56 protein-coding genes and 1 other RNA gene (2 of these 57 running past the window's edge) are annotated in these 57,671 nt (G+C 43.0%); 37 read left to right on the top strand and 20 right to left on the bottom strand.

All coding sequences use genetic code 11. The features are described 5' to 3' along the window. The 3 genes from AY605_RS08735 to AY605_RS08725 all read right to left on the bottom strand — a co-directional run. A protein-coding gene (locus tag AY605_RS08735; RefSeq protein WP_228138650.1) for a helix-turn-helix domain-containing protein crosses the window boundary here: on the bottom strand, positions 1 to 352 show its 5' portion. Its footprint begins 491 nt before the window's first position; only the first 352 of its 843 coding nucleotides appear in the window; it begins with the start codon at positions 350 to 352; its stop codon lies beyond the left edge, outside the window. 149 nt (positions 353 to 501) lie between these two features. Further along, on the bottom strand, positions 502 to 810 hold the full coding sequence (locus tag AY605_RS08730; RefSeq protein WP_064096024.1) for a hypothetical protein: 309 nt from the start codon (positions 808 to 810) through the stop codon (positions 502 to 504). A gap of 10 nt (positions 811 to 820) precedes the next feature. Beyond that, a complete protein-coding gene (locus AY605_RS08725; protein WP_064096023.1) occupies positions 821 to 1,042 on the bottom strand; it encodes a Cro/CI family transcriptional regulator in 222 nt (73 codons plus the stop codon). 90 nt (positions 1,043 to 1,132) lie between these two features. On the opposite strand from AY605_RS08725, the gene AY605_RS08720 reads away from it, so the two are divergent. The 9 genes from AY605_RS08720 (at position 1,133) to AY605_RS15270 (ending at position 6,107) form a co-directional block, all read left to right on the top strand. Continuing rightward, positions 1,133 to 1,813, top strand: a complete 681-nt coding sequence (locus AY605_RS08720; protein WP_064096022.1) for a LexA family protein — start codon at positions 1,133 to 1,135, stop codon at positions 1,811 to 1,813. Then, entirely contained in the window at positions 1,794 to 2,069 is a 276-nt protein-coding gene (locus tag AY605_RS08715; RefSeq protein WP_064096021.1) for a hypothetical protein, read from the top strand. Before AY605_RS08720 ends, AY605_RS08715 begins: the two co-directional genes overlap by 20 nt. 184 nt (positions 2,070 to 2,253) lie before the next feature. Continuing rightward, positions 2,254 to 2,496 (top strand): hypothetical protein, encoded by a 243-nt coding sequence (locus AY605_RS08710; protein WP_064096020.1) that lies wholly within the window; start codon positions 2,254 to 2,256, stop codon positions 2,494 to 2,496. Beyond that, the gene (locus tag AY605_RS08705; RefSeq protein ID WP_064096019.1) at positions 2,493 to 3,311 is read left to right on the top strand and encodes a PD-(D/E)XK nuclease family protein; all 819 of its coding nucleotides are present in this window, start codon (positions 2,493 to 2,495) and stop codon (positions 3,309 to 3,311) included. The genes AY605_RS08710 and AY605_RS08705 overlap by 4 nt, the downstream gene beginning before the upstream one ends. 30 nt (positions 3,312 to 3,341) lie before the next feature. Beyond that, entirely contained in the window at positions 3,342 to 4,886 is a 1,545-nt protein-coding gene (locus AY605_RS08700) for a recombinase RecT (protein WP_064096018.1), read from the top strand. A 45-nt stretch (positions 4,887 to 4,931) separates the two neighbouring features. Continuing rightward, the gene (locus AY605_RS08695; protein ID WP_064096017.1) at positions 4,932 to 5,156 is read left to right on the top strand and encodes a hypothetical protein; all 225 of its coding nucleotides are present in this window, start codon (positions 4,932 to 4,934) and stop codon (positions 5,154 to 5,156) included. Continuing rightward, positions 5,156 to 5,527: a hypothetical protein gene (locus AY605_RS08690; protein ID WP_064096016.1), complete on the top strand. Its 372-nt coding sequence runs from the start codon at positions 5,156 to 5,158 to the stop codon at positions 5,525 to 5,527. The genes AY605_RS08695 and AY605_RS08690 overlap by 1 nt, the downstream gene beginning before the upstream one ends. Further along, positions 5,524 to 5,886, top strand: a complete 363-nt coding sequence (locus AY605_RS08685) for a hypothetical protein (RefSeq protein WP_064096015.1) — start codon at positions 5,524 to 5,526, stop codon at positions 5,884 to 5,886. The genes AY605_RS08690 and AY605_RS08685 overlap by 4 nt, the downstream gene beginning before the upstream one ends. After that, positions 5,886 to 6,107, top strand: coding sequence for a hypothetical protein (locus AY605_RS15270; protein WP_005251506.1), 222 nt, complete (start codon positions 5,886 to 5,888; stop codon positions 6,105 to 6,107). The genes AY605_RS08685 and AY605_RS15270 overlap by 1 nt, the downstream gene beginning before the upstream one ends. Here AY605_RS15270 and AY605_RS08680 read toward each other — a convergent pair. Further along, on the bottom strand, positions 6,017 to 7,318 hold the full coding sequence (locus AY605_RS08680) for a tyrosine-type recombinase/integrase (protein ID WP_064096014.1): 1,302 nt from the start codon (positions 7,316 to 7,318) through the stop codon (positions 6,017 to 6,019). The genes AY605_RS15270 and AY605_RS08680 overlap by 91 nt on opposite strands. 221 nt (positions 7,319 to 7,539) lie before the next feature. On the opposite strand from AY605_RS08680, the gene AY605_RS08675 reads away from it, so the two are divergent. From AY605_RS08675 to AY605_RS08660, 4 genes are all read left to right on the top strand, one after another. Then, complete coding sequence (locus AY605_RS08675) at positions 7,540 to 8,214, top strand: HAD-IA family hydrolase (protein WP_064096013.1); 675 nt, start codon at positions 7,540 to 7,542, stop codon at positions 8,212 to 8,214. Then, on the top strand, positions 8,207 to 8,647 hold the full coding sequence (locus tag AY605_RS08670; RefSeq protein WP_064096012.1) for an RNA-binding S4 domain-containing protein: 441 nt from the start codon (positions 8,207 to 8,209) through the stop codon (positions 8,645 to 8,647). Before AY605_RS08675 ends, AY605_RS08670 begins: the two co-directional genes overlap by 8 nt. 145 nt (positions 8,648 to 8,792) lie before the next feature. Next, on the top strand, positions 8,793 to 9,836 hold the full coding sequence (recA, locus tag AY605_RS08665) for a recombinase RecA (protein WP_064096011.1): 1,044 nt from the start codon (positions 8,793 to 8,795) through the stop codon (positions 9,834 to 9,836). Between the two features lie 91 nt (positions 9,837 to 9,927). Then, the gene (locus AY605_RS08660) at positions 9,928 to 10,545 is read left to right on the top strand and encodes a regulatory protein RecX (protein ID WP_064096010.1); all 618 of its coding nucleotides are present in this window, start codon (positions 9,928 to 9,930) and stop codon (positions 10,543 to 10,545) included. A 207-nt stretch (positions 10,546 to 10,752) separates the two neighbouring features. On the opposite strand, the gene ffs is transcribed toward AY605_RS08660, so the two are convergent. Beyond that, positions 10,753 to 10,849: signal recognition particle sRNA small type (gene ffs, locus AY605_RS08655), an RNA gene on the bottom strand. 294 nt (positions 10,850 to 11,143) lie between these two features. Here ffs and AY605_RS08650 point away from each other — a divergent pair. Continuing rightward, complete coding sequence (locus tag AY605_RS08650; protein WP_064096009.1) at positions 11,144 to 11,941, top strand: YbgF trimerization domain-containing protein; 798 nt, start codon at positions 11,144 to 11,146, stop codon at positions 11,939 to 11,941. A gap of 60 nt (positions 11,942 to 12,001) precedes the next feature. On the opposite strand, the gene lpxA is transcribed toward AY605_RS08650, so the two are convergent. From lpxA to rimO, 12 genes are all read right to left on the bottom strand, one after another. Beyond that, complete coding sequence (lpxA, locus tag AY605_RS08645) at positions 12,002 to 12,790, bottom strand: acyl-ACP--UDP-N-acetylglucosamine O-acyltransferase (RefSeq protein ID WP_064096008.1); 789 nt, start codon at positions 12,788 to 12,790, stop codon at positions 12,002 to 12,004. After that, positions 12,787 to 13,272, bottom strand: coding sequence for a 3-hydroxyacyl-ACP dehydratase FabZ (gene fabZ, locus AY605_RS08640; protein WP_171254947.1), 486 nt, complete (start codon positions 13,270 to 13,272; stop codon positions 12,787 to 12,789). Before fabZ ends, lpxA begins: the two co-directional genes overlap by 4 nt. Positions 13,273 to 13,277: 5 nt before the next feature. After that, the gene (gene lpxD / locus AY605_RS08635; protein WP_064096006.1) at positions 13,278 to 14,348 is read right to left on the bottom strand and encodes a UDP-3-O-(3-hydroxymyristoyl)glucosamine N-acyltransferase; all 1,071 of its coding nucleotides are present in this window, start codon (positions 14,346 to 14,348) and stop codon (positions 13,278 to 13,280) included. Between the two features lie 3 nt (positions 14,349 to 14,351). Further along, positions 14,352 to 14,849 carry an OmpH family outer membrane protein gene (locus AY605_RS08630; RefSeq protein WP_064096005.1) on the bottom strand — a complete coding sequence of 166 codons (498 nt, stop codon included), beginning with the start codon at positions 14,847 to 14,849 and terminating at the stop codon, positions 14,352 to 14,354. A gap of 82 nt (positions 14,850 to 14,931) precedes the next feature. Continuing rightward, positions 14,932 to 17,463, bottom strand: a complete 2,532-nt coding sequence (bamA, locus tag AY605_RS08625; RefSeq protein WP_416202340.1) for an outer membrane protein assembly factor BamA — start codon at positions 17,461 to 17,463, stop codon at positions 14,932 to 14,934. Positions 17,464 to 17,547: 84 nt separating this feature from the next. After that, positions 17,548 to 18,903: an RIP metalloprotease RseP gene (gene rseP / locus AY605_RS08620; protein WP_064096003.1), complete on the bottom strand. Its 1,356-nt coding sequence runs from the start codon at positions 18,901 to 18,903 to the stop codon at positions 17,548 to 17,550. A 3-nt stretch (positions 18,904 to 18,906) separates the two neighbouring features. After that, on the bottom strand, positions 18,907 to 20,103 hold the full coding sequence (gene ispC / locus AY605_RS08615; RefSeq protein ID WP_064096002.1) for a 1-deoxy-D-xylulose-5-phosphate reductoisomerase: 1,197 nt from the start codon (positions 20,101 to 20,103) through the stop codon (positions 18,907 to 18,909). After that, on the bottom strand, positions 20,104 to 20,928 hold the full coding sequence (locus AY605_RS08610; RefSeq protein WP_064096001.1) for a phosphatidate cytidylyltransferase: 825 nt from the start codon (positions 20,926 to 20,928) through the stop codon (positions 20,104 to 20,106). Positions 20,929 to 20,931: 3 nt separating this feature from the next. Next, positions 20,932 to 21,684: a polyprenyl diphosphate synthase gene (uppS, locus tag AY605_RS08605; protein ID WP_064096000.1), complete on the bottom strand. Its 753-nt coding sequence runs from the start codon at positions 21,682 to 21,684 to the stop codon at positions 20,932 to 20,934. A gap of 7 nt (positions 21,685 to 21,691) precedes the next feature. Further along, complete coding sequence (frr, locus tag AY605_RS08600; RefSeq protein ID WP_064095999.1) at positions 21,692 to 22,246, bottom strand: ribosome recycling factor; 555 nt, start codon at positions 22,244 to 22,246, stop codon at positions 21,692 to 21,694. Between the two features lie 80 nt (positions 22,247 to 22,326). Next, positions 22,327 to 23,055: a UMP kinase gene (gene pyrH / locus AY605_RS08595; protein WP_004786170.1), complete on the bottom strand. Its 729-nt coding sequence runs from the start codon at positions 23,053 to 23,055 to the stop codon at positions 22,327 to 22,329. A gap of 46 nt (positions 23,056 to 23,101) precedes the next feature. Next, positions 23,102 to 24,445, bottom strand: a complete 1,344-nt coding sequence (gene rimO / locus AY605_RS08590) for a 30S ribosomal protein S12 methylthiotransferase RimO (protein ID WP_064095998.1) — start codon at positions 24,443 to 24,445, stop codon at positions 23,102 to 23,104. 341 nt (positions 24,446 to 24,786) lie between these two features. Between rimO and glnL the strand changes: the two genes are divergently transcribed. Together glnL and glnG are read left to right on the top strand one after the other, a co-directional pair. Then, positions 24,787 to 25,896 carry a nitrogen regulation protein NR(II) gene (gene glnL / locus AY605_RS08585; protein WP_064095997.1) on the top strand — a complete coding sequence of 370 codons (1,110 nt, stop codon included), beginning with the start codon at positions 24,787 to 24,789 and terminating at the stop codon, positions 25,894 to 25,896. Beyond that, positions 25,883 to 27,364, top strand: a complete 1,482-nt coding sequence (gene glnG / locus AY605_RS08580) for a nitrogen regulation protein NR(I) (protein WP_064095996.1) — start codon at positions 25,883 to 25,885, stop codon at positions 27,362 to 27,364. The genes glnL and glnG overlap by 14 nt, the downstream gene beginning before the upstream one ends. 48 nt (positions 27,365 to 27,412) lie before the next feature. Here the strand turns inward: glnG and AY605_RS08575 are convergent, their stop codons facing one another. The 3 genes from AY605_RS08575 to mnmG all read right to left on the bottom strand — a co-directional run bounded on the left by AY605_RS08575 (position 27,413) and on the right by mnmG (position 31,276). Continuing rightward, entirely contained in the window at positions 27,413 to 27,739 is a 327-nt protein-coding gene (locus AY605_RS08575; protein ID WP_064095995.1) for a hypothetical protein, read from the bottom strand. A gap of 135 nt (positions 27,740 to 27,874) precedes the next feature. Then, complete coding sequence (gene mhpT / locus AY605_RS08570) at positions 27,875 to 29,080, bottom strand: 3-(3-hydroxy-phenyl)propionate transporter MhpT (protein WP_064095994.1); 1,206 nt, start codon at positions 29,078 to 29,080, stop codon at positions 27,875 to 27,877. A 315-nt stretch (positions 29,081 to 29,395) separates the two neighbouring features. Beyond that, positions 29,396 to 31,276 carry a tRNA uridine-5-carboxymethylaminomethyl(34) synthesis enzyme MnmG gene (gene mnmG, locus AY605_RS08565; protein ID WP_064095993.1) on the bottom strand — a complete coding sequence of 627 codons (1,881 nt, stop codon included), beginning with the start codon at positions 31,274 to 31,276 and terminating at the stop codon, positions 29,396 to 29,398. Positions 31,277 to 31,529: 253 nt separating this feature from the next. Here mnmG and AY605_RS08560 point away from each other — a divergent pair, with 253 nt between their 5' ends. The 21 genes from AY605_RS08560 to AY605_RS08460 all read left to right on the top strand — a co-directional run. Further along, complete coding sequence (locus AY605_RS08560) at positions 31,530 to 31,985, top strand: hypothetical protein (RefSeq protein ID WP_064095992.1); 456 nt, start codon at positions 31,530 to 31,532, stop codon at positions 31,983 to 31,985. A 151-nt stretch (positions 31,986 to 32,136) separates the two neighbouring features. Then, a complete protein-coding gene (locus AY605_RS08555; RefSeq protein WP_064095991.1) occupies positions 32,137 to 33,024 on the top strand; it encodes a bile acid:sodium symporter family protein in 888 nt (295 codons plus the stop codon). Positions 33,025 to 33,108: 84 nt separating this feature from the next. After that, complete coding sequence (locus tag AY605_RS08550) at positions 33,109 to 33,996, top strand: bile acid:sodium symporter family protein (protein WP_064095990.1); 888 nt, start codon at positions 33,109 to 33,111, stop codon at positions 33,994 to 33,996. 133 nt (positions 33,997 to 34,129) lie between these two features. After that, positions 34,130 to 35,035, top strand: coding sequence for a 50S ribosomal protein L11 methyltransferase (gene prmA / locus AY605_RS08545; RefSeq protein WP_064095989.1), 906 nt, complete (start codon positions 34,130 to 34,132; stop codon positions 35,033 to 35,035). 15 nt (positions 35,036 to 35,050) lie between these two features. Then, entirely contained in the window at positions 35,051 to 35,929 is an 879-nt protein-coding gene (locus tag AY605_RS08540; RefSeq protein ID WP_064095988.1) for a DUF3426 domain-containing protein, read from the top strand. Positions 35,930 to 36,326: 397 nt separating this feature from the next. Beyond that, positions 36,327 to 36,596: a DNA-binding transcriptional regulator Fis gene (gene fis / locus AY605_RS08535; RefSeq protein ID WP_001086304.1), complete on the top strand. Its 270-nt coding sequence runs from the start codon at positions 36,327 to 36,329 to the stop codon at positions 36,594 to 36,596. A 94-nt stretch (positions 36,597 to 36,690) separates the two neighbouring features. Further along, a complete protein-coding gene (gene purH / locus AY605_RS08530) occupies positions 36,691 to 38,265 on the top strand; it encodes a bifunctional phosphoribosylaminoimidazolecarboxamide formyltransferase/IMP cyclohydrolase (protein ID WP_064095987.1) in 1,575 nt (524 codons plus the stop codon). 142 nt (positions 38,266 to 38,407) lie between these two features. Beyond that, positions 38,408 to 39,691: a phosphoribosylamine--glycine ligase gene (gene purD / locus AY605_RS08525; RefSeq protein WP_064095986.1), complete on the top strand. Its 1,284-nt coding sequence runs from the start codon at positions 38,408 to 38,410 to the stop codon at positions 39,689 to 39,691. A 174-nt stretch (positions 39,692 to 39,865) separates the two neighbouring features. Further along, a complete protein-coding gene (locus tag AY605_RS08520; RefSeq protein WP_064095985.1) occupies positions 39,866 to 41,206 on the top strand; it encodes an anti-phage deoxyguanosine triphosphatase in 1,341 nt (446 codons plus the stop codon). 99 nt (positions 41,207 to 41,305) lie between these two features. Then, positions 41,306 to 41,860, top strand: a complete 555-nt coding sequence (locus AY605_RS08515; RefSeq protein WP_064095984.1) for a GNAT family N-acetyltransferase — start codon at positions 41,306 to 41,308, stop codon at positions 41,858 to 41,860. Between the two features lie 580 nt (positions 41,861 to 42,440). Continuing rightward, a complete protein-coding gene (locus AY605_RS08510) occupies positions 42,441 to 43,316 on the top strand; it encodes a MetQ/NlpA family ABC transporter substrate-binding protein (protein ID WP_064095983.1) in 876 nt (291 codons plus the stop codon). Positions 43,317 to 43,389: 73 nt separating this feature from the next. Next, on the top strand, positions 43,390 to 44,415 hold the full coding sequence (locus AY605_RS08505) for a methionine ABC transporter ATP-binding protein (protein WP_064095982.1): 1,026 nt from the start codon (positions 43,390 to 43,392) through the stop codon (positions 44,413 to 44,415). Continuing rightward, a complete protein-coding gene (locus AY605_RS08500; RefSeq protein WP_064095981.1) occupies positions 44,412 to 45,107 on the top strand; it encodes a methionine ABC transporter permease in 696 nt (231 codons plus the stop codon). Before AY605_RS08505 ends, AY605_RS08500 begins: the two co-directional genes overlap by 4 nt. 347 nt (positions 45,108 to 45,454) lie before the next feature. After that, positions 45,455 to 49,027: a DNA polymerase III subunit alpha gene (gene dnaE / locus AY605_RS08495; RefSeq protein ID WP_064095980.1), complete on the top strand. Its 3,573-nt coding sequence runs from the start codon at positions 45,455 to 45,457 to the stop codon at positions 49,025 to 49,027. A gap of 37 nt (positions 49,028 to 49,064) precedes the next feature. Beyond that, the gene (locus AY605_RS08490; RefSeq protein ID WP_064095979.1) at positions 49,065 to 49,913 is read left to right on the top strand and encodes an RNA methyltransferase; all 849 of its coding nucleotides are present in this window, start codon (positions 49,065 to 49,067) and stop codon (positions 49,911 to 49,913) included. Next, complete coding sequence (gene cysE / locus AY605_RS08485) at positions 49,913 to 50,722, top strand: serine O-acetyltransferase (RefSeq protein WP_064095978.1); 810 nt, start codon at positions 49,913 to 49,915, stop codon at positions 50,720 to 50,722. Before AY605_RS08490 ends, cysE begins: the two co-directional genes overlap by 1 nt. Before the next feature lie 120 nt (positions 50,723 to 50,842). Continuing rightward, positions 50,843 to 51,799, top strand: coding sequence for an ABUW_2363 family tetratricopeptide repeat lipoprotein (locus AY605_RS08480; protein WP_064095977.1), 957 nt, complete (start codon positions 50,843 to 50,845; stop codon positions 51,797 to 51,799). A 119-nt stretch (positions 51,800 to 51,918) separates the two neighbouring features. Then, a complete protein-coding gene (locus AY605_RS08475) occupies positions 51,919 to 53,925 on the top strand; it encodes an esterase/lipase family protein (RefSeq protein WP_064095976.1) in 2,007 nt (668 codons plus the stop codon). 336 nt (positions 53,926 to 54,261) lie between these two features. Next, entirely contained in the window at positions 54,262 to 56,895 is a 2,634-nt protein-coding gene (mutS, locus tag AY605_RS08470) for a DNA mismatch repair protein MutS (protein ID WP_064095975.1), read from the top strand. A 204-nt stretch (positions 56,896 to 57,099) separates the two neighbouring features. Continuing rightward, positions 57,100 to 57,423: a ferredoxin FdxA gene (gene fdxA / locus AY605_RS08465; protein ID WP_000144889.1), complete on the top strand. Its 324-nt coding sequence runs from the start codon at positions 57,100 to 57,102 to the stop codon at positions 57,421 to 57,423. A 134-nt stretch (positions 57,424 to 57,557) separates the two neighbouring features. Then, on the top strand, positions 57,558 to 57,671 hold the 5' portion of the coding sequence (locus AY605_RS08460) for a D-Ala-D-Ala carboxypeptidase family metallohydrolase (RefSeq protein WP_064095974.1). Its footprint extends 597 nt past the window's final position; only the first 114 of its 711 coding nucleotides appear in the window; the start codon lies at positions 57,558 to 57,560; the stop codon falls past the right edge of the window.

Raw genomic sequence — 57,671 nt, 5'->3', positions numbered from 1 at the left:
TAGCTGTACCATTCTGGTCTTGCTGCGAAACTAGTCCTGTAACTGTACTAGTCTTATTAGTGAACCGATCTTTTAGGGAAATCTCATTTAAACGATAAGATTTCATACCCTGTTTTCCACTGGCAATCACACTAATAACGCCGAGTTTTACAAGCTCTTGAAGCGCAGTTGATACAGTAGTACGACCCATTTTGCGCGCACCAGGTAGATCACCACCTTGTAACTGTGAATAGCTAACAAAATCAGACTCCTTGTTATGTCCGTTAATGCGGTTTTCCAGCTCCGCATAGACGTTACGTGCAGCATCACTAATGAATGGCCACACTTCTTTTCGATACAAGCGACTAGACATAACATAGCCCTGATCGAACTTATCGCTATACATGTTTTTCCCAGCCCCTTGTGCTGGTTGTGAAGGCTTCTTAAACGGAATTACTTGTGCAGTATTCATAGCTTCACAACCTCCCCGATACGTGTTAAATTCAACATTCGTTACATGCCTCATTTACTTTCTGAGTGAATGGCAAAGAAGCTCATCTGGTCGCACAGATGGGCTTTTTTTGTGCCGGTAGGTTTCATCAATGGTTCAGGTGTTAATTCAAAAATAGGCGTGTCTACGGTATCTGTGGTCAGACGCATAAGAGATGCGAGATTATTTAAACGTTCCCGAATTTCAGAAATATTTGATATGCCCAAGCTTCTTATATGCTCAGACAAGGTTTTATTTTCAGATCTGGCAATTGCTTCTAAGTCACGCTTTTCGTCATACGTGCATTTGAACGTGATACTTTCAGTTAATTTTTCAGACATTCTTTCTACCTCACACAGCCTTATCGCGCAGTTCAATCCAAATATCTTGATAGGTGTCTGGAAAAAGTTCTTTTCTTGTCGAAAGACCACGATCTTCAGCAATAACAGCAAGTCGGATTTTTCTTTCAGTGGGGATTTTCTTCCATCCACTCACTGATGGAACTCTGATCCCAAGTAATCGAGCAACGGCAGCTGGTCCACCAAGAGCTTCTATAAGCTGTGCATCATTCATGTTGTTCTCCTAAATAATTATCCAATTATTAGGCATTCCTTATTTTTATTCAATAGGAATACCTAATTTATTTCGTGTTAGGATTTCCTAATGAAAACACTTGCTGAACGTCTTAAATATGCCATGGAAGTTTTACCACCTAAGAAAATTAAGGGGGTCGAACTTGCACGCGCCGTTGGAGTAAAGCCACCATCTGTTAGTGATTGGCTTTCTGGTAAATCGAAAAATATGGAAGGCCCGAACCTGATTCGTGCAGCCCAATTTCTAAAGGTAAATTCAAAATGGTTAGCTACCGGTATCGGCAAACCTACTGATGAAGAAGCAAAAACTGAGTTCAGTAATGTAAGTTTTAACAACCTCCCGATTATGGAAATTCCAGTTTTAGACTATGTTCAGGCCGGCCTTTTTGGGACTGTTGAATATGACGGAATTAATCCTAAAGGTAGGACTTATACGACCTACCAAACTACAAAACCTTCTGAAGTCTTCAGCTTAATTGTTGAAGGAATGAGTATGGCACCTAATTTTTTACCTGGTGATTCACTCGTAATTGATGCATCAATAGCACCACAGCCTGGATCCTTTGTAGTTGCTCAGAACGGATCTTATGAAACCACTTTCAAAAAGTATCGGGTAATTGGATATGATGAATATGGGCGCGAAGAATTTGAGCTAGTTCCATTAAATCCAGACTACCCGACAATATCCTCAAGGGATCATAAAATATCGATCATTGGTGTTATGGTTCGCCATGAGCGAAGTTATAAATAATAGATTTTCATACGAGGATGAGATGATAGAATTTAGAGGAAAGAGATATATTGTAGATTACAAAAGAATATTTATTTTCTTAGGTTTTATCTTCGGAATAGGCTTGGTTTTGGCTATGTCTGAAAAGCCTGTGCAATATTCTCATATAGAGTACTTGCAATTAATCATTTCAAATTCAGGTTTTATTGATTGGTTGATTATTGGGATGCTAGTCTTTTTTGCTTGTAAGACTAGTATTTGGGAAGTTGATAAATAAATTTTATCTGATTTTAAGCCGCTCCCTTGAAGCGGCTTTTTTTACACCTACCGAAAAATAAATCTAAAAAAATTAGGAATACCTATTTACTTATTTATTAGGATTGCCTAATATTTATCTCGTACCCAATAAAAAGCCCGCAGGGACTGGAAATCTAGCGGGCTTGCAAATATGCGAGATAAGTATGAAACAAAATCCTATTCAAAGCAACCTGCCAGAGTTCGGCCAATCAAGCCAAACGTCTGAGCGTTTGTACCAGCACCCAGAACCTAAATCAGTAGCGAAAGAAGTTGCTTCAAATGTCGCTGCTTGGATGCTCCTGTTTTCAATCTTTATGGGTCTTGCCTTAATGGCTGGTTATGCAGCAGATAAAGAATCTGCTTACCAGGCAGAAGCGATTGCGAAGTCCGTAGGGGGTGCGAAGTGAATGCCTATGTTAATCCTACCCGGATTATCCCGATCCGCGCTTCATCACTAGGCGATCTGTTCGATTGCCCTGCACGATGGGAAGCCAAGAATCTTTTAAATAAACGTAATCCAGCTGGTGCACGCACTCGCTTGGGTACCGCAATTCACGAAGCCGTAACCCAATGGGATCACCTGAATCTGATTGGTGAGGAAGTTAGCCTGGAAGAATGCGAAGAAATTTTGCATCACCAGATCTGGCAACCCAATGAAGAAGTGGATTGGTCGGATCTGAATCAGAACGATGCTGAGTCCATTGGCCAGTCATTAATGCACAAGTACATCACCCACATTGCACCTACTCAGAAATTTATCGGTGTAGAAGTACGTTGTGAATCTTTGATTCTTGCTGATCTAGGCATTGAACTTACTGGGACCATCGATCGCATTTATGAAAATGAAGATGGTGAATTAGGTATCTCTGATATCAAAACCGGTAAGGCTGCTGTAGGCAGTGACGGCGTAGTGAAAACCGTTGGCCATGCGCCGCAAATGGGAATTTATACCGTACTTGCTGCACATGCTCTACAGGAACCGGTAACAGCCCCTGCCCGTATTTATGGCCTGACCACTGGCAAAACAGATAAAGGTCAGCACGTGGGTATTGGTGAAATTGAATCACCTGCAGAAGTACTGCTGGGTACTGAAGAAGATCCAGGACTACTGCACCATGCGGCCACAATCATCAAACACGGTACGTTTTACGGTAACTCTAAATCAATGCTCTGCAATGAAAAGTTCTGCCCTGCGTACGCTACCTGCAAATTTCGCAAGTAATTAATTTTTTAAAAAATAAGGAATAACACAATGACTTCTCAAGTAATGACAACTGAACAACTTCGTACTTCTCGCCAAGCTGCTCATGCTGCACCTAAACCGGTTGAAGTGGGCCTTACTTCACTTGAAGGCTTTGAATTAGCACAGCGTATTGCCAAGATGCTTGCAGCCTCAACCATGGTGCCGGAAGTTTACCGCGACACACTAAAAGTCAAAGATGGTAAAGATCAGAACGGCAACTGGTTATATCGTTCAGAACCAAATCCAAACGGCTTGGCCAACTGTGTGATTGCACTCAATATGGCCAATCGTATGGGTGCAGATCCGCTAATGATTATGCAAAACCTTTACATTGTTGAAGGTCGTCCAGCCTGGTCATCTCAGTTTGTTATTGGTGCTATTAATACCTCTGGCAAATATTCACCGCTTCGCTTTGCAATGGAAGATCGTGGTGAAATTGAAGTGACCTATACCACCAAAGAATGGAAGTGGAATCCTCAACAACGTAAGAGCTTGCCAGAAGAAAAAACACATACAGTTAAATTGCGCAACATCGTATGTAAAGCCTGGGCAATTGAAGCCGGTACAGGTGAGCGTCTTGAATCTGCCGAAATCTCTATGGAAATGGCTGTTAAAGAAGGCTGGTACCAGAAGAATGGATCTAAATGGCAAACCATGCCTGAGCAGATGCTTCGCTATCGTGCTGCATCATTCTTTGGCCGGATCTATGCGCCAGAAGTGCTGATGGGTATCCGCACACAAGAAGAAGAACTTGAATCAATCATTGATGTAACGCCTGAGCCAGTGAATACAGCACCGCAAACTTTGGACAGCATTAAGCAGAATGTTGTGAAAGAAGTTGCTGCAGATGCACCTGCAGAAGAAAAACCAAAGCGTGTGACTAAATCCAAAGACGTGAAGCTTATAGAAAAATTTACTGAGAGCTTAAAAAACTGCACCAAAGATTCGGAATTTGCTGATTTACGTATTCAAGTTATTAACGAAGATGGTTTGAATATCGACCAGCAAGAAGATCTTATGAGACAGATCAATGCACGAGCTCAAGAATGTTTGGTTTCAGAATCCAAGTCATCAAATGATGCAGATAACGGCGTAAGCGTTGATGAATTGAAGCGCCTGCAACAAGAAGCTGAAGCACTGGTACAGCAAAAGAAACAGCCGGCACCTGCTGAATTGCGCAGAGCTTACGCCAAAGCATTAAACCAAGCCAAGTCGCTAGCTGAAGTATTGGATATCGAAGAACAGATCGAAAATGACGCTGCCTTAAATCAGGGTGATGCAAAGTATCTAGCAGACAACATTGAGGAAGTACGCGCCAAGTTTGAGGCATCACAAGCGCCAGCTGTAGATCCTCTCAAAAGTGGGTCAGTTAAAAGCGGTCTTATCCTACTGATCTCTGATGCCAAGAACGGTGAAGATCTTCGACAAGTCGCCCAGCAAATGAATGCAGCGAAGCCGAACTTGACCAGTGAGCATCAACAGGAATTACTGCAAGCCTACCAGCAAAAAAAGAAATTGATCGAAGATCAGATGGATATGTTCCCAAATAAATAATACGGATATGGCCACGCCTCCGGGTGTGGTCTACAGGAATAAATTATGAAAGTTATCCCATCAAATTTATTGATTCCGTTTAGAAACTGGCTGGTTAAGAACGGATACCGTGGCGTGAATCGTGGCGACCATCTAACAGCCTGGAAGCCGAAGCACAAACAGATTGAGATCATCGGACTGCAAATGAATAAACCTTGTCAGCCGGTATTTAAAACGTTCTTAGGCCAGTACCTGGAACACGGAAAAGAATTTTTAGAGGAATTGGCGTGATGGATATTCAGGAAATTCAAGAAAAATTTGAAGATTTACTTTTGGCAAACCCTGACTTTGATGAAAGCCTTTTGGAAAAAGATGAAGAAGGTTGTTATTCGGATTCTGATATTCAGCATATGTACAGCATGTTTGAAGCTGGTACGGAAGTTGGTGAGCAATGGCAAGCAGCCAAAGCTCAAGCGGTGCCGGAAAAAGATGCAGTCATCAAGAAGTTGAGTGATCAACTTTATGAGCAAGAAATGAAAACAAGTGATGCCCGTGTTCTCTGTGAAACAGCTTGTGAATTATTGGATAACTATGTACATCAAGACGCAATGGTGATTCTGAATGACTTGGAACAAGCCATGAGCACAGGAGCCAGCCAATGACTGAAATTCAACTAACCAAACTTCAATTGGCGAACTATGTTTGTGATGAGCTGCATAAAGAAATGCCATTTGATCTGATTTTTAATCAGGACGAATTCGTGCCATTTATGGAAATCATTGATGCTTCAAACCTTAATGTTGGATTTTCAGTTAAGAATATCGGTGACAAGATTCATGTCGGTGTAAATAAGGGAAATTCAAACGGTATATATCAGGCATTGAGCAGCTACATCGCTCAGCATCAGAAGCCGGAAAACTGCATCGATCAATTTATTGCTAGTGGTGAATTTGATAAGGCTTTTAAGGATGTGTTTGGTTTACCGGAATCTGTGGTGAAAAGTTTAAAGGAGGTGTCTTGATGGTTTTATATATCTCAACGCCTGAGTTACTAAAGCGTTATGGGGTAACAAAAGGCACTTTGATCAACTGGCGCAATAAAAAGGATTTTCCTGAACCAGTGATCAAAGCACATGGGCGCTCAAGCAGCCGTTACGGAATCAAAGCCGTGGATGCCTGGGAAAGAGACAACGGATTGCTTGAATCACTTGAAATACAGCCTTTGATATCAAAGCGCTCGTAATTGTCCAATATGGCGCAGAGCTTGAAGAACCACTTTTCATATGCCTGCGCCTGATCATCTAAATATTCGTGTAAATCATAAGTTCCCCATACTGCAGGTAAACCATGGCCAAGCATAATTTCACAGATATGCGGTGGTGCCAGTTCTGATATATGGGTTCTCATCGTTCTTCGCAAATCATGTGTGGTCCAGTGCTGGATCTGCACACCAAAACGTTTACGCACATTCTCATTCACATATACAGGTATAGTGGTCTGAAAGCTTTTGGCCAGCATGGTATAGGCTTTGCCTTTTAAATTCGGGAAAGCGTATTCACAACTATCAGGTGATAGTGAAAACACATATTTTAAAAATGGCACAATTTGCGGAATGATGGGCCGAATAATAGGCTTATGGGTACGATCCCCCATCTTGTGGTTCTCTGGCGGTACATGCCAGATCATTTCCTGAAAATCAAAGTCAGACTTCTTGGCCAGCCTTAATTCTGATACACGACAACCGAAAAACAGCAGCATGATAATAATGGCTTTGTTTTTTGGTGATATGGCATTGGATCTCAATGAAGCATGCACCACCCAGAATATTTCCTGCTCTGAAAGATAGCGTGAGCGCTTCACTTTCTTTACGTTTAGATCTGCTGCTCTCAAGTGCTGAATAGGCTGATGCTGCAATTTTCCGTGAATGCATCCCCAGCGCATGATCATTCTTAAATTGCCCAGCACCTTGATCGATACGGTTTTAGCATCCGCAGCAATATCAAAGAGCAATTGCGACCACTCCTGCAGCGACACATCATCACAGATCCGTCTACCTATACGCGGATAAACGTGCAATTCAAAGGCTCGATAATCATCCTTGTATGAGACTTTATGAATGGCCACCGTATTAAACCAAAGGTCACAAATATCTTTGACTGTAAGCTGTTTCAGATAGTCGCTTTCCCCTTTCAGTTTGAGCTGCATCGGATCCTTGCCCTGGTCTAACTCAGCTTTATATTTATGCACCTGTATCCGGGCATCTTTTAAACTGAGTAAGGGATAAGTCCCTAAGTCCAGTCTTTTCGCCTTGCCGCCAAAACGATAGCGATATTGAAAGACGATTTTGCCTTTAGGTGTAATTCGCACTGACAGACCATCACGATCTGTCACCACCTCAACTTTTTCACGCGGTTTCCCATTGTTGGATTTGAGCCAACTATCACTTAAAGCCATTTAAATTTTCCAGTCCAAATGTTCTATACTCTGTACATATTCAGGCAGAGCGAAATTATGTACACACATATGTACATATTTTTTCTTGAAAGGTAAATGACTTTGTTGAACTTTGAAATTATTTGATTGTCGTTAATAAACGCGAAAATTGATTAATTCTATTGAATCTAAAGCTTTTCTATATGCTTTGTTGAACTTTGAAAAACTTTGGAGAATCTTGAATGCAAAAGCCGACTATAATTTTCGATATGGATGGTACTTTACTTGACCTTGCCTACGATGATTTTATCTGGAACGAGTTATTGCCTGTACGTTATGCAGCAACTCATGGCTGTAGCCTGGAACAAAGCCAAGCGATACTCTTTGCATTTTATCAGCAACATAATCACACTTTAAACTGGTACTCCTCGCGCTTCTGGACGGCGAAAGTCGGAGTTGATGTTTTGGCCATGCAAATTGAACATAAAGATAAAGTCGCTTTACGCCCTCACTGTCTTGAATTACTGGATTATCTCAAAAATAACGGCTATCCCATCTGGCTGGCCACCAACGCTGACTGTGCCGGTCTAGCTTTCAAACTGGATCACTTGAATTTAAGAGATTATTTTGATGTGATTGTCAGCTCAGAAACGATTGGGCATGCCAAAGAATTTGTCGAATTCTGGCAAGGCCTGAATGCACTGCATCCATTTGATCCTACACATGCTTATTTTATTGATGATACTGAAAAAGTCCTGAATGGCGCCAAAACCTATGGCATTCAGAATCTGTTGAGCATCCAGCAACCCTCTTCAGCCAAAGTCGCACGCGAGACTTGCAATTACCCGATGCTGGACCAATTAACAGATTTAATCACTCATTTAAATCAGGCTGAGGTAGAAATAAAATATGCGTAAATCGTCTTTACCCGAAGATGCGGTAGGCATGCGTATAGACAAATGGCTATGGGCAGCACGGTTTTTCAAGACCCGTTCGATTGCCAAACATGCGATTGAAGGCGGTAAAGTTCATCACAATGGTGAACGAGTCAAGGTATCGCGCGAAATCCGCGTCGGTATGGAACTGACGATTCAGCAAGGTATCGACAAAAAAACCGTGCTGGTTAAGGAGCTTTCTGATGTTCGTGGCCCTGCACCGGTGGCACAAAAACTGTATGAAGAAACCGAAGTCAGTATTGCACGTCGGGAATTGATTACATCACAAAGAAAGTTGCATAATCTAGCTCGTCCCGACCATCGTCCAAGTAAGAAAGATCGTCGTGACATCAGTAAATTTAAAAATGAAAATAGTCAGAATTTTGATGAGTCATGGTCCTATAATGACGATTAAATTTAAGCGTCAGAATATGTCGTACATGCGCTGACTTTTATAGAACACTAGGGAAAATTCTGTCACTATACACCTGTGGAACAAAGCTCTAATTTAAGACATCCACTTGAGTACTAACTTAGTGACATCGTATTGAGGTTGTAAGATGGATGAGAATAAAAACAAGGCGCTCAATGCTGCCTTAACCCAGATTGAAAAACAGTTTGGTAAAAATACAGTTATGCGTCTTGGTGACAATACCGTTCAGGCAGTTGAAGCTGTGTCTACAGGTTCTTTAACGCTGGATATTGCACTCGGTATTGGTGGTTTACCTAAAGGTCGTATCGTCGAGATCTATGGTCCTGAATCTTCAGGTAAAACCACAATGACCCTGCAAGCAATTGCAGAGTGTCAGAAAGCAGGCGGTACATGTGCATTCATCGATGCGGAACACGCACTTGATCCTCAATATGCACGTAAACTGGGTGTAGATATCGACAACCTGCTAGTATCGCAACCCGATCACGGTGAACAGGCACTTGAAATCGCAGACATGCTGGTGCGTTCTGGCGCGATCGACATGATCGTTGTCGATTCCGTGGCTGCCTTGACTCCGCGCGCTGAAATTGAAGGCGAAATGGGTGACTCGCATATGGGTCTGCAAGCCCGCTTGATGAGCCAGGCACTGCGTAAAATTACCGGTAATGCCAAACGCTCAAACTGCATGGTGATCTTCATTAACCAGATTCGTATGAAGATTGGTGTCATGTTTGGTAGCCCTGAAACCACAACTGGTGGTAACGCACTGAAGTTCTATGCATCTGTACGTTTGGATATCCGTCGTATCGGTCAGGTGAAAGAAGGCGACGAAATTGTTGGTTCTGAAACCAAAGTCAAAGTTGTGAAGAACAAAATGGCGCCTCCGTTCAAGGAAGCACTATTCCAGATTCTTTACGGTAAAGGTGTTAACCATCTAGGTGAATTGATCGACCTTGCTGTACAGCAAGAAATCGTGCAGAAAGCCGGTGCGTGGTATTCATATCAAGGCGAAAAAATTGGCCAAGGTAAGAACAACACCATCCGTTATCTGGAAGAGCATAAAGAAATGGCTCAGACGATTGAAAAACTGATTCGCGACCAGCTTCTGACTAAAGCAGTGGTTGTTGAAGAAGACAATAGCAAGGAAGAGCCCGACTTTTTAGATGCGTGATCTTATTAGATGCATCATCTATAAACGTCAAGACACAGCGCCCTACGGGGCGTTTTGTTATTATATATGGAATGTAAAATCCGAGAGAATCATGTCAGACGCGAAATTTAGCAAACTGCTCGATTATGAAACTTTAAAACAGCAGTTTGGCGATGCTGAAGATCATACTCAACCTGCAAAAACAGCACTGCAAGACACTCCTGAATCTGATCCAGAGGAACGCCTGTTTTCTTCCTCATCAGCCAAAGATAAAAAAAAACCAGGACTGACTGGCTCACGTTTACGTTCTTATGCTTTTGCGGTACTGACGCGCAAGGAATATTCCAAAGCTGAACTGATAGAGAAACTCGCCCTCTATGCAGAGCATCATGATGAAGTTATTAACCTGGTTGAAGAGCTGTCCCGCGAGAACTATCAAAGTGATCAGCGCGTGGCGGAAACCATGTTGTCGAGTCAAAAGCGTAAAGGCAAAGGCCCCAATCAAATTAAAATGAAACTCAAGAGTAAAAAGATTGATGCCGCGCTTATTTCGGAAGAACTCAAGGAAACCGACTGGGTACAGCAGGCCTACGAGCTAAAAGTCAAAAAATATGGAATAGAAGTCACTAAAGATCCTAAGCTCAAAGCCAAACAGATCCGTTTCCTGATGTATCGTGGTTTTGAAATGGATGCGATTATCAAGGCAATTAACCGTAAAGCAGAAGATTAACTCTTATCTTTTTTTTGAAAGCCTTAATGAATTAAATATTTAATCCCATATAGTTGAGAAAATAAAGTAAAGCACAATATAAACTAATAATGATTTAATCATTAAACTAATAAGATAATGCTGTGTGAGGATATTGAAAAAGGAATGATATGTGAAAATATAAAACTGCGAAGTCGCATTGTTATTATAATAAGAATATGGTGGCAACCCTACCAGCAAAGCTCCGGCACATCATAGTTCTACTACCGTTGCTACCTTCCGGTCCTGGCGGGGTTCATAGAGTACAATTGCGAAGTAACCAGCAGGGCTACCATTACAAAAACAGAGTATAGAGATTTTTAATCAAGTTGCAAGCCTTGTTTCTTAAAATACCCCTTTCAGCTATCCGTTTGATTATTTTAAAAACAATATCGATATTTCTGCAGCTTTGGGAGCAATCTTCACAATCAATCCATCAATACTCAGATTCACATGATCTTTGTAAAACCTTGTTGCATTTTCTAAAAATGCCGTTTTTAATGTGTGCAACGTATATCAATGATCTATCTTGAAAAGATGAGTAGCGGATCCGCATCTCACAAAGAATTATGGAAATTTTATGATGCTTAAAAAGACCGTATTGTGTGCAGTGACAGCACTCTTTACCATTCCTCTATTTGCCAATATTCCTATTGAATCGCGTGGCTTGAGTCAAACCAGCAACCAGACTGCAGTCAATACCCCAGCCGCAATCCCTGCTGGCGCAGCTCCAGCCGTTCAAACCAATACCAGCTGGCAAATCATGCAAAAGAACCAGCAGCTCGAGAATGATCTGCGGATTTTGCGCGGTAAAATAGAGGAACAGGAAAATGAGATTGCGCAGCTTAAAAATGAACTGAACAATCGTTATGCCGATCTCGATCAGCGCCTAGAACTGTTACAGCAAAAAATTGAACCTGCTGAAGACAATCCAACGGAGGAAAACCCACAGGATACTGCACCCAGCCTAAGCGCAAATAAGGTCAATACAGCAAGCAGCGGACAGCAACCTGCTGAGCTGGAAAAAGCAGCTTATACCGTGGCTTTAGATGCTTATAAAAATGGCGGTGCAGCCAAAGCCATTGCACCCATGCAAAACTTTATTAAAAACAATCCGAATAGCGTTTATATCAGCAATGCTTATTTCTGGTTAGCAGAATTCAATCTGGCGATCGACCCGCCAAAATTTGCTGAAGCGAAACGAAATTATCTGATTGTAGTGGACCGCTATCCAAATTCGGCAAAAGCCTCTACTGCCCTGTATCAGCTTTATAACATCAGCAAAGATGTCGAAAAGAATGCTACGCTTGCATCGCAATATAAAACAAAGTTATTGAAGAATTATCCGAAAGCAGAGGAAATAAAATTTCTTAAGTAAAATAGAAAGTTCTAAAACAAAAAAAGACACCATGAAGGTGTCTTTTTTTAATTCTGTCATTTAGCGCACGATGCCACGCTTAGACTGCTCAAGTGAATCAATCAGACGTTGTGCTTCAGGAACTTCTGGAAGAATTTCGCCACGGATTTTCTCAACCGCTTCCTGAGTGGTTAATCCCGATTTATAAATCAGCTTAAAGGATTCACGCAAACCGTTAATGGTATCTTTCGACCAGCCTTTACGACGCATACCTTCGACATTCATGGCAAATGCATGCGCCGGATTGCCTGAAACCATGACATAAGCCGGGACATCTTTTAGAATTAATGATGCACCCCCAATCATGCTATAAGAGTCAATCTTGCAGAACTGATGGATTCCAGAGTTACCGCCAATGACGACGTAATCACCTATATGCACATGACCAGCCACACCGACATTGTTGGCGAAAATATTATAATCACCGACCATACAGTCATGAGCAATATGCGTATTCACCATGAGCAGATTATGACTGCCAATCTTGGTTATACCTTGATCCTGGACCGTACCACGATGCAGACTGCAATGCTCGCGAATCTTGTTATGATCACCAATTTCCAGCCAGGTTTCTTCACCTGCGTATTTTAGATCCTGACAAACTTCGCCCACACTGGCAAACTGGAAAATTTCGTTATATTCACCTATACGCGTATAGCCTCCCACCACGACATGTGAATGAAGTTTGCTACCCGCCCCAATAGTGACATTTGGCCCAACAATACAATAAGGACCAATTTCTACACCGGCAGCAATGACTGCTGATGAATCAATAATGGCAGTTGGATGAATCAGGGGATTATTGCTCATGCCTGCTCGACTTTCTGATGCGAAACCATAATTTCCGCGGTTGTTGCGACGACGCCATCTACTGTGGCAGTACAATTATATTTGTAAATGCCGCGTTTATGCATCACTAATTCAGATTTTAAAACCAATTGGTCACCTGCAACCACCTGTTTTTTAAATCTAACCCTCTCCGCACCCGCAAACAGGAACAATGAACCCTCGCTTGGAACTTCATTATTCATCACAAAGCCCAGGATTCCAGAAATTTGAGCCAATGCCTCTACAATCAGCACACCCGGCATGATGGGATAATTCGGGAAATGGCCTTGCAGAAACTCTTCATTAATTGAGACATTCTTATAACCAACAATGCCATTTTCGGTAATCTCAACAACGCGATCAACCAGTAAAAATGGATAACGATGGGGCAAATATTCACGAATCTTTTGAATATTCATTGGCAATTCAGGCTTCGTGAATGTAGGCAAATTCGACTCTATCATCATAATTATTTACGCAACTTAAATGTTGATTCAATGGACTCAATTTGAGATTGCATATGATCTAATCGTTTTACCAATTGGGTCAATGGCACATCTGCTAATTGTCTTAAACGAACCACCGTGCGTTTCCATTGCTGATTTGGCAGCAATCCCATACCTGAAGAATATGTGCCCGCTTCAGTAATGTTATTTGTCACCATTGACATTCCAGTTAATGTCACATTATCGACTATATCTAGATGTCCTGATACACCACAAGCACCTGCCAGAATACAGTTTTTGCCAATTGTGGTACTACCTGCAATACCGCATTTAGCCGCAATAGCAGTATTAGCACCAATCTTGACGTTATGGGCGATTTGCACAAGATTATCAATAATGACGCCTTGATCCAAAATCGTGTCATCCAAGGCACCGCGATCGATACTACAGTTTGAACCAATCCTAACATCATCAGCAATGCGCACCGAACCCAACTGGGCAATACGATGCCATTTACCTTGATAAGGAGCAAAACCAAAACCTTCACTGCCAATCACGCTATTGGCATGAATGCGAACACGATTTCCGATTTTGGTTTCACCGGTCAATGTGACATGTGCATCAATAAAACAGTCATTACCAATTTCAACCTGATTATCTATTTGGACATGCGACTGAATAATCGTGTTTTCACCCACTACGCAGTTCTCGCCAATTACCACATAATGTCCAATATAGGCACTGTCAGCAATGATGGCAGATGGATGAATTTGTGCAGTACTCTCAATGCCCCGATTCGTATGCTTTTTCTCAAAAACGTGAGTCAGAATAGCAAAAGCCAGGTAAGGATTGGCCACTATAATAAAGTTGTGCTTGGACCTTAGCTGCTCTTTTAATTCAGCAGTTACAATCAAAGCGCCCGCCTGACTCTGAGCAGCCTGTTCCAGATATTTATCTGCATTAACAAATGCCAGGTCTTGAGAAGTTGCCTTTTCAAGACTTGCCAGACCTCTCAAACACAAATCTGCCTGACCTGCGTACTCGCCTTGTACAAGACGAGCGAGATCAGCTAACTGAAGTTTTTGATGATTCATTGATTACTTAATTGCATTAACCTTTTGAATCATTTTATCAGTTAAATCATATTTAGCGTCATAAGCAAGTGCTGAATTTTTATTTAAAATCCCATCCAGGTTATTTTCTTTGCGCAGCTGCTCAGCAACTAACTTGACACGTGCATCAAATATGGTGCGAATCTGTTTAATTGAACCCTGAACACTACTCTGCACAGATTGCTGGAGCTGGTTTAATTCCTGAAACTTGGTTTGATACTGGGCAGACATTTGCTGTTTTTCTGCATCAGTCAATTTGGTATTTGACTGAGCGCGTTGCTGTAAAGCTTCTAGTTCTTTACTGAGCTGCTCAATCTTGGTCGTTTGCGGCTGAATTTTTTGCTGGAATATCGAATTTTGTTGTTTCAGGTATGTACTGCCTTCAACCACTCGTTCCAGATCAATTACCCCAATACTGGCCGCTTGAGTTATAGGAGCAATATTCGCTAAAGCCAGGCTCATCGCCATAATCATTTTTTTCATATTCTTACTCATTCAAAAAAATTTGCTCACAAAGTTTTTAAACCTCATGAGCAAAATCTACCTTCAGGATTTCCGGAGACTCTTAGAAAGTACGTCCAATTTCAAACTGGATATTTTTGGTTTCATCACCGTCTTTTTTATTCAATGGATAAGCATAGCTCAGTGATAATGGCCCAATCATGGTAATCCAGGTAAAGCCAGCACCTACGCTATAACGCATATTATCCACATCAAAACCGAAGTTGTCCTTACAATACTGCTTGGCATCTACCCGGCCAACCTGACTATTAACATATATCTCACCACGTGGTACATCACATTGTGTATCAAATACTTGTGCACCTTCAGCAAACAGGACTGGACGAACCTGACGTGCCCAATCTCCCTTGAACGGAATAGGAAGCACCAGTTCAGTACCAAACTGCACTAAAGCATTACCACCGACTTCTTCAGGATCCCAATCTCTTTGATTGGTTTCATTAAAAGTTACGCCTGGATATCTAGGACCCAGTGTACTGTTATCATAGCCACGAACCGAGCCGAAACCACCTGCAAAGAAATTCTTATAGAATGGCAGATCATTACCATAACCCAACTTGCCATAACCGCGCAGGATAAAATCTTTTCCAAGCGGGAAGAATGCCTGTGCATCATAAGTCAGTTTTTGGTATTCCACATCACTGCCCGGCAATGCGACTTCACCATTGATTCGATGAGACATACCACTTGTCGGGAACATCGGGCGGTTTAAGGTATTATAAGACCATCCCAAATTCAAATTGTAGGTTAAGAAGTCACCTTTGAACTGGTCATCAAAATCAACCAAGTTCGCTGTCTGACGATCGGTATACAGACACTTGTCTTTGACGTCATAACCTTCAGGTGGATTTGTTGGTCTCGGCTTTTCATCCAACACATCTAAATCTGCCTGAGAATACAGATAGGCTGTACACACATCAGTCCGGCGATTAGTGGCCTTGCCACCTTTCGACAACAAATAGTCACGTACATAAGTAGATACATACGGACCAGTTGTTACTTCGGTCTGGTCAATATTCAGCCCCATGCTGACACTCTGGTTCTCATCAATTGGATAACCAAAGTTGATCCCACCACCAAAACTGTCTGTTACATAGTTGTTGACGTTATAGTCATCATCCAGCTTGGTTTTACGATAATAAAGATTATAACCGCGACGCACCCCATCAATCGTAAAGTACGGGTCCATCACACTCAGGTTATAGTAATCTTGCGTTTCAGAACGTGATAAATCGATCGATACACTATTACCGGTGCCCAAGAAATTGGTCTGGCTTAGACCGGCCTGGAATGTAACACCACCACTTTGCGAGAAACCAACCGCCAAGGTACTGGTTCCTGAATGCTGCTCTTCAACGGCAACATTCAGATCTACCTGATCCGGCGAACCAGGAATACGTGCCGGCTTAATATCTACGGTTTTAAAGAAGCCGGTACGCTCCAGACGCACTTTAGAAAGGTCAATCTTCTCATTACTTGCCAATGCACCTTCCATCTGGCGCATTTCACGGCGTAATACTTCATCGGCTGTTTTATTGTTACCGGTAAAATTAATACGTCGTACCGTAACCTGCTGACCCGGATTAATATAGTAATTCAGATCAACCATTTTGGTGTCATTGTTAATTTGAGGAACAACGTTGACTTCGGCATAGTAATAACCCGCATTACCATACTTGCGTAACAATAACTGTTTGACTGCGTTGACCTTTTCCTGAGAATAAATTTCGCCTTCTTTGAAGATTTGCAAGGCTTGCAATTCTTCAGTCTTATAAAGCGCATCGCCTAAATATTTGGTTTGACCAAATTTAAACTGCTCACCTTCATCCACAGAAACTTCGATAAAGACATTCTTTTTATCTTCACTCAAGTTAAGACTAGAATTGGTAATATTAAAGTTGATATAACCGCGATTCAGGTACATGGCACGCAAAGCTTCCAGGCTTGCCGCCATTTTTTCACGTGCATAACGGTCATTTCGGGAAATGACAGAACTCCAGCCACTTTCTTTTACTGCGAAAGCCTGCTTGATATCGGATTCTTTAAATACAGTATTACCAATAATATTGATATCGAAAACTTTGGCTGCTTTGCCTTCAACAAAATCGATCAGCAATTCAACCCGGTTATTTGGTCGAGGAGTTGTCTTAACTGTAATATCCGCATCATAACGACCTTGCTGCATGTACTGCTGTTCAAGTTCAGTTTCAATGGTTTGTAATGCTGACTTCTTCAGCACCTCACCTTCAGCCAGACCCATTTTCTTCAGGCCATCTTCAAGTGCTTCCTTAGGAATCAGTTTATTGCCTTTCAATTCAATTTTTGAAATGACTGGGCGTTCAACCACCTGGAAAACCAAAGTATTGCCTTGCTGAACAGCTTTAATGTCATCAAACAGGCCTGATGCATACAAGCTACGAATTGCATTAGAGATGATAGGATCATTGACCCGATCACCACTGTTAATCGGCACTAGGCCATACACATTCTCAGGAGTTAAACGTACTAATCCATCAAATTTTATATCTTGTACAATGAATTCATCTGCTGCATATACTTGTTGTGCTACTGCCATTGCACTAACGAGTGCCAGAGGCATAAATAAATGTGTGTGCTGCATGCCAGTCTTTTCCGCTGTTAATTTATTCCATCTACGTTGTTATAAACGCATAAAATCATTAAATAATGCTAGAAGCATCATACTGCCGAGCAGTACCATACCAATTTTTAGTCCAACCAATTGTATTTGTTCGGAAACAGGTTTACCACGAATTAATTCAACAAAATAGTAAACCAGATGTCCACCATCAAGCATTGGAATAGGCAATAGGTTTAATATTCCTAAACTTACACTCATTAAGGCCATAAAGGAAATAAAAGTTTCCCAACCCATTTCTGCGCTCTGCCCGGCCACTTTGGCAATGGTAATTGGTCCTGATAAATTATCCAGACCAATCAGGCCACGCACCATTTTGACAATCGAGTTCAGAATCATTGAAGATAAATGTGCTGTTTTATCAAATGCCATGACCAGCGCTTCACCTGGCGTATAATGGATGGTCTGCTTATATTCTGCAGGAATGTTAATTTTACCCGGGTCACTTTGCACGCCCAGCATACCGGTCACATTCCCCATATTGTCACGTTTGCCTTGCGGCATGACCTCAAGCTGAACCACCTGATTTCCACGTAGTACATCAATTTTAAGCAACTTTTCTGGAGATGCCTGCACTACCTGTACGACATCAAACCAGTCTTTCATCTGCACACCATCAATTGCCAGAATCTTATCACCCTCTTTCAAGCCTTGACGGATGGCCGCTCCATCATCGCTGAGTTTGGAGATGACTGCCGGAATCTGTGGGCGATATGGCAAGAAGCCCAGACTATCGAGTGGTGACTGGCTTTGATCTTTGAGGAATTCCTGAATCGGCAACTGGAACTGTTTGTTCTCACCCGCACGATCCACCTGTATAGAAACCACGCCAGTTTCACCAACACGATCTACCAAGGCATAATTGAGTTTTTCCCAGGTTTCTACCTGAGTGCCATCCACAGCTACAATCTTGTCACCTGGCTGCATCTGTACGGTCGCAGCAGGAGTATTTGGTAGAACTTTACCTACCCGCGTATTGAGTTGTTCTTGTGCCGGTAAAAACAGCACCCAAAACAGAAGGACTGCAAAAATCAGGTTGATCAACGGACCCGCGGCCACAATGGCGATCCGCTTCCACGGATGCTGCCGATTGAAGGCTTTCGGTAAATCCTCTTCAGCGACATTGCCTTCTCGCTCATCCAGCATTTTGACGTACCCGCCCAAAGGCAAGGCAGACAGTTGATACTGAATTCCGGATTTTTTCGAGGTCCATTTTAATAAGGTCGGTCCAAAACCAATGGAATAGACCAGAACTTTAACGCCCAGTTTACGCGCTACAATATAGTGACCAAACTCATGAATCGCAATTAAGGGACCGAGTAACAGGATTGCGGCTGCAATAATAAACAAGGCGCTCATGTTTTAACTTCCTTTATTCACAACATACTGCTGTGATAAACCTCGTGCTATTTGATCTGCTTGCAAGATAGCCTCCAGATCATGTGCGGGCTGATTGTCCATCTGATTCAGAACATGCTCAACCACTTGAGGAATTTGAGTAAATCTGATCTGTTGATTTAAAAATGCAGCAACTGCAATTTCATTGGCCGCATTTAAAATCGTGGGTGCAATTCCGCCACTCTGCATGGCCTGACGTGCCAGTTTTAATGCAGGGAAACGGACTACATCCGGTTCTTGAAAATTGAGTTGTGAATGCATAAACAGATCCAGCGGTGCCACATGCGTACTGATACGCTCAGGCCATGCCAAAGCATGTGCAATAGGCGTGCCCATATCCGGATTACCCATTTGTGCCAAAGTCGAACCATCTACATATTGAACCATTGAGTGAATAATACTCTGTGGATGCACAACAACTGTAACAAATTGTTCTTGAACTGCAAACAAATGGCAGGCTTCGATCAACTCCAAACCTTTATTCATCAAGGTAGCAGAATCGACTGAAATTTTTTGACCCATAGACCAGTTGGGATGCTTGCAGGCTTGGGCAGGTGTAACTTCCTCAAGTTGCTGCATGCTGTGGTTTAGAAATGGACCACCTGATGCGGTCAGCAAAATCTGGGATACACCCAGTTTTGGTTTACCATGACGCTCTGCTTCAAAATAATGCTGGGGCAGACACTGAAAAATTGCATTGTGTTCAGAATCAACAGGAAGCAATAAAGCACCATGATCGCGCACCGCCTGCATCATGATGTCACCCGACATGACCAAGGCTTCTTTATTGGCCAGCAGTACGCGCTTACCCGCTTTCACCGCAGCCAAGGTTGGTAACAAGCCTGCTGCACCAACAATTGCTGCCATCACAATATCGACATCAGTATGTTCAGCCACTGCAATTAAACCGGCTTCATCATGCAGAATTTCAATATCGGATAAATGGTGTTGCTGGAGTCGTTTTGAGAGTTCGTCTACTTTATCAGCTGGCACCACCACCACTTTAGGATGGTATTGACGGCAAATTTCGACCAGCTCATTAATACGACTTTGCGCGGTCACAGCAAAAACCGAGTATGCTTCAGGATGTCGCTGCAAGATTTTTAAAGTACTTTGACCGATGGAACCTGTAGCACCCAGTATACAAACTGCTTGTGACATTTATAAATCTACACCAATAAGTTTTAAAACAGCCATACCTGCTGCAAAGATTGGAGCTGCAGCAAGCAAAGAATCAATACGATCCAGTACTCCGCCATGCCCTGGCAAAATTCGACCTGAATCCTTAATACCGGCACGACGTTTGATCATGGATTCAAACAGGTCTCCCAGCACCGAACTAAATACTGTAACCACTGACAAAATAAGGAATAAAATCAGTTCTGGCCAAGTCATATCCAGATAAAGCAAAGCAACTGCAGTCACGATCAGCATTGAAGTAACAATACCGCCATAAAGTCCTTCTATCGACTTGTTAGGACTGACATCTGGCGCCAGTTTTTTCTTGCCGAATTTACGACCTACAAAATACGCACCGCTGTCTGCGCCCCATACCAGTAAAAACAGGTACATCAGCCACCAAGGTGAACTTTGCCAGACCGAGAAAATTGCAGTAACCGCAGCGGAAATTAACACCACCCCGATGCCATGCAGACTGTTATTGTACCAGCCATCATATTCAGGATAGGTTTTTACCCAGTAAATACTGAGTAACCAGGTAACAATAGAAGCTACCCATAACAATAAGGCGACCTCGGCAAAATACAATGCCAAAGCGGAAAGTGCTGCAGTGAGCACTCCATATCCCCAAGCAACAGGTTTGACGACATGTTTAAATTTTCGAGGCATGAGTTTAAACCACTCATAACCTGCCACCCCGGCAGCCACAACCATCAATGCGAACATTGGATAATGTGATTCGGTAGCAAACATGCAACTAAGTACAACTGCTACCAGTACCAATGCGGTTATAATCCGCTCAAACATTTATTAATTCTCAAGTCTTTCTTGATGAATCTGCTCTGATGTTTTACCAAAACGACGTTCGCGACCACCAAACACAGCAAGTGCATCGTCAAACTCTTCTATGGTAAATTCTGGCCATAAGGTCTCAGTAAAATACAACTCTGCATATGCTGCCTGCCAGAGCAGGAAATTGGACAAGCGGAAATCTCCACCAGTACGAATCAGCAGATCAACAGGCGGCAAGTCACTCAGACTGACATATTGACCAAACATATCAGTATCAATTGCTTCAAGATCTAATTTATTTGTTAAAACATCCGCAGCAATCTGCTTCGCAGCTTGTGCCATGTCCCACATTCCACCATAGCTGATTGCAATGGTGAGCGTCATACTATCGAAATTAGCAGTCCTTTGTTCTGCTTGCAACATCAGCGCCCGCAGTTCAGGAGATAAACGCGACCGATCACCAATAAATCGCAAGGAAATGTTAAATTTTTCCATACGTGGCAACTGTTCATGAATGGTGTCTTCCAACAGCTTCATGAGCAGGTCTACTTCATATTGGGGACGGTTCCAGTTTTCACTGGAAAATGCAAAGACAGTTAAAGCCTGGATATTTCTTTTTCTGCAATGTTCGACGATAGGATCCAGAACCGTTTTTCCTTCACGGTGCCCGTCACCTTTTTGCATCTGATTTTTTTTGGCAAAACGATTGTTGCCATCCATAATGATGGCAACATGTTTTGGAAGACAGGAATTTTCTTCAGCAGCGGTCATCGATGAATTAGACCTTCATCAATTCAGCTTCTTTCGCAGCCAAGCGTTTGTCTACTTCAGCAACAAATTTGTCTGTAATTTTCTGAATGTCGTCAGAAGCGCGGCGTTCATCATCTTCAGAAATTTCTTTTTCTTTCAACAATGCTTTGATATCACCCAATACATCACGACGGATGTTACGGATGGCAACTTTGGCATTTTCAGCTTCATTTCGTGCAACTTTCTGCATGTCACGACGGGTTTCTTCAGTCAGAGCTGCCATTGGCACACGGATCGCGTCCGCAGTAATCGGGTTCAGCCCCAGATCAGATTCACGGATCGCCTTGTCAATTGCAGCCACCATTGAACGTTCAAATGGCTGAACCAGCAAAGTACGTGAATCTTCAACACCTACGTTTGCAACCTGGTTCAATGGCACATCAGAGCCATAGTAAGGAACCATGACACCGTTTAGAATCGAGGGATGCGCACGTCCGGTACGAACTTTAGCAAAACCGTGTTCCAACGAGTCAAGTGACTTGTTCATACGCTCTTCTGCGTCTTTTTTAAGATCGTTAATCATATGATCTTCCTTACTTAATTCTTTAAAAGAGGTTATTACTAAATTAGTGTGTAGTATAAAGTGCTTTGGTGCTCACGTCATTAATTGGTAACGTGAGTCCCTTCTTTTTCGCCCATAACAACAGAAAGCAATGCACCAGATTTATTCATATCGAATACTTGTAGCGGTACATTATGGTCGCGACACAAGCAGATCGCTGTTAAATCCATCACACCCAGCTTTTCGTCCAGAACCTGATCAAAAGTCAAAGTGTCATATTTCACTGCATCTTCGTACTTGCTTGGATCTTTGTTATATACGCCATCTACCTTGGTTGCTTTCAAGATCAAATCTGATTCGATTTCGATACCGCGTAAACAGGCAGCAGTATCTGTAGTAAAGAACGGATTACCTGTCCCTGCAACAAATACACATACTTCACCCTGAGTCAGGTGACGGATTGCATCACGGCTTGAGTAAGACTCAACCACAGCACCAATTGGCAAAGCAGACATTAAACGGGTTTTAATATTACGGCGCACCAAAGCGTCGCGAAGTGCCAAACCGTTCATGACTGTAGCCAGCATACCCATCTGGTCGCCAGTTACACGACCCACCAGGCCATCTTTTTGTAGTTGACTACCGCGATAGAGGTTACCACCACCAACAACAATACCTACTTGTACGCCTAAACCCACAAGGTGCGCAATAGAAAGTGACATCTGATCGAGCACTTGTGCATCGATTCCCATGTCTTTATTGCCTGCCAGCGCTTCACCAGAAAGCTTTAACAGGATGCGACCAAAGCGTGGCTTTTTAGAATCCAACATCATCAAACTCCAAAGTATTCAATTTAAATTTTTTTAATTCAAAATCTTAAGCAGACTTGACTGAAATGAGTTTTGCATACAGATCGTATTCATCTGCATCAGTAATCTCAACTTCAAGCAAATCCCCTGCCTTAATGACACTTTTATCGATATCTTCAACAAAAACATTGCCATCAATTTCAGGTGCATCTGCATACGAACGTGCAACCGCTACCGGGAATTCATCTTCCAAGTCATCTACCAGCACAGTCATGATCTGACCGATACGCTGTTGGAGTTTGGCTGCCGAGATTTCCTGCTGAACCTGCATGAAACGCTCATAGCGTTCTTGTTTAATTTCTTCAGGAACGTGATCTGGCAAATCATTTGCTGTCGCACCTTCAACTGGCGAATAGGTGAAACATCCTACACGGTCCAGCTGGGCTTCTTTCAGCCAGTCCAGTAACATCTGGAAGTCTTCTTCGGTTTCACCCGGGAAACCCACCACAAATGTTGAACGGAGCACCAGATCAGGACATTTCTCACGCCAGATTTTCAAACGCTCCAGGGTATTTTCACTGTGCGCAGGCCGTTTCATCAGTTTGAGAATTTTTGGACTTGCATGCTGGAATGGAATATCCAGATAAGGCAGGATTTTGCCTTGTGCCATCAAGTCGATCACCGCATCCACATGTGGATACGGGTAGACATAATGCAGACGCACCCAAATGCCTAACTGACCCAGTGCTTCACACATGTCATAGAATTTGGTTTTAACCGGCTGGCCATTCCAGAAATCCAGCTTGTATTTCGTGTCCAGGCCATAAGCAGAAGTATCCTGGGAGATAACGAGTACTTCTTTTACACCGGCACGTTTCAGCGCTGCAGCTTCTTCAAGCACAGAACCGACTGGACGTGAAACTAAATCGCCACGCATGCTTGGAATAATACAGAAGGTACAACGATGGTTGCAGCCTTCTGATATTTTCAGATAAGCATAATGTTTTGGGGTCAGGCGGATGCCTTGCTCTGGAACCAGATCAATAAATGGATTGTGTTTTGGCGGCTCAGGCACGTATTGATGAACCGCATCCATAACCTCTTTATATGCCGCTGCACCTGTCACTTTCAGGACATTCGGATGCATCTGGCGAATCTTGTCTTCGTCTTTACCTAGACAACCTGTTACGATCACGCGACCATTCGCGCTCATCGCCTCACCAATCGCATCTAGCGATTCTTGCACTGCGGATTCAATGAAACCACAGGTATTTACTACAACTAAATCAGCACCGTCATAATCCGAAGCGACGTCATAACCTTCAGTCTTTAACTGGGTTAAAATACGTTCAGAATCTACCAATGCCTTAGGACAACCTAAAGATACAAAACCGACTTTGGGGGACTTCATGAATTTTCGCTCTACTAGAATGCGCGTATTGTATGTCTTTTCGCATCATAAAAATAGTTGAAAACCTGACTCTTTGCATCACGCACTAAAATATAGCCATAAAATATTCAAGATACCCAGCAACGCACCAAAATGAATCATTTTAGATTTACAGCCTCAAATTAATCCGTTATATCTAAGATGAACCATGTTGCTCTGCCACATTTCTGCGTTTTCCAGCAAAAAATAAACTCTATTCATAAAAGTTGGCGTGCATCTTGCATCAAATCAGAACTTAAAATTGATTAAATTGCTTTATGAAGATGCCATTGCGCCATTTTAATACAGGAACAAACCCGCGAATGGATCAACTTATTCCGATCGACTATCGTGTTTTAGTGGACAATATGACCACATGTATCTTATTGATAGACCGCGATCTAAATATTTATTATCTGAACTCTGCCTGCGAAGCCCTATTTGATGTGAGCTTATTTCGGGCGAGTGGCACATCTGTGCTGAATATTTTGCAAAACCCGACAGATGAGTTTAATACCGAAGAAGCCCTGAATAATACCTTAAGTACGGGACAGCCCTATACGCGTCGTGAAGCCACTATTCTGGTCAACTTTAAAGACATTCATGTCGATTACACTGTTTCTCAGCTAAACCTTGGCAAACCTTATCATCCGCTGTTACTCATCGAACTCAATCCTCGCGATCGCATGCTCAAAATCTCGCGTGAAGAAAATCTGGTACAACAGCACCAGGTCGCGCGCCAGCTGATTCGCGGTGTCGCGCATGAAATCAAGAATCCACTCGGTGGCATTCGCGGGGCGACCCAATTGCTGGCACGCAGCCTGAATGATCAACAATATAAAGAATTTACTGACATTATCATTAGCGAAGTGGATCGACTCAGAAATCTGGCCGATACCATGCTCGGCTCACGCCAGCTTCCAAGCTATGAACTGGTCAATATACATGAACCCCTGGAACGGGTACGCTCCCTGATTGCCAGCCAGACCAAAAAGAAAATCAAAATTACCCGGGATTACGACCTGTCATTACCTGAAGTTCTGGCAGACCGAGACCAACTGATTCAAGTCATTTTGAATATTTGTGCCAATGCTGTACAGGCCATGACCGAAAACAAGGAATTCTTTATCGAACATCAACCGGAACTGATTCTAAGAACCCGGATTCAGCGTCTCTTTACCATTAACGGGGTGATTCACCGTTCTGTGGTACGGATTGATATTGAAGACAATGGCCCGGGAGTTCCGGAAGACATTATCGAATCGGTGTTTTATCCACTGGTCACCAGCCGGGCCAAAGGAACCGGTCTGGGCCTCAGTATTGCTCAAAATATTATTCATCAGCACAACGGCATGATCGAGTGTCAGTCTGTGGCTGGAAAAACTGTCTTTAGCTTATATTTACCTTGGGAGTCAAATCATGTCGCGAAATAAAATATGGGTGATTGATGACGATCGCGCCATGCGCTGGGTACTGGAAAAGACCTTTAAAGAAGAAGGTCTGGATGTGACCAGTTTTGAAGAAGCACAATCTGCTCTGGATCAATTGAGTATTGAAGCACCCGATGTAATTCTGACCGATATCCGCATGCCGGGTATTGATGGACTTACCTTCCTGGGCAAGGTTAAACACAGTTATCCTGACCTGCCCGTCATTATTATGACAGCACATTCAGACCTGGAATCTGCTGTATCAAGTTATCAAACCGGTGCATTTGAATATTTACCTAAGCCTTTTGATATTGATGAAGCGCTGGCGCTGGTAAATCGTGCAATTTTACATATCACCAAGCTACAGCAGCAGGAGTCAGCAAAGACTGCCCCGCCAATTCAATCTACAGAGATTATTGGTGAGTCACCTGCCATGCAGGAAGTATTCCGAGCCATTGGCCGTTTGTCTCAATCGCACATTACCGTATTGATTAATGGTGAGTCGGGTACAGGTAAAGAGCTGGTGGCGCATGCCCTGCATCGTCATTCACCACGCAGTTCAAAACCTTTTATTGCACTCAATATGGCAGCCATTCCAAAAGACCTGATCGAAACCGAACTGTTCGGTCATGAGAAAGGTGCTTTTACCGGTGCCAATACCCAACGTCAAGGCCGTTTTGAACAGGCCAACGGCGGTACATTGTTCTTAGATGAAATTGGTGACATGCCATTTGAAACCCAAACACGTTTATTGCGTGTACTGGCTGATGGCGAGTTCTACCGTGTCGGTGGTCATATTCCGGTTAAGGTCGATGTGCGTATCGTGGCAGCGACGCATCAGGATCTGGAAAAGCTGGTCCATGATGGCCGTTTCCGGGAGGACTTGTATCACCGACTGAATGTGATCCGGATTCATATCCCAAAACTGGCACATCGCTCTGAAGATATTCCAATGCTGGCACAGCACTTCCTTGCACGTGCAGGTAAAGAACTCGGTGTAAATCCTAAGATATTGCGTCCTGAAACTCAGGAATACATGCAAAAGCTGCCTTGGCAAGGTAATGTTCGTCAGCTGGAAAATACCTGTCGCTGGCTAACTGTCATGATTACAGGTCGTGAAGTTTATCCTGAAGACCTGCCACCTGAACTGAAACAGATTCCGATCCAGCAACAGGATCCTGGTGCTCCGATCCCAAACCTGAACCAGATTGCACCGCATCACTGGGATGAATTACTAGGTCAATGGGCAATCCAGAAGCTGAAAAATGGCGAGATGAAATTACTGGATGCAGCGACACCCATGTTTGAGCGCACCCTGATCAATGCAGCCCTGCAACAAACACGCGGCCGCAAGCGTCATGCTGCCGAACTTCTGGGCTGGGGGCGTAACACCTTGACCCGCAAACTTAAAGAACTGGGCATGGACAGTGCTGATGATGACGAAGTAGAAGAAATCGAAAGCCAGGCCTGAAAATAAAAAAGCACCCGCGGGTGCTTTTTTATTACGACCAGTAAAAAGCTAGACAGTTAAACCAATATAACGTGAATAGCCTGCTGCGCCCAAATCAGATTTTAATATTAAATAGTTTGGATATGTACTTAGGCTAATTTCCTCAAACATATTTACCACGTCGTCATTGGCATGCAATTCATCCACTGTTTTTTGCATGGTTTGCTCGAATTCATCAGTGATATATTCAAAGCCAATATCCATGGCAATAAACAAGGTATGTTCACAAGGTTGGATATATTGCTCTTCCTGCCAGTTAATGATGTCTTGGTGGCAATGTGGGCAGGCAATATTATCGGTGGCCTGAATCGAAAGCGGAATAATTTGATATGCCATATGAAAGTCAATCTGTTTGCTATTTGTCTATTTTAGCAAATTTTATGGATTGTCTTTACTCAATTAAAAAATCCGGATGATAAAAAGGGAATCTTCAGACTCCCTTTTTTAATATTGAAAGCTCTCAAGGCTCAATTAGGTATGTGCAGCCTTATAACGTGATAATGCTGTGACTGCGACTGCCGAGACCACCACTGCCGGTAAACTTGCCATAAGAATACCTGTAGTTCCCAAACCCAATGCCAGAATCTTTCCGGTTAACAACGGCCCGGTCATCGCCCCTAAACGTCCTAGCGAGATTGCACTCCCCACACCGGTCACCTTACCCAAGTCCGAATAAAAAATCGGTGAGATCCCGTAGAGAATAGACTGGCCACCTGTAGAGAAAATACCCCCCATAATTCCCGCAAAAATCAAAAGTGGAATAGAAGTAGTGGTAAAAAGTAATACCAAGGCCACAAACAAACCACTATAAATAATGACTGCCATTTGCCAAAGCTTTAAACGGTCCAGTAAATAACCCAAGCTCAAGGTACCAATCACTGCCCCTACCTGGAACATTAACATTACCAAAAATGCCTGCTGCTTCTGCAAACCTTGTTCCATAAGTAAATTAGGCAACCAGCTGATCAAAATATAATTGATCATGAGGGTAAAAAAGAAACCAACCCAAAGAGGTAATGTATTTCTATACTGTCGCTGCTTGAACAAAACTTCAGCCATTCCCGGTACAGCTTCGCCAGAAACCGGCACTTCCGCATTCATTTTAGGCTTATCTTTAAGAATAAACGCCATCAATGGAATCAATACCAAAGGCGTTAATCCCCCAATCAGGAATAAGGTTTGCCATTGAATATCCGGAAGCAGCATGGCCAGACCGGCAACAAAGATCGCACCTACCGGCAAACCACAATACATCAAACTATTTAACTTGCCACGGTTGGCTTCCGTTGCTTCATCACCGACGACTGAAATCATGGTCGGCATTGCGGCACCTAAACCCAGCCCGGTAAAGAAACGCGCTGCATATAAAACTTCGATACTTGGCGCAATCGCAGTCAGCGACATGAACAGACCAAAAATAGTCACAGAGAGCATCAGGACTTTTTTTTGCCCTAAATAATCGGCGATACGTCCACCAAAGAATGCGCCGAACAGCATTCCGAAGACGCCTAGGCTAAACACATAACCCATTTGAACCTGACCTAAACCAAAGCTTGCTGCAATTCCTTTCGCTGCAACCCCGGGAGCTTGAAGGTCAAAACCTTCAAAAAATGCGACCCAAAAACATAAGAATATGGTTAAGATTTTTTGGGTTTTTCCGCTGTATGGCTGTGCCATGATTGATCTCCATCAATAATCTACAAATCGCTTCATCACCTGGCGATCCGTTACCCTATTCTCAACTTAATGCTGATTGAGAAATAGCACGACAATAGTCGGGTTTAAGTACTCTCATCGGCAATAAATAGTGTCAAAATTAGACCTAAAAGATTAAGTATCCAGACTTATTACATCTTAATAATTTCAATTGAATATATTTTTCAATAACTTGACTTCATAGTAGGTATTTCTAATCTCACGATAGTCAAAACTTATACAAAACCACCAGCCAATAAAAAACCCGCGAGATGCGGGCTTTTCTAGCTCAAAATCTTAAGCAGATTTTTTCGCTTGGACATTCTTACGAATCGTGATCATCACCAGTTGTACTGCTGCTGGGGTTACACCTGGAATACGGCTTGCTTGCGCTAAAGTCTCAGGACGAACATCTTTCAGCTTCAGAGTAATTTCACGAGACAAACCCGACACGATGTCATAGTTAAAATCAGCAGGAATACGGGTTTCTTCCAGACGTTTCATTTGTGCCACGTCTTCATGCTGACGGTTAATATAACCCGCATATTTCACTGCAATTTCAATTTGTTCACCGACAAATGGTGAGACTTCAGAATTGGTCAATTCTGCAATTTGAGCAAATGAAATATTAGGACGTTTCAACAAATCAATTGCCGAACACTCTTTAGACAGGTCTGCACCGGTCATCTCAACGAATTTTTTACCCATTGGATTGTTTGGCGCCGCCCACAGATGCTGCAAACGACCTGTTTCTTTTTCTACTGCTTCCATTTTCTCGCAGTATGCAGCCCAACGTTCGTCATCCACCAGACCCATTTCACGACCGATTGGCGTTAAGCGCTGGTCTGCATTGTCTTCACGCAGCATCAAACGGTATTCCGCACGCGAGGTAAACATGCGGTACGGTTCTTTGGTACCTAATGTGATCAGGTCATCCACAAGTACACCCATATACGCTTCATCACGTTTTGGTGTCCATTGCTCCTGATCCCACGCACGGCGTGCAGCGTTCAAGCCTGCCAGCAAACCTTGCGCACCTGCCTCTTCATAACCGGTGGTACCGTTGATTTGGCCAGCAAAATACAGGTTATTGATCGCTTTGGTTTCAAGCGTGAACTTCAAGGCTTGCGGGTTGAAATAATCGTACTCAATCGCATAACCCGGACGAAGAATATGCGCATTCTCCATACCGCGGATCGAACGTACCAGTTCAAACTGAACGTCAAATGGTAATGATGTTGAAATACCGTTCGGATAAAGCTCGTGTGTATCCAGACCTTCAGGCTCTAGGAAAACCTGATGCGAGTCTTTATCGGCGAAACGGTGAATCTTATCTTCAATCGACGGACAGTAACGTGGCCCCACCCCTTCAATCACCCCGGTATACATCGGTGAACGGTCTAAACCGCCACGAATGATTTCATGCGTGCGCTCATTGGTATGCGTAATATAGCAATTTACCTGCTCAGGGTGCATTGATGCATCCCCCATGAATGACATGGTCGGAGACGGGAAATCACCCGGCTGTGGCGTCATCACAGAGAAATCAACCGAACGCGCATCAATCCGTGGTGGTGTACCTGTTTTTAAACGACCTACCGGCAGTTGCAGCTCACGTAAACGATGGGCAAGTGAAATAGACGGTGGATCACCGGCACGACCACCACTGGATTTTTCCAACCCCACGTGAATTACGCCGCCCAAAAAGGTCCCTGCGGTGAGCACAACGGTTTTCGCATCAAAGCGAATACCCATTTGGGTTACAACACCTTTAACAGTATCGCCTTCAAGAATCAGGTCATCTGCTGCTTGCTGGAAAATATCTAAGTTCGCTTGGTTTTCTAATGTTTCGCGAATAGCGGCTTTATATCGCACACGGTCAGCCTGCGCGCGAGTGGCACGAACCGCTGCACCTTTACGTGAATTTAAAATACGGAATTGAATACCGCCTTTATCGGCAGCCAGCGCCATAGCGCCGCCCAAGGCATCAATTTCACGTACTAAATGCGATTTACCAATACCCCCGATGGCCGGGTTACAGCTCATCTGCCCTAAAGTCTCAATGTTGTGAGTTAAGAGTAAAGTCTGTCGGCCCATACGCGCCGCAGCTAAGGCCGCTTCCGTACCGGCGTGACCGCCACCGATAACAATAACATCGTATACTTTAGGATAGTGCATAGTGGTAAATTGAGAGATAAAAAGAATAGCTGGGCATTATAGCAAATTTCATTCTAAAGTAGACGAATTCAATCGATTTTATCTTGATATAACAACCTTTATATAGCAATTGGATAATGCAATGTAATTTAACTTTGCAGAGTAACTATATAAATTAAACATATAAGCCAAGAAATTTACTCGATTTACATTGTTTAATTTCGCATATTTTTTAATCTATACATTGATGACATTACAAACAAAGGTATAGAAGATGAATAAGAATATTTTGCTCTCAACTGTTTTATGTGGCTTATGTCTTGCTCCATTTGCTGCTATCGCAAATGATAAAATTGCGACCAGTTATAATGCTCAAAAGTACCAACAGGTTTGTAAAGGCAAAACCCAAGGTGCTCAGGTCAGTTACAGTACACGCGGGGTTCTCTTTAATGGCACCTGTGAACCACGTTTCTTCCCTGCCGGTAATCCTAGTTCTATCATAGGTGACGAGCCTGAACTTTATACTGCATGTACAAGCACAAGTGGCACAGCCACAGCGACCATTAATGGTACACAAATGAGCGGTAAATGTGCTTTAGGCTTTACTCCACCGCACCCTCCTGTATCACAAATGATGCAGAATCAGACACAAATGCAAAATCAGCGTATGCAACAACAAAACAACACTCAACCAATGCAACAGGGCTCTCAAACACAGCCCGGCATGTAATATGTAAGCAGTCCTATCCATAAACTGGCTGCATTACAAGAAAAAGTTATGACGGGCAAAGTGACTGCATTTTGCTCGTTTTTATTGCTTATTTATTCATCTAAGCTAAACTCGAAATATATCTATAAATGTATAATAAAAAGGCAAATACATGGATTCGGGGTTTTTTAGCATTTTTTTGCCAATTACATTGGCAATCATGATGATGGGACTAGGGCTAGAGCTAACCCTCAAAGATTTTTTGCGATTAAGCCGCTATCCTAAAGTTATTTTTATTACTTTATTTGCGCAGTTAATACTAATACCCAGCCTTACTTTTTTTATTTGTCTGATTGTGGATTTACCACCTTTACTTGCGGTAGGCCTGATGATTCTGGCTGCCTCACCTGGTGGCCCGACAGCGAACTTGTTCAGCTATCTATATAAAGGTGATGTTGCACTTAATATTACTCTTACAGCTATTAATACCCTCATTTCTATTTTTACTTTACCTTTTATTATCAACCTGTCTTTACATTATTTCTTGAGTCATGATTCCAATGTGGCTTTTCCAGTCGAAAAGATTGTTCTGGTTTTTTTAATTACCTTAATTCCGGTAATTATCGGAATGCTACTCCGAGACAAATTTCCAAATTTATCCATTACCGTCAGCAAGCGCATGCGCCTAGTCTCCATCAGTTTTTTAGCGATACTGGTAATCTTCGCCATTTTCAGAGAACGTTTTAATTTGGTGGAATACTTTGCCAGTATTGGGGCGGCAGCTGCAATTCTATGTTTTTCCAGCCTGTTTATAGGATATTGCATTCCTTTATTGATGGGCATTCCAGATAAAATGGCGCGCGCCTGTACCTTTGAAATCGGCATTCATAATACAGCCATTGCCCTGACGATTGCGATTTCGGTGCTCAATAATGTCACTATGGCCATTCCGGCAGGGATCTATACGATTTTCATGTATAGTTTCGCAGCTATTTTCGGTGTGCTGTTGAGCCGCCAACAAGTGGTTTATAACAGAAAAACTCGTTTATCAGATTTATAAGCTTATTGATTAATATTCAGTTAGCACGGTATTATTTTCCAAAGAAAATCAACAATATTAAAAAAATCGACAAGGAGCATACAGATGGATTCTGACCTTATAACTATATTACTACCGCTGGCACTTGCAATCATCATGATGGGGCTTGGCCTTGAACTGACGCCTCGGGACTTTAGTCGTGTAACGCGTCATCCCAAAGCGGTATTTATCGCTCTTTTTTGCCAACTGATTGTTCTGGTAGGAATTGCGTTTTTGCTCTGCAAGCTGTTCGCTTTACCGCCGTTGCTTTCGGTTGGACTCATGCTATTGGCCGCTTCCCCTGGAGGTGCGACCGCTAACCTGTTTAGTTACCTGTTTAAAGGTGACTTAGCTCTTAATATTACTCTGACTGCTATCAATTCGGTCATTGCAGCCATTACCCTGCCTCTAATTATTAATTTTTCGATCATGCATTTCCTGCAGGATAGTCAGCAGGTTGGCCTGCAATTCGGCAAGATTCTGCAAGTCTTTGCGATCATCCTGATTCCAGTGGGAATTGGCATGCTGATTCGACATTATGCCCCAGGCGTGACCGCAAAACTGAACCGCCCACTGCGCATATTTTCCATCAGCTTTTTAGTCTTGATTATTATTGCCACACTCATCAAAGAGCGCAGCAATATCGGTGAATACCTGACCCAGGTTGGCTTGGCAACTGCGTTGTTCTGCATACTGAGCCTTGGAATTGGTTATCTCATCCCGCGATTGCTCAATATTAACAGTGCACAAGCCCGTGCCAGTGCATTTGAAATTGGTATCCATAACAGCACCCTTGCCATGACGATTGCTCTGACAGTGATTGGCAGTGCCGCTGTAGCAATGCCGGCTGCGGTTTATTCTATTTTTATGTATATCTTCGCTGCAATTTTTGGCAGCTTGTTAAATCGGCTTGCCCCACTTCCTGCACAAAAACCAGTTACCACCCTGGATTAAAGCAGGTCTGGAACCTTTAAAAGGATGCGTCAGGCATCCTTTTTTATTTTAGGTCAGGAGCAAGAAGATAGCAGCGTTGATTCCGAACTTCCGCTACAATAGCTTTTTTAAAAAATGTATAAAGGTTATTTCTGTGAAGTGGTTACAAATTCATATTACGGTTGAACAGGCTCAGGTTGATTTTACTGAGACATTACTCAGCTCCCTGGGTGCAGTGAGTGTAACGTTGGATGATGCTGAAAACCAGGATTTGCTGGAACCCCTTCCAGGTGAAACACCACTTTGGAATAAAGTGATTGTAACCGGTATTTATGCACAGGAAGACGGCGAAGAAATTGATGTTGCTGCACTGGAAACTTTTATCCGTACACAATTGCCAGATGCGCCGATCCATCATGAGTTAATTGAAGATCAGGCATGGGAACGCACCTGGATGGATGCTTATGAACCCATTCAGATTGCTGAAAAATACTGGATCGTGCCAGAGTGGATGGAGGCACCTGAAGCGGATGCGGTAAACATCAAGCTTGATCCGGGTCTGGCTTTCGGAACAGGTAACCATGCATCAACTTTTTTATGCTTACAATGGTTAGGCAAAATTGATGTAAAAGATAAAATCGTCATCGATTACGGTTGTGGCTCAGGTATTCTCGCGGTAGCTGCACTGCTATTAGGTGCAAAAAAAGCATATGCTACTGATATCGACCCACAAGCGGTACTGGCCACCCAGCAAAATGCTGAGCTGAATGGCGTTCTGGATAAACTTTATGTTGGTTTGCCAGAAGATTTTAGAGAAGAACTCGGCACTACCAAAGCTGACGTATTTGTTGCCAATATTCTAGCAGCACCACTAATGATGTTGGCTCCTGAGTTCGCAACTTTAATCAAATCTGAGGGACAGTTCGCACTTGCAGGAGTGATTGAAGAGCAAGTGGCTGATGTTACTAGCATTTACTCAAATTATTTTGATATATTAGAGGTAGAAAAACGAGACGAGCACTGGTGCCGCATCTCGGGTAAACGCCATAAGAATGAATGAGCCTATAAATAATCCATGAGTGACAAAAGAACCTATTGCCCTACCTGTTCCACTATTTACAAGGTCACAGTTGCTCAACTTACCGTTGCGCAGGGTATGGTTTGCTGTCCAAAATGTACAACTTCCTTTAATGCCTTATCGCATTTGGTGACCGAAGCCCGGAATTCGGTCACCACCCCAACGGCTCAATCTCAACCAAACTCGAACGAAGCTGGCAAAACTGACATTGAAAACAGCTCAGGTGATTACTATCCTGAACAGCAGCATAATCGTCATAGTTTGCTACAGATCTTTGATCAGAAAGTTGAACATTCCAATATTGACCTGCAAACTTATTTAAATAACCTGAATTATTTTAGTACCGAGCCGATTTCGGCACTGCCAAGCATGATCTGGGAAGATCAGCCAAACAAACAAACCAAGCACGGGCCTCTGTACTATATAAGTTGGAGCTTGATCAATCTTTTACTGTTTAGCCTGCTACTGTTTCAATTTTTCTGGTTCAATCCGCAATATATTAAAAACAGCCATGTTATGAGTCTGGTTTTTAATAGTACATGTGACGTGTTTAATTGTTCCAATCTAGAAGAATACTACACGCTGATTCAGACCAATAAAGTCAAACTTAAAGCCACTGCTAAAAATCAAACTGAACTGAGCGGTGAGCTGATCAATTTCCATGACCGTAGCCTGGCCTTACCGATTTTAAGAATTAATCTGGAACGCCGCGGTGAAGTTATTGCAACTTACAATTTATCTTCAGAAGAATATCTGGTTGAAAGTCTGGTTAATATCAAACGCATCCCGAAAAATAGCCCGTTTAAATTCAAATTTCAGCTTCCAGTCGATCGCAAAAGCTTTGATCGTTATACTTTGGAAATAATTCGCCCTTAATCTGCCGAGAAAGTATTAAAAAGTTAAAAAAAATTAAAAAAAATGCAGTTTTCTTGCTCACTTTTGCTTAGACAATGGTATGATACGCGCCACGAAAGCTATGTGCTGCAACTCCTCGCGACTTTTTCACAACAAATACAGTCTTGCCTAATGCGCTATAAAATTTATTGCGTATCGTGCAGATTTTTTTGTTTTGATTTTGGTCTGTAACAAAACTTTAACTATTGTTACGCTTATTTTTCGACCAAAACGTTGAGATGTGTCAAGCTATTGGCTCAATGCAATGATTAAGTTTTAGAACTCCGGTTTTAGGATCTAAAGCGGAGTTCATTTCAATTTCTAGACCACTTTTTATATCACTTTACCCAAGTGATATTTGTTTTTCGGATTAATTCGCATGAATAGCAAATCTCCTATTTTTACTGCACAATCTGATGTTGCTTTACGTATCCACGTAGATCGCGCAGTTCGCCATTATTTTGCGCAACTACAAGGCGAGCAACCATCTCAGGTATACGACATGGTGCTGGCAGAAATGGAGAAACCTCTTCTATCTGTAGTTCTAGAATATACACGTGGTAACCAAACACGTGCTGCCGAGATTCTCGGACTCAACCGTGGTACTTTACGTAAAAAGTTAAAAGCTCACGGTTTAATGAGTGAATAAATGATAAAATGCTTGCGGCTTCCGCAGGCATTTTTTTTGACTGTAAATTAGCTATTTAGATTTAATCTGTTCCTTGAAAACTGTGACGAAGATCATGACTATTAAACGCGCTTTAATCTCTGTGTCTGACAAGACTGGTATTGTTGAATTTGCACAAGAACTTGCTGCTCTAGGGGTAGAAATTTTATCTACAGGTGGTACCTACAAATTGTTGAAAGACAATAATGTCGCTGTAGTTGAAGTTTCGGAGCACACTGGTTTCCCAGAGATGATGGACGGCCGTGTTAAAACGCTACATCCGAAAATTCATGGTGGCATCCTGGCTCGTCGTGGTCTAGACGAAGCTGTGATGGCTGAACACAATATCGATGCGATCGATCTTGTTGTTGTTAACCTCTATCCATTTGCTGCAACGGTAGCAAAACCGAACTGTTCACTTGCTGATGCGATTGAAAACATCGACATCGGTGGTCCAACAATGGTTCGTGCAGCTGCGAAAAACCATGCTTCTGTAGGTATCGTGGTAAATGCATCTGACTATGCAACAGTTGTCGCTGAGCTTAAAGCTGAGGGTGCTTTATCTTATGCAACCCGTTTTGACCTGGCAGTGAAAGCATTTGAACATACTGCACAATATGACGGCATGATTGCATCTTACTTAGGCGCTCGCGTAGGTAAAGAAGAAGGCCAAGCGGATAAATTCCCGCGCACCTTCAACACACAGTTAAATAAAGCTCAAGATTTACGTTACGGTGAAAACCCGCATCAATCTGCTGCTTTCTATGTAGATCCTGCTGCGACTGAAGCCTCTGTATCAACTGCAAAACAGTTACAAGGTAAAGAATTATCTTATAACAACATTGCAGATACCGATGCTGCCCTTGAATGTGTTAAATCATTCGCGAAACCTGCTTGTGTGATCGTTAAACACGCTAACCCATGTGGCGTTGCGGTGTCTCTAGACGGTATCAAAGCAGCTTACGATCTTGCTTATGCAACTGATCCAGAATCTGCATTCGGCGGCATCATTGCATTCAACCGTGAATTAGACGTTGCAACTGCACAAGCAATTGTTGACCGTCAATTCGTTGAAGTGATCATTGCGCCAAGCATTGCTGAAGGCGTTCTTGAAGTAACTGGCGCGAAGAAAAACGTTCGTGTCCTAGTATGTGGTGAACTTCCAGCAATCGATGCGCGTCAATCTCAACTTGACTACAAACGCGTAAACGGCGGTTTGTTAGTTCAAGATCAAGACTTGGGTATGATCACTAAAGATGACCTTAAAGTTGTGACAAAACGCGCACCAACTGAGCAAGAAATTGACGACATGATCTTCGCTTGGAAAGTGGCGAAATACGTGAAATCTAATGCGATTGTTTATGCGAAAAACCGCCAAACGATTGGTGTCGGCGCAGGTCAAATGAGCCGTGTTAACTCTGCACGTATTGCTGCGATCAAAGCTGAGCATGCAGGTTTAGTGGTTGAAGGTGCAGTAATGGCATCTGATGCATTCTTCCCATTCCGTGATGGTATTGATAACGCTGCAAAAGCAGGTATCAAGTGCATTATCCAACCGGGTGGTTCTATGCGTGACGAAGAAACGATTGCTGCAGCTGACGAGGCTGGTATTGCAATGGTGTTCACTGGTATGCGTCATTTCCGCCACTAAGTTGTAAAATTTAAAAATAAGCCCTCCTTTCTATAAGGGGGGTTTATTATGTCTGTATTGATTTGCATCTTGCGTTAAGATGTTAATGATTTTTAAGCCGAATTAGGCTTTGGGAATTTCATTTTCGAGGATTATTCTAAAGATGAACATTTTAGTTTTGGGTAGTGGCGGTCGTGAGCATGCATTGGCGTGGAAAATCGCACAAGACGATCAAGTTACAAAAGTTTTTGTAGCGCCAGGTAATGCAGGTACTGCAACTGAAAATAAATGTGAAAATGTCGCTTTAGACATTCTCGACAACCCTGCGATTATTGATTTTGCCAAAAACAATGCAGTTGAACTGATTATTGTCGGCCCTGAAGCACCGCTTGTAAATGGTGTGGTTGATGCTTGCCGTGAAGCGGATGTAAAAATTTGGGGTCCAACGCAGTTTGCTGCACAGCTTGAAGGCTCTAAGGCTTTTGCCAAGCACTTCCTTAAACGCCACAACATTCCAACAGCTTTCTATGACGTATTTACTGAAGTAGACGCAGCGAAAGCATTTGTTGAGAAAAATGGTGCGCCAATTGTGATCAAGGCTGATGGTCTTGCTGCGGGTAAAGGTGTAATCGTTGCAATGACCAATCAAGAAGCATTCGATGCCATTGATGACATGCTTGCAGGCAACAAATTTGGTGATGCAGGTTCTCGTGTTGTGATTGAAGAATTCCTTGCAGGTGAAGAAGCGTCTTTCATTTGTATGATTGATGGCGACAACATCTTGCCAATGGCAACATCTCAAGACCACAAGCGTATTTTTGAAGGCGATCAAGGTCCAAACACCGGCGGTATGGGTGCTTACTCACCTGCGCCTGTGGTGACGGCTGACGTGTTTGAAAAAACCATGAATGAAGTGATGCGTCCTACCGTTGAAGGTATGAAAAAAGACGGTCATGTTTATACTGGTTTCTTATATGCTGGCTTGATGATTGACGACAAAGGTCAACCAAAAGTGATCGAGTTTAACTGTCGTTTTGGTGACCCTGAAACTCAGCCAATCATGATGCGTTTAAAATCATCATTAGTTGATTTGGTTCAAGCAGGTATCGAAGGCAACTTACCTGCCGAAGCTGAATGGGATGAGCGTAAAACTGTTGGTATCGTGCTTGCATCTCGTGGCTACCCTGAAACGTCTAGCAATGGCGATGTGATTTCAGGTTTAGATACTGAAATGGCAGATGCGAAAGTATTCCATGCAGGTACGGAAGCGCTTGAGAATGGTGAGATTGTGACTGCTGGTGGTCGTGTTCTTTGTGTGACTGCATTAGGTAATACCATTGGTGAAGCTCAAGCCAAAGCATTAGAGCTTTGTGAAAAAGTGACCTTTAACGGCATGCAATATCGTAAAGATATTGGTTACCGTGCGATTGCTCGTGAAAATGCTTAATCTATATTTAAATTAGTAAAAACCCCGCTGAGTGCGGGGTTTTTTAATTTGAAAATTCCCTCTCCTTTTAGGAGAGGGTTAGGGAGAGGTTATTTAAAAATTTTAATAAGATTACCCCCAACAAATGTGATTTTTATATACAATATTTAAACAAAAAATTACGAGGGATTAGCAGTGACACAAGAATATTGGGAAGATAGATTGCTTAAGCAAGAGCGTAAAACTAATGATCTACGCACTGAATACGAACGCGATTTTTCTCGTTTAATACATTCTTCAGCATTTCGTAGACTTCAAGCCAAAACGCAAGTTTTAGGTCTAGGAGAGAGTGATTTTTACCGTACTCGTTTAACTCACTCAATGGAAGTTGCACAAATAGGTGCAGGCATCAAACGCCATTTAAAAAAAGGGGAATACCTGAAAAAACCCGATGAGAAAATATTAGATGAAATACTTCCAAGTTCAGCATTGATCAATGCAATATGTTTAGCTCATGATTTAGGACACCCACCTTTTGGTCATGGTGGTGAAGTTGCATTGAATATATGTATGCGTGAATTTGGCGGCTTTGAAGGAAATGGGCAAACACTCAGAATTCTTACAAAATTAGAAAAATATACTGAAAAAAATGGACTAAATCCCACTCGAAGATTACTTCTAGGTGTTTTGAAGTACCCAATCCCTTACAGTGAAGCTTGTAATCCACAATTTTATGGTCAAATTCCACAAAAGATTTGGCTAGCAAAAGCTGACTCTCAGAAACCACCAAAATGTTATTTAGACACTGAGAAAGACATTGTTGAAAATTTTATCTTAGCACCATTAAACAAAAATGATAAAAACCTATTTGTGCAAAGTGCAATTAGCGCAAAAAAACATAGCACACCTAAATTCCATAGTTTAGATGCTAGTATTATGGAATTAGCCGATGATATCTCCTACAGTCTGCATGATTTTGAAGATGCAATATCTTTAAAATTAATCACTAAAGATGATTGGCTATTACATAATAAAGGCAAAGAAGCTATATTTAAGCAGTGTAATAATCTTAACTATCAAGAAATTGGAGAAAAACTTTTTTCACAAAATAGTTATGAACGAAAAGAGCTTATCGGTGCACTCGTACATAATCTTATCACCAGCATATATTTAAAAGAAAATGACCAATTTGATGAGCCACTTCTAAAGTGGAATGCTGTTATGGATGAAAAGTGGGATGATCTGCGTGACCACATTTTTAGATTAGTTTATGAGAAAGTCATTAAGAGTACCAATGTTCAACTTTTGGAATTTAAAGGTCAAAAAATCGTTATTGAATTATTTGAAGCGTTAAGCTCTGACCCAAAACGATTACTTCCAAAATCAACATGGTCTAAATACGATTCTGAGAAAAGCGACAAAGATCGAATGAGAGTTATATGTGACTATATATCTGGTATGACTGATGAATATGCAACTCGATTATATGAGAAAATTTATGCTCCTCACAAAGGGTCTATCTTTGATCATTTATAATTTGGGCTAACAGGTTACCAACTCTTTTAACCTCCTAATAACTTTTAAGTAATCGGATAATGTGTTTCAGTTGTCCGATTACTTCTTGGTAGTTCTATAATGTCACCTATAATCACCCCTCGCCTGATCCTGCGCCAATGGCAAGACTCCGACACTGCCCCATTTATCCAAATGTGCGCGGACGATGACGTCATGCGATATTTCCTTAAAAAACTCGATGCTTCTGAAGCCACTGCATTTATGAATCGCCTACGTGATGCCATCGAAAAACGTGGTTGGGGTTTATACGCTGTCGAACTTAAAAGCACAGGTGAATTTATTGGCTTTATTGGACTGCACGTCCATCCACCTGAATTTGATATGGCAGATGCCCCTGAAATTGGCTGGCGCTTGTTACCGCAATATTGGCATCAAGACTATGCGACTGAAGGCGCCAAAGCAGTACTGAAATATGCCTTTAGAACCCTGCGCCTAGAGAAAGTCATTTCTTTTACTGCCTGCATCAACACGCCATCAGAACGTATCATGCAAAATATTGGCTTAGAAAAAGTGGGAGAATTTGATCATCCGCTTGTACCTGCCGAGCATATCTTGTGTAGACATGTACTTTATGAAAAACAGCGTTCGGATTATCTGCATATTCCCTTCTGTTAAGCTTGCAGGCAGTATGATGAGCTGAGAAAGCCAAGATCAGATTCTGCCTCGCCTAGTGAGCATGAAGGAAAATTTTATCCCGTTAGAGTTTTCTTGATTTCCCAAAAAATCAGATATTTTTCTTATATTTATCTATATGCATTTTTATGCTTAATATCGGCAAAAATATTATAAAGATCATCTTTTCATCGAAATGAATATTTAATTCATTTAAAGTAAAAATAATATATTGTAATTACTAATGTTTTTATAAAACAACTATTCACTTAATTAGATAAACAATCATTTTTTATTCACTATATTGAATAAACAATAATTGCTATGATTGCGCGCATTCAGAGCACCAATTGCGATTATGTCTTTTAAAAATATCTATTTACTCTCTAAATAGCAAAAGTATATGGCATTTGGTGAACTCTAAGCATATCAAACCAATCTGAACTGTTGCAGTACATTTGTATTTTTCTTGTCGGAGTCAAATGCGATCTTGATCTGGTCTGATAAAGAGGTAATAAAACTCCACTTTAACATGACCTTAAAATGCATATACTTTAGGCAACTCGAGAATTAGGATATCTTTATGAAGAAGCTACTTGGCGTTTTACTCAGTGCATCTGTATTGACTTTAACTGCATGCGGAAAACAAGAAGCCCCTGCAACGGATGCAGCACAAAACAAAGACTCAGGTGAACTGCAAACCGTGACCATGGCATCGACTGGTTCAGACGCTGACGTATGGCGTTATATTGCGACCCTACCTGAAACCAAGCAAGCTGGCATCAAGCTGGATGTGAAAAACTTCACTGACTATGTTGCAATGAACAATGCTGTTGCCAATAAAGAAATTGATGTCAACGCATTCCAGTCTTATGCCTATCTGGTGGCTTATAACGATGCCAATACACAAAAGATCGCGCCACTCTCTACGACTTATCTTGAGCCAATGGGGATTTACTCAAGCAAAGTGAAAAAAGTAGAAGACTTTAAAACTGGCGCTACAATTGCCATTCCGAATGACGGCGCAAATGAATCACGCGCACTGTTACTATTGCAATCTGCAGGTCTGGTAAAACTTAAACCAAACTTTGATCTGGTTAAAGGTACGCCTGCTGATATTACTGAAAATGCGAAACAGATCGTGATCAAGCCAATTCAAATGGCAACAGCAGTACGTGTAAAAGACGAAGTCGATGCGATTGTTCTGGGTAATACTCTGGCAATGGAAGGTGGGCTGAACGTATTGAAAGATGCGATTTACTATGAAGCCATTGATCAAAGCACCAAAATGAACGTGAACGTTTTAGCCGTTGCAGCCGATCGTCAAAATGATCCTGTACTTCAAAAAGTTGGCCAGTTGTATCATACTCCTGCTGTGAAAGCCTATGTTGATGAACACTTTGGCGGTACAAAAGTTGCGGTAAACAAACCGGTAACTTATTTGACCGAAGCAAAGTAATACAATAATCAATACTCAAAACAGGCAAGGATAACTTGCCTGTTTTTTTATACGTGATGCAGTATTTGACACTATGATTGAATTTAAAGACATCTCCAAACAGTATGAGCTGAAGGGCCAGACCTTACATGCCCTGAACCGGGTCAACCTGCAGATTCCGACTGGCAGTATCTTTGGCATTATTGGCTATAGTGGTGCGGGTAAAAGCACCCTGATTCGCCTGATTAACCTGCTGGAACGACCAACTTCAGGCCGGGTGATGATTAATGGCACAGATTTTACTGCTTTGGATGCCAAATCATTGCGTCAGGAACGTACCCAGATCGGCATGATTTTCCAGCACTTTAATCTGATGCAGACCAAAACGGTCGCTGCCAATATTGAAATGCCAATGAAGCTGCTCGGGTGGAAAAAATCTGAACGGGAAAAGCGTCTTGAGGAACTACTGGAATTCATTGACCTGAAACATAAACGCAATGCTTTTCCAGACGAACTCTCTGGCGGTCAGAAGCAGCGTGTCGGGATTGCCCGCGCCTTAGCGAATCATCCAAAGATCCTATTATGTGATGAAGCAACCTCAGCACTCGATCCGCAAACGACTAAATCCGTACTGCAACTACTCAAGCGCATTAATCAGGAACAAGGCATTACCATTGTCATGGTCACCCATGAAATGGATGTAATTGAAACTGTGTGTGATTATGTCGCAGTCATGGAAAAAGGTGACGTGATTGAAACAGGCTCTACCCTGCAGATCTTCAGTCAGCCGCAGCATCCAACCACGAAAAACTTTATCCAGACGGTGCTCCAGCAAAACCTGCCCGTAAATATTCTGAATAATCTGGAAAATCAGAATCATCACAGTATTTACTGTTTAAAGTTCTTGGGCAGCTCAGCTCAGGAAACCGTGATTCAAGGCGTCATCAAACAGTTTGATATCAGTTTGAATATCCTGTTTGCCAATATGACTGAAATTAATGGGACTGTAATTGGTCAGATGTTTATTCAGCTTCTCGGTAATTCCACAGAAATTAATGCTGCATTGCAATATCTCAGAGATCACGGTGTACAGGTAGATCAGGCAGGAGTACAGGAATGAGAGAGTTAATTGTACAGTGGCTGACCACGATTACTTCACCTTTCTGGAAAAGCTCGCTGTCGATGGACCAGTTCGTGACCGCACTGCAAGAAACCTTCCATATGGTGTTTTTTGCGATGCTGTTTGGCTGTATCTGGGGTTTTATTCAGGCGATTACTCTATTAGTTACTCGTCCCAACGGAATTCTGCCAAACCGTGTGATTTATCATGGTCTAAATCCGATTGTGAATGCACTGCGCTCCCTGCCGTTCATTATTTTGCTGATTGCAGTCATTCCATTGACAAAATTTCTGGTTGGAACGTCTATTGGCACATGGGCTGCAATTGTGCCACTCACTATTTATGTCGGCCCTTATATTGGCCGTCTGGTAGAAAACTCTCTGCTTGAAGTCAACGAAGGTATTATCGAATCTGCACAAGCCATGGGTGCAACACCGATGCAGATTATTTTTAGATTTATTCTACCGGAAGCGCGTAGCTCGCTAATTCTAAACCTGACCACTGCCACTATCAGCCTGATTGGAGCTACGGCGATGGCAGGTGCTGTGGGTGCTGGCGGTATTGGTGACTTGGCAATCTCCTATGGTTATCAGCGTTTTGATACCTCAGTGGTGATCATGACTGTCATTGTATTATTGATCCTGGTGCAGATTGTACAGAGTGTGGGTGACTGGTTATCCCGACTTCGTTAAGCTAGTTCTCTAAGTAAATAAAGCCCTCTTTTTGAGGGTTTTATTTTTTAGGATGTAAAATATTTTCGATATTTAGAATAGAAAAATACTTTGACTCACGTTACGGCGACATGGATGTCGCCTGTTGATCTGTTGTACAGGGATGTATCATCAGATCAACAACGGGTTTTTGTTACTTTTGATGGGTCAAAAGTAAAAGAAAATATCTACTACCAACTAACTAAATAATCAGCTTAAAAAAATTCAAATTCAAACTCGACCTAAAAGTTAGCCATTTCCCCTCAATTTCAAACTGAAATAATAAATCCCGTGCTAAACTATCGAGTGGTTTTTGCAGGGACTTATTTATGCACTTTGTTCATCTTGGTATTCATACAGAATTTTCGATTACAGAATCCATCGTACGGATACCAGACCTGGTCAAAGCTGCTGCTAATGACGAGATGCCAGCACTCGCGCTAACCGATTTGTCTAATCTGCATGCCGCAGTCAAATTCTATAAAAAATGCCTGGATAAAGGCATTAAACCGATTCTGGGTTCTGAAATCCGCCTGAATGATGCCGAACATCGTGTCACCCTGCTTTCCATGACCAACAAAGGCTGGCGCAACCTGACTGAACTGGTCTCTGAAGGCTATATTAGCGGCCAGCAGCTTGATATTCCTTGCGTACAGAAAGATTGGATATTAAACCAACACGATGACATGATTGTATTGCTGGGTATGCAATCTGATGTCGGCAAAATGCTGATTACCTCAAACCCCGATAAAGCTGAACCTTTACTACAGGAATGGGTAGAAAAATTTGGTAATCGCGTATATTTAGCGCTTACTCGTACAAGTCGTCCTAATGAAGACCTTTTCATTGAAGAAGCGGTCAAACTCGCCAAAAAATATAATATCGGTGTAGTCGCACATAATGATGTGCACTTTATTGCACGCGAAGATTATGAAGCGCACGAAGCACGTGTCTGTATTGCAGATGGTTATGTGCTGGGTGACAATCGCCGTCCTAAAACCTATAGCCCTGAACAATATTTTAAAAGCTCAACAGAAATGGTAGAGCTTTTCTCGGATATTCCAACCGCGATTGAAAATACCTTCCATATTGCAAGACGTTGTAATGTTACCCTACGACTGGGCTTTAATGACCTGCCAGACTATCCGATTCCGGAAGGTCATACCATTGGCAGTTATTTCACCCATTTGTGTGAAGTCGGTCTGGAAGAACGCCTAGACTTTCTGTATCCACCTGAACAACGTGGTGAGGACTGGCCGGAAATCCGTCAACCTTATGATGAACGTCTGGCCTTTGAAATCAAGATTATTCTGGACATGGGATTCCCGGGTTACTTCCTGATCGTAATGGACTTCATTCAATGGTCCAAAGGTAATGGTGTACCAGTGGGTCCGGGCCGTGGTTCAGGTGCCGGTTCTCTTGTAGCTTATAGTTTAAAAATTACTGACCTTGATCCACTCCGTTATGACTTGCTATTCGAACGTTTCTTAAACCCGGAACGTGTTTCGATGCCCGACTTCGACGTCGATTTCTGTATCGCCGGTCGTGACCGCGTGATTGACTATGTAGCACGGACTTATGGCCGCGATGCGGTGTCTCAGATTGCCACCTTCGGTACCATGGCAGCGAAAGGTGCGATTCGAGACGTTGCACGTGTCCTGGGTAAATCCTACGGCCTGGCCGATCGTATTTCCAAAATGATTCCGACCAAGCCTTTAGGCTTAAGCCTGGAAGAATCCTTAGAAGCAGAACCGCAACTGAAAGATGTGGTCACCAATCCATCCAACCCGGATTATGAAGATGCTTCTGAAATCTGGGAAATGGCGCTGAAGCTTGAAGGTATTACCCGGAATACCGGTAAACATGCCGGCGGTGTGGTAATTGCACCGACCAAGCTGACTGACTACTCAGCCGTGATGTGTGATGCCGATGGTACTGCACGTGTTGCCCAGTTCGATAAGGACGATGTCGAAGCTGCCGGTTTGGTGAAGTTCGACTTCCTGGGTCTGCGTAATCTGACCGTAATTGAAGACGCGGTTAAAAACATCAATAAACGCATCCAGAGCGATAAACCGCTGGATATTGCTTATATCCCGTTAGATGACAAAGATGCTTATCTGGTCTTTGCTGAAGCCAATACTACGGCGGTTTTCCAGTTTGAATCCGTGGGCATGAAAAAGATGCTGAAAGAAGCACGCCCAAGTAAATTTGAAGAGATTATTGCTTTCGTATCATTATACCGTCCGGGTCCAATGGATCTGATTCCTGACTTTATTCACCGTATGCACGGCGGTGATTTTGAATATCTGCATCCCCTGCTAGAAGGTGTATTAGAGCCGACTTACGGGATTATGGTCTATCAGGAACAGGTCATGCAGGCTGCACAGTTTTGTGCCGGCTATACCCTCGGTGGCGCGGACTTGCTGCGTCGTGCCATGGGTAAGAAAAAGCCTGAGGAAATGGTCAAGCAGCGTAAGATCTTCATTGAAGGTGCTGCGAAAAAAGATATTGATGAAGCTACTGCTAACCATATCTTCGACTATATGGAAAAATTCGCCGGCTATGGTTTTAACAAATCGCATGCGGCCGCTTATGCACTAGTGGCTTACCAGACGGCATGGCTGAAAGCGCATTATCCGGCTGAGTTCCTGGCAGCGGTAATGTCTTCAGAAATGCAGAATACCGATAACGTGGTATTCCTGATTGATGACTGCCGCAAGAATAATCTGGAAGTATTACCACCATCCGTCAATATGTCGATCTATCAGTTCCATGCTCCCGATGAGAAAACCATTGTCTATGGTCTAGGAGCGATTAAAGGCGTCGGTGAAGCGGCCATGCAGTCAGTGATTGAATCACGTCAAAAAGATGGTCCATATAAAGACCTGTTTGATTTCTGTCACCGTATTGACCTGAAAAAAATCAATAAACGGACTTTAGAAGCCTTGATTCGCGCCGGTGCGTTAGACTGTTTGGGCATCGAGCGTGCAGACCTGATGGCACAGCTCCCTGAAGCAGTGCAGGCTGCAGATCAGGCTCGCCAGAACCGTGAAACCGGTATCATGGACCTGTTTGGTGAAGTTGAGGAAGTTCAGCGCAAACCTTCCAAACCGGTTAAGCCGTGGGCAGATGAAGTTCGCCTCAAAGGTGAAAAAGATACTTTGGGCTTGTATCTGACTGGTCACCCGATTGATGTCTATCGCAATGAGCTGAAAGCTTTTGTCCCGTGTCAGATCAATGAACTGACACCTACCCGTCGTGGTGTCACCACCGTGTTTGCAGGACTAGTAGTGGATATTGCCAACTTCCCGAATCGCATGATGATGACCTTGGATGATGGTACGGCACGGATTGAGATTTCAGCCAATCATGAACGCTTTAACCGCTTTAAAGAAGTTATCCAGCTCGATAAAGTCGTGGTGATCGAAGGCGAAATCTATGAGCGTGAAGGCTTTGACCGCCCGATGGGACGTCTGACCAAAGCTTTCAGCCTGAACGAAATCCGCCAGAAACGTGCCAATAGTATCAAGATTACCCTGCAGGTGGCACATTACAGCAAAACGCTTAGCCGCGACCTGCAACAAATTCTGATGCCTTATACCAATGTGGATATGAGCACTCATATTCCCGTGATTTTATATCTGGATTATGACTATGCAAGCACTGAACTGCATCTGGGGTTAAGCTGGAAGGTCGCACCACTGGATGAACTCTTAGCCAAATTGCGTGACTATTTTGGTAAAGAAGCATTGCACATTGAATATCAGGTCAAGTCCAAAGCTGCCAAAGCCGTGTCTTATGAACAGGCCAAGCCGATAAATGTTCCTGCGCCACCAACTGGCATGAGTATGGACGATGCTCTGGCACAATATGAAGCTGAGTCTCACCCCCAATATTCATAAATCCTGATCTTTAAAAAACCTTAAAATTGGAATCCTCATGAGTCAAATTGACAATGCTGCTGTTTCAGCACATCTCTCCCATGTGCGTATTGTCATGGTTAATACTACCCTGCCTGCCAATATCGGCAGTGCCTTACGTGCCATGAAAACCATGGGCCTATGCAAACTGGTACTGGTCGCTCCAAAAACCTATCCACATCCGGATATTGATGCGCTGGCCGCTGGTGCGACTGATCTGATTGAACAGATTGAAATTGTCGACACACTCGAAGAAGCAATTAAAGATTGCCAGATCGTTTTCGGTACCAGCGCACGTAGCCGTACGATTCCCTGGCCACTTCTGGATGTTCGTCCTGCTGCTGAAAAAGCACTTTCAGCTGTGGTTCAAGAGCAACAGGAAATAGCAATTCTGTTTGGCCGTGAAGACCGTGGTTTGACCAATGAAGAGCTGGCGATGGCCAATTATCACCTCACTATTCCGGTGAATACCGACTACGGCGTATTGAATGTTGCGCAGGCAATACAGGTGATCTGCTATGAACTGCGCATGGCTGCACTGGATCAGGTGGAACATCCGCGTGATCCCAAAGCTACCATGCAGGTCATTGATGGCATTGAAATGGAATGGGATGAACCACTGGTGACCCATAAAGAGATGGAGCAGTTTTATCCACATCTGGAAAAAATGCTGGCAGAAATTGAATTTATGGACCCAAAAAATCCAAGATTATTGCCTTTGCGCTTGCGTCGTCTCTTTGGACGTATACAATTAGATCGTATGGAATATCATTTACTTCGTGGTATTTTCAGCCGTGTTCAGGCCTTAAATAATGGTACCTGGAAGAAATCTTCACACACTACCCAACAGGACAAGGATCAAATCTAATGTTTAAACAGCTCAAAGAGGATATACAGGCTGTCTTCGCGCGTGATCCTGCTGCACGCAATACCCTGGAAGTCTTGACCACTTATCCTGGCATTCACGCACTGATGATGCATCGTGTAGCACATGAACTGTGGAACAAAGACTGTAAAGGCACGGCACGTGCTTTATCCTCATTTAGCCGTTTTGTGACAGGAATTGAAATCCATCCGGGTGCCAAGATTGGTCGTCGTTTCTTTATTGATCATGGTATGGGGGTGGTGATTGGTGAGACTGCAGAGATTGGCAACGATGTCACCCTGTATCATGGCGTGACTTTGGGTGGAACCACCTGGAATAAAGGCAAACGTCATCCGACTTTAGAAGATGGCGTGGTGGTCGGTGCCGGTGCCAAGATTCTCGGACCATTTACTGTGGGTAAAAATGCCAAGGTCGGTTCTAATGCAGTAGTTACCAAAGCCGTACCTGAAAATGCTACCGCTGTAGGCAACCCGGCACGTTTGATTATCAAAGACAAACCCAAAGATGATGCTGAAGCGCGTCGCCGCGACTATGCAGAAAGTATTGGTTTCCAGCCTTATGCAGCCACTGAAGACCAGTCTGACCCAATTCTGGAAGGTATGCGAATTTTGCTGGATCGTATTCAACAAAATGAAAAGCGCATGAACAACTTGTGCAATCGCCTTTCTTTGTTAGATCCGACCTTTAACAAGCAGCAGCAAGATAACCAGCCTTTGAGTAAAAAAGAGCTGGAGATTCTGGAAGAAGCGCGTCGTGAATGTGAAGCGCAGACCAGCCAATCTAAAGCCTGAATCTGGCTTTAGCTCTGTAACACAGGTTTACTTGCATGACCGTTATAGTTTTCATAGACTGACAGTCATGCTATTTATGTACTTGGCTGTTTTTAAAAAATAACAGAATGGACGAATATTATGACCTTTAAGCCCTTGGCACTTGCTTGCTTAACACTCAGCATTGCGGCGTGTTCAACTATGCCCCAAAAACAGTCTGCATCAAAACAATCGGAAGAATTTGTTTTTGTTGAACCGGCTATTACTCCTCCATTTTATGCATTAAATCCTTTTAATTATAATGAACCGCCTCTCTTTGAAGTGCATTTGCAAAAAGCTGCAGCCCAGCCTGTAACCAAGATGGTGGTGACAGACCCGAATGATCCATCCAAGCAGTTGACGCTAGATGTCAATAAACTGATTATTCCGACGGTGGACAGCAATACCCGGACTATGCGTTATGCTGCGCTGGCAAATGACAATGAAATCGATATCACTGAAATCGATGATTTCCTGCAAATGGTCGAAGGCAAGGCACGCCATTATCCACCACGTTTCAGTGATCGTCAGGAACGCCGTGGTTTTGAAGCCAAACTGCGTGACGTCAGCCAGCAGTTGGATACTCTAGCCGCCCGTCCAAATGCTTCTTTTGATATTTTGTTACGTGCTTTTAAAGCCAGCGTGATGGGACGCAATCTGGATCTGGGTTCAATTTATACAACCAAGTCCCTGACCTACGCACAACGCATTCTGAGAGTGAATCCAGATGATCCTGAAGTCAACTTCTGGTTCGGATTTGGCCTGTCTGAAGGTGGCGGTCAACGTGAAGCGATTCCATATCTGGATAAAGCCATGAAAGCAGGCGTTCAGGAAGCCTATCTTTCTGCAACCAATAACTATATTGCCTTAGAGCATAAGAAAAATGCCATTCAGACCTTAAGCAACTATAAGACCAAATATCCACAAGAAGCTGAAGTAGCCGACCGTTTGATTCAGGAAATTGAAAATAATGGTCGCTGGAATGTATGGCAAGTCATGCAGACCTCCACAGCAGCTCCGGCAAATCCTGGTTCAACACCAGCCCCTGCTACACCTTAATCAACACTTCTGTTTTCTGATTACAAATAGACTGCTACGGCGGTCTATTTTTATGAGAAAAAATTAGTAAAATACAAAACATTACTCCGCTTTATAGCCTGATTTAGTGAAAAGTTTTTATGCCTCAGAAAATTAATAAAAGATTAATACTTTGCACTTTACTCATCACCAGCGTACTCAGCGGCTGTCAGGTGGTCAGTGTTAAGGAACAGGCCGTTAATGTCACACTCAACAATGAACGTGACAGTATATTGACCCGTGACAAGCTCAGCGAAGCTAGCCTGAATGTATTGTCCATGACTGGACGTGAAGCACAGATCTGTGTTGAACAGCCTGAAGAATGTGTGAATGACCTTAAAGATATTCCTCAGATTTTAGATGAACAATTACTTTCTACAGCAAGTGAACTATATCTGGCGAATGCCTTGCAAAATGCCAAGTCAGCCGAGTGTAATACCAGTGTTCTGAGCAAAACCCGGTCACAGGAAAAACAGCAGCTGCAAAAACAGAATATCCAGAAATGTCTGGATCAGCAGCTCACCATGCTGGATAAAAGCATTCGTTATAGCTATGCCTATCTGTTCAAAACTGAGCGCGCACCACAAGACCGTATTTTTGATAACCGCCAGGTTCAGATCCGTGATTTTTATAACCTGGCAATTGCCCATCTGATTCAGCGCTATGCTGAACGTTATGAAACCAAACGTTCCGGCCAAAGAATTCAAGTCGGCGACAGTATCTACACCCTTGATCTGGAAAATTTTCCGCAGCTGAAAAACCAGACTATTGAACAGCTCATGTCTACCTATAACATGAACTTTTCAGGCTTGCGTTCCATTACCCGTCGTGATGGTTTTGGTTCAGAATTTTTAGTGGTTTTACCAGAAGAACAGCAGTCTGAGCAGGATAAAAAATATATTGCCGATCCGCTCAAGCACAAATACCCTAATGGCATAAATCCCAATATTCATTCAGCGCGATATCTGGCCACGACTATCACTGCGGTACCCAAATCAGCAAATTCGACTGAACAGATTTTATCTACCTCGGAATTTTACCTGAAACTGCATGATCCTTATAAACATGAAAAGATAAAGGTTGCTTCAAAAGAATATGCGCTGGCTGCCAACTTTTCAGCGCCCTACGGTTTATGGCTAGCCGAAAACAATCTGGGGCGTTTAGCCTATCTGACCCTGATTAATCGCGAAGACAGTCTGAGCATGCCACACCTGTACATGCTGGAACCGTATAATCCGAACAAGAAAGTGCTGGTATTGATTCATGGCCTGGCCAGCAGTCCTGAAGCCTGGATTCGTCTGACCAATGATATTATGGGTGATCCGGTATTAAGGGAAAATTTCCAGGTCTGGCAGGTATTTTATTCAACCAATATGCCGATTCTGGAAAGCCGTTTTCAAATTAATGCACTGGTTCAGCAAAGCTTTGCCCAGGTCGCGAACAATGCTCCAGCCAAAAAAGATGCGGTACTGGTCGGACATAGCATGGGAGGTGTGATTGCCCGTTTAATGGTCAGTCAGGCCGATATTACCCAAGATGCATTTAAGCTGGTACAAAATACCCGCATTGCACAGTTTAAGGATAATCCGTTATTTAAAGCCCGCCTGCAAATGCAGCCTATTCCGAACTTTAGTCGGGCCATTTTCCTGGCAACCCCACATCGTGGAACGGAATATGCCGATCGCTGGCATACCAAACTGGCCCGTAAAATTATCCGGATACCGGGTGCATTTTTGGGTGCCTTTGCCGATACCCTGCAAGGTGAGATCGGGTTAAAGGGGTTTGTTAAAGAACTGGGACATGACCTGATTCAGAATGGTCCGAGTGATCTCAGTGAAAATTCAAAATTTACTGCAATAACTGAGGATATTCAGCCTTCTAAAAATATCAAATTTCATTCTATTATCGGCAATACCGTAGATACGCAAGATACCAAGCTCATGAGCGATGATATTGTTTCATATGAGAGTGCTTATCTAAATGGTGCTGTATCCAACAAGGTCATTAAGGGCGGCCACTCGATTCAGGAAACGCCTGAAGCCGTGCTGGAATTGCGCCGGATTCTCAGATTACATCTCTCAGACCTCGGTCTTTATGATCCAGAATAAATTATCCTCTTGATTTATCTTAACCACCGCATGTTCGCATCCGGTGGTTAATTTTTAAAAAAAATACAGATGGGATATATAAAAACTCATCGCGACAGATCAGGGACCCTAACTTCAACATTCCCTTAGAATTTCCTTTCTTTCTAAAAATTAAATTTGATAGACTTGCTACAATATAGCTTGAAGCTGAATTGAATCAGCAGATTCATTTAACATTTTCGGTCTCTTGCACTCCATCATATGAGACGGGTCTGACTGAAAATCTGCTTTAAATTTTCCTGCATAGCCTATTGCACAGTATTTGCATTTATCTCTTGTTGAAAGGATTTATTTTTAATGACCAGTTCAGAAATTATGGCTGATCTTTCTACCTTAACGCCCATGATGCAGCAATACATGTCAGTAAAAATGCAGCATCCGCACTCATTGATGTTCTATCGTATGGGTGATTTTTATGAACTGTTCTTTGAAGATGCACACAAGGCAGCCAAGATTTTAGGCATCACCCTGACCCATCGCGGTAAAGCCAATGGTCAGCCGATTCCTATGGCGGGCGTTCCTTATCATGCAGCCGAAGGTTATCTGGCACGTCTGGTCAAAAAAGGTGAAACCGTGGTGATCTGCGAGCAGATCGGCGAGGTTACTGGCAAAGGACCGGTTGAGCGTGGTGTGGTGCGAATTATTACACCCGGCACCCTGACCGATGATGCCATGCTCGGTGCACATCAGAGCTCGAATCTGGTGGCTTTATGTATTCAGCAGAATCAGATTGGTATTGCACTTCTCGATCTCAGCGCCGGCTTATTTAAAGTCCAGCAGCAGGATTATGATCTTAACCAGCTTATGATTGAACTGGCGCGTTTGATGCCAAGCGAAATTCTGCTGGATGAAAATATCGCTGATCCGACATTGACCGAACAACTCAAACAGCAACTGGATATCTCGGTCACCAAACGTCCCGATGTCGATTTTAACCTGAACAATGCGCAAAAAACCTTATGTGACCAGTTTGCCGTCAGCACGCTTTCAGGTTTTGGCATTGATCATTTACCTTTGGCCAAAGCAGCCGCTGCAGCTTTAATACATTATGCCAAAGAAACCCAGAAAACTGCGTTACCGCATATCCGCACGATTCAGCTGGAACAAAGTTCAGACTTTATTGCCTTAGATCCGGTGACGCGCCGCAATCTGGAGCTGATTGAGCCTTTATTTGAGCATGGAACGTCCTTATTTCAGCTCATCAATGATTGCCAGACTGCTATGGGTGGACGCCTGCTTAGTCGCACCCTGATGCAACCTTTACGCGATACTGCCCTGCTGGATGAGCGCCTGGATGCTATCCAGGCCTTACTTCAAGGTTTCCATGAAGTGCCTGTACGTTTGGTCCTTAAAGAGATTAGCGATATTGAACGTGTGCTGAGCCGTATTGCACTTGGCAGTGCCCGTCCACGTGATCTGGTGCAACTGCGTCAGGCCTGTGCGCAAATTCCATTTTTACGCCATGCCCTGCAGCCGATTGTCAGTCAGCAGCAGTCCAAGCTTTTAGTACAGCTCAATGAAGAACTCGGCGACTTCCATAGTCTGCATCAACGCCTGATGTCAGCCATTGTCGAAAATCCACCCGTCCTGCTTCGTGATGGTAATGTCATTGCAGAAGGTTTTGACAGTGAACTGGATGAATTGCGACAGATTCGCGATCATACAAGTCAGTTCCTGATTGATCTGGAAATCAAGGAACGTGAACAGAGCGGCATTCCTACCCTGAAAATCGGCTATAACCGCGTTAGTGGCTATTATATTGAGTTAACCCGCGCGCAGGCTGCACAGGCACCCGAGCATTATATCCGTCGGCAAACCCTGAAAAATGCAGAACGGTATATCACACCTGAACTGAAAGCCTTTGAAGATAAAGTCTTATCCAGTGAATCACGTGCTTTGGCTCGTGAAAAAATGCTGTTTGAAATGCTACTGGATGAGTTGCGAGAGGATATTGGCAATCTACAGATGATGAGCAGCGCCATTGCCCAGATTGATCTGATTGCGAATTTTGCCCATCAGGCGCGTTTACGCAACTGGTCGCGTCCAAAATTCAGTCCTGAAGTTGGTATAAGTATTACTGCCGGACGACATCCGGTGGTAGAGTCCCTGAGTAAAACAGCCTTTACCCCAAACGATACCCGACTGGATTTTGCCCATCGGATGGCCATTATTACCGGTCCCAATATGGGGGGTAAATCCACATTTATGCGCCAGACTGCATTAATCGTGCTACTGGCTTATTGTGGTGCCTATGCTCCAGCGCAAGCTGCAACCTTAGGTCCGGTTGACCGTGTCTTCACCCGGATTGGTTCTGCCGATGATTTATCGACAGGCAAATCCACCTTTATGGTGGAAATGACCGAAACTTCGCAAATCCTGCATCATGCTACCAGTCAGTCTCTGGTACTGATGGATGAGGTCGGTCGTGGAACCAGTACCTATGATGGTTTGTCACTGGCCTGGGCCTGTGTGCTGGATCTGACCAAACGCATTCAATGTCTATGTCTGTTCGCAACGCATTATTTCGAACTGACCGAACTGGGCAAGGAACCGGGAATTGATAACTACCATGTCACCGCAAAAGAGCTGAATGGCAACCTGATTCTGCTGCATAAGGTACAGCCTGGACCAGCCAGCCAGAGTCATGGCTTGCAGGTCGCCAAACTGGCAGGTATTCCGGCTACAGTGATTAAAGAAGCACAAAACCGCTTGAAGATTCTGGAAAAGCAGCCTCAGGTCAAACCTCGGAGTCCACAGCATGACCTGTTTGCAATGCCCGACATCATTGAACCTGTGGAACGTATCATCGAAATTGAGAAAGAGTCGCCTGCACTGGACTTGCTTGAAGATATCGATGTGGATAGCTTGAGTCCGCGTGAGGCTTTGCAGCAGTTATATGCACTCAAAGATCTGCTCAAACAGCCAAGTTAATTCTTGACCCTAGACCTCATCTGGCATAGGGTCAATGTGCTAAGAATACCGATGAGAGACACAATTCATCGGTATTCTCCCTTTTTTCAAATTTAACAGCCCTATATATAACAAATATCAATAAAAGGAATTGTTAGTTCCCCCTGTTTTTGCCTAAAATACAGTATTCGTAATTAGAACCATATTGTTTAGGTAGCTGTCGCCATGACCTTCGTTGTCACTGAAAATTGTATTAAATGTAAATATCAAGACTGTGTAGAAGTTTGCCCTGTAGACTGTTTCTATGAAGGTCCTAACTTCCTCGTAATTAACCCGGACGAGTGTATCGACTGTGCGTTATGCGAACCTGAATGTCCGGCAAATGCAATTTTCTCTGAAGATGAATTACCTGAAGGTCAGGAAGTCTTTATTGAACTAAATGCTGAACTGTCGCAAAAGTGGCCAAACATTACACAAATTGGTGAGCAACCAGCCGACCGTGAAGAATGGAATGGCAAACCAGATAAATTGCAATATCTTGAAAAGTAATTATTTTAAATTTAAGAGATCAGCATATGCTGATCTTTTTTATACGCTTTGCACACATTTCATTGCAATATTCTCCAAATTTCTCCTTACATTTAGTCTAAAATAGCGCTATTTATAAATATCTGATTGTATAAATGATGAATTTTGCAAAGGGATTATTGAGTCTTTGTATAATCCCTCTTGTTTTTGTGGGCTGTACTACTGCCACAAAACACCCTGCACAGCCCGCGGGAAAACGGATTTATATT

The sequence above is a fragment of the Acinetobacter sp. SFD genome (genome assembly GCF_001647575.1).
Lineage (GTDB): Bacteria > Pseudomonadota > Gammaproteobacteria > Pseudomonadales > Moraxellaceae > Acinetobacter > Acinetobacter pecorum.
The sequence above is the reverse complement of the archived record's forward strand: the minus strand, read 5'-3'. Positions and strand labels throughout refer to the sequence as shown.

Excerpts from the sequence above, each read along its gene's own strand:
- AY605_RS08675 (WP_064096013.1), top strand. The coding sequence starts at position 7,540 with ATGCAAAAGCCGACTATAATTTTCGATATGGATGGTACTTTACTTGAC.
- recA (WP_064096011.1), top strand. The coding sequence starts at position 8,793 with ATGGATGAGAATAAAAACAAGGCGCTCAATGCTGCCTTAACCCAGATT.
- fis (WP_001086304.1), top strand. The coding sequence starts at position 36,327 with ATGAATAGCAAATCTCCTATTTTTACTGCACAATCTGATGTTGCTTTA.
- AY605_RS08730 (WP_064096024.1), bottom strand. The coding sequence starts at position 810 with ATGTCTGAAAAATTAACTGAAAGTATCACGTTCAAATGCACGTATGAC.
- AY605_RS08505 (WP_064095982.1), top strand. The coding sequence starts at position 43,390 with ATGATTGAATTTAAAGACATCTCCAAACAGTATGAGCTGAAGGGCCAG.
- purH (WP_064095987.1), top strand. The coding sequence starts at position 36,691 with ATGACTATTAAACGCGCTTTAATCTCTGTGTCTGACAAGACTGGTATT.
- AY605_RS08685 (WP_064096015.1), top strand. The coding sequence starts at position 5,524 with ATGACTGAAATTCAACTAACCAAACTTCAATTGGCGAACTATGTTTGT.
- fabZ (WP_171254947.1), bottom strand. The coding sequence starts at position 13,272 with ATGATAGAGTCGAATTTGCCTACATTCACGAAGCCTGAATTGCCAATG.
- bamA (WP_416202340.1), bottom strand. The coding sequence starts at position 17,463 with ATGGCAGTAGCACAACAAGTATATGCAGCAGATGAATTCATTGTACAA.
- cysE (WP_064095978.1), top strand. The coding sequence starts at position 49,913 with ATGTTTAAACAGCTCAAAGAGGATATACAGGCTGTCTTCGCGCGTGAT.
- AY605_RS08540 (WP_064095988.1), top strand. The coding sequence starts at position 35,051 with ATGAGTGACAAAAGAACCTATTGCCCTACCTGTTCCACTATTTACAAG.
- fdxA (WP_000144889.1), top strand. The coding sequence starts at position 57,100 with ATGACCTTCGTTGTCACTGAAAATTGTATTAAATGTAAATATCAAGAC.
- dnaE (WP_064095980.1), top strand. The coding sequence starts at position 45,455 with ATGCACTTTGTTCATCTTGGTATTCATACAGAATTTTCGATTACAGAA.
- AY605_RS08550 (WP_064095990.1), top strand. The coding sequence starts at position 33,109 with ATGGATTCTGACCTTATAACTATATTACTACCGCTGGCACTTGCAATC.
- AY605_RS08480 (WP_064095977.1), top strand. The coding sequence starts at position 50,843 with ATGACCTTTAAGCCCTTGGCACTTGCTTGCTTAACACTCAGCATTGCG.
- AY605_RS08660 (WP_064096010.1), top strand. The coding sequence starts at position 9,928 with ATGTCAGACGCGAAATTTAGCAAACTGCTCGATTATGAAACTTTAAAA.
- lpxA (WP_064096008.1), bottom strand. The coding sequence starts at position 12,790 with ATGAGCAATAATCCCCTGATTCATCCAACTGCCATTATTGATTCATCA.
- AY605_RS08490 (WP_064095979.1), top strand. The coding sequence starts at position 49,065 with ATGAGTCAAATTGACAATGCTGCTGTTTCAGCACATCTCTCCCATGTG.
- rseP (WP_064096003.1), bottom strand. The coding sequence starts at position 18,903 with ATGAGCGCCTTGTTTATTATTGCAGCCGCAATCCTGTTACTCGGTCCC.
- AY605_RS08710 (WP_064096020.1), top strand. The coding sequence starts at position 2,254 with ATGAAACAAAATCCTATTCAAAGCAACCTGCCAGAGTTCGGCCAATCA.
- AY605_RS08715 (WP_064096021.1), top strand. The coding sequence starts at position 1,794 with ATGAGCGAAGTTATAAATAATAGATTTTCATACGAGGATGAGATGATA.
- AY605_RS15270 (WP_005251506.1), top strand. The coding sequence starts at position 5,886 with ATGGTTTTATATATCTCAACGCCTGAGTTACTAAAGCGTTATGGGGTA.
- AY605_RS08670 (WP_064096012.1), top strand. The coding sequence starts at position 8,207 with ATGCGTAAATCGTCTTTACCCGAAGATGCGGTAGGCATGCGTATAGAC.
- AY605_RS08690 (WP_064096016.1), top strand. The coding sequence starts at position 5,156 with ATGGATATTCAGGAAATTCAAGAAAAATTTGAAGATTTACTTTTGGCA.
- glnL (WP_064095997.1), top strand. The coding sequence starts at position 24,787 with ATGGATCAACTTATTCCGATCGACTATCGTGTTTTAGTGGACAATATG.
- AY605_RS08720 (WP_064096022.1), top strand. The coding sequence starts at position 1,133 with ATGAAAACACTTGCTGAACGTCTTAAATATGCCATGGAAGTTTTACCA.
- AY605_RS08650 (WP_064096009.1), top strand. The coding sequence starts at position 11,144 with ATGATGCTTAAAAAGACCGTATTGTGTGCAGTGACAGCACTCTTTACC.
- ispC (WP_064096002.1), bottom strand. The coding sequence starts at position 20,103 with ATGTCACAAGCAGTTTGTATACTGGGTGCTACAGGTTCCATCGGTCAA.
- glnG (WP_064095996.1), top strand. The coding sequence starts at position 25,883 with ATGTCGCGAAATAAAATATGGGTGATTGATGACGATCGCGCCATGCGC.
- AY605_RS08515 (WP_064095984.1), top strand. The coding sequence starts at position 41,306 with ATGTCACCTATAATCACCCCTCGCCTGATCCTGCGCCAATGGCAAGAC.
- mhpT (WP_064095994.1), bottom strand. The coding sequence starts at position 29,080 with ATGGCACAGCCATACAGCGGAAAAACCCAAAAAATCTTAACCATATTC.
- AY605_RS08555 (WP_064095991.1), top strand. The coding sequence starts at position 32,137 with ATGGATTCGGGGTTTTTTAGCATTTTTTTGCCAATTACATTGGCAATC.
- pyrH (WP_004786170.1), bottom strand. The coding sequence starts at position 23,055 with ATGTTGGATTCTAAAAAGCCACGCTTTGGTCGCATCCTGTTAAAGCTT.
- uppS (WP_064096000.1), bottom strand. The coding sequence starts at position 21,684 with ATGACCGCTGCTGAAGAAAATTCCTGTCTTCCAAAACATGTTGCCATC.
- AY605_RS08680 (WP_064096014.1), bottom strand. The coding sequence starts at position 7,318 with ATGGCTTTAAGTGATAGTTGGCTCAAATCCAACAATGGGAAACCGCGT.
- mutS (WP_064095975.1), top strand. The coding sequence starts at position 54,262 with ATGACCAGTTCAGAAATTATGGCTGATCTTTCTACCTTAACGCCCATG.
- purD (WP_064095986.1), top strand. The coding sequence starts at position 38,408 with ATGAACATTTTAGTTTTGGGTAGTGGCGGTCGTGAGCATGCATTGGCG.
- frr (WP_064095999.1), bottom strand. The coding sequence starts at position 22,246 with ATGATTAACGATCTTAAAAAAGACGCAGAAGAGCGTATGAACAAGTCA.
- AY605_RS08630 (WP_064096005.1), bottom strand. The coding sequence starts at position 14,849 with ATGAAAAAAATGATTATGGCGATGAGCCTGGCTTTAGCGAATATTGCT.
- rimO (WP_064095998.1), bottom strand. The coding sequence starts at position 24,445 with ATGAAGTCCCCCAAAGTCGGTTTTGTATCTTTAGGTTGTCCTAAGGCA.
- AY605_RS08475 (WP_064095976.1), top strand. The coding sequence starts at position 51,919 with ATGCCTCAGAAAATTAATAAAAGATTAATACTTTGCACTTTACTCATC.
- mnmG (WP_064095993.1), bottom strand. The coding sequence starts at position 31,276 with ATGCACTATCCTAAAGTATACGATGTTATTGTTATCGGTGGCGGTCAC.
- AY605_RS08725 (WP_064096023.1), bottom strand. The coding sequence starts at position 1,042 with ATGAATGATGCACAGCTTATAGAAGCTCTTGGTGGACCAGCTGCCGTT.
- AY605_RS08700 (WP_064096018.1), top strand. The coding sequence starts at position 3,342 with ATGACTTCTCAAGTAATGACAACTGAACAACTTCGTACTTCTCGCCAA.
- AY605_RS08500 (WP_064095981.1), top strand. The coding sequence starts at position 44,412 with ATGAGAGAGTTAATTGTACAGTGGCTGACCACGATTACTTCACCTTTC.
- AY605_RS08695 (WP_064096017.1), top strand. The coding sequence starts at position 4,932 with ATGAAAGTTATCCCATCAAATTTATTGATTCCGTTTAGAAACTGGCTG.
- AY605_RS08510 (WP_064095983.1), top strand. The coding sequence starts at position 42,441 with ATGAAGAAGCTACTTGGCGTTTTACTCAGTGCATCTGTATTGACTTTA.
- AY605_RS08610 (WP_064096001.1), bottom strand. The coding sequence starts at position 20,928 with ATGTTTGAGCGGATTATAACCGCATTGGTACTGGTAGCAGTTGTACTT.
- lpxD (WP_064096006.1), bottom strand. The coding sequence starts at position 14,348 with ATGAATCATCAAAAACTTCAGTTAGCTGATCTCGCTCGTCTTGTACAA.
- AY605_RS08575 (WP_064095995.1), bottom strand. The coding sequence starts at position 27,739 with ATGGCATATCAAATTATTCCGCTTTCGATTCAGGCCACCGATAATATT.
- AY605_RS08560 (WP_064095992.1), top strand. The coding sequence starts at position 31,530 with ATGAATAAGAATATTTTGCTCTCAACTGTTTTATGTGGCTTATGTCTT.